General features: G+C 73.9%; 49 protein-coding genes and 1 pseudogene (1 of these 50 running past the window's edge). 21 read left to right on the top strand and 29 right to left on the bottom strand.

All coding sequences use genetic code 11. The annotated features are described in order from the left end of the window. A protein-coding gene (locus tag OHL10_RS00250; RefSeq protein WP_265520147.1) for a TetR/AcrR family transcriptional regulator crosses the window boundary here: on the top strand, nt 1–116 show its 3' portion. Its footprint begins 769 nt before the window's first position; only the last 116 of its 885 coding nucleotides appear in the window; the start codon falls outside the window, past its left edge; it ends in the stop codon at nt 114–116. Between the two features lie 31 nt (nt 117–147). On the opposite strand, the gene OHL10_RS00245 is transcribed toward OHL10_RS00250, so the two are convergent. Both OHL10_RS00245 and OHL10_RS00240 read right to left on the bottom strand, forming a co-directional pair. Beyond that, nucleotides 148–1,035: a sugar phosphate isomerase/epimerase family protein gene (locus tag OHL10_RS00245; RefSeq protein ID WP_265520146.1), complete on the bottom strand. Its 888-nt coding sequence runs from the start codon at nt 1,033–1,035 to the stop codon at nt 148–150. A 73-nt stretch (nt 1,036–1,108) separates the two neighbouring features. Beyond that, nucleotides 1,109–3,055: an NHL domain-containing thioredoxin family protein gene (locus OHL10_RS00240; protein WP_265520145.1), complete on the bottom strand. Its 1,947-nt coding sequence runs from the start codon at nt 3,053–3,055 to the stop codon at nt 1,109–1,111. 61 nt (nt 3,056–3,116) lie between these two features. On the opposite strand from OHL10_RS00240, the gene OHL10_RS00235 reads away from it, so the two are divergent. Beyond that, on the top strand, nt 3,117–3,470 hold the full coding sequence (locus tag OHL10_RS00235) for a hypothetical protein (RefSeq protein WP_265520144.1): 354 nt from the start codon (nt 3,117–3,119) through the stop codon (nt 3,468–3,470). A gap of 13 nt (nt 3,471–3,483) precedes the next feature. Here OHL10_RS00235 and OHL10_RS00230 read toward each other — a convergent pair whose 3' ends face one another. The 5 genes from OHL10_RS00230 to OHL10_RS00210 all read right to left on the bottom strand — a co-directional run bounded on the left by OHL10_RS00230 (nt 3,484) and on the right by OHL10_RS00210 (nt 10,189). Then, on the bottom strand, nt 3,484–3,699 hold the full coding sequence (locus OHL10_RS00230) for a hypothetical protein (protein WP_265520143.1): 216 nt from the start codon (nt 3,697–3,699) through the stop codon (nt 3,484–3,486). A gap of 124 nt (nt 3,700–3,823) precedes the next feature. Further along, nucleotides 3,824–4,057 carry a hypothetical protein gene (locus tag OHL10_RS00225; RefSeq protein ID WP_265520142.1) on the bottom strand — a complete coding sequence of 78 codons (234 nt, stop codon included), beginning with the start codon at nt 4,055–4,057 and terminating at the stop codon, nt 3,824–3,826. Nucleotides 4,058–4,104: 47 nt separating this feature from the next. Further along, nucleotides 4,105–5,115, bottom strand: coding sequence for a chymotrypsin family serine protease (locus tag OHL10_RS00220; protein WP_265520141.1), 1,011 nt, complete (start codon nt 5,113–5,115; stop codon nt 4,105–4,107). Nucleotides 5,116–5,165: 50 nt separating this feature from the next. After that, nucleotides 5,166–7,436 carry a YhgE/Pip domain-containing protein gene (locus OHL10_RS00215; protein WP_265520140.1) on the bottom strand — a complete coding sequence of 757 codons (2,271 nt, stop codon included), beginning with the start codon at nt 7,434–7,436 and terminating at the stop codon, nt 5,166–5,168. Further along, a complete protein-coding gene (locus tag OHL10_RS00210) occupies nt 7,433–10,189 on the bottom strand; it encodes an MMPL family transporter (RefSeq protein WP_265520139.1) in 2,757 nt (918 codons plus the stop codon). Before OHL10_RS00210 ends, OHL10_RS00215 begins: the two co-directional genes overlap by 4 nt. 131 nt (nt 10,190–10,320) lie before the next feature. On the opposite strand from OHL10_RS00210, the gene OHL10_RS00205 reads away from it, so the two are divergent. Continuing rightward, nucleotides 10,321–11,004, top strand: coding sequence for a TetR/AcrR family transcriptional regulator (locus tag OHL10_RS00205; protein ID WP_265520138.1), 684 nt, complete (start codon nt 10,321–10,323; stop codon nt 11,002–11,004). Nucleotides 11,005–11,020: 16 nt separating this feature from the next. On the opposite strand, the gene OHL10_RS00200 is transcribed toward OHL10_RS00205, so the two are convergent. Further along, nucleotides 11,021–11,785 carry a helix-turn-helix transcriptional regulator gene (locus tag OHL10_RS00200; RefSeq protein WP_265520137.1) on the bottom strand — a complete coding sequence of 255 codons (765 nt, stop codon included), beginning with the start codon at nt 11,783–11,785 and terminating at the stop codon, nt 11,021–11,023. Nucleotides 11,786–11,878: 93 nt separating this feature from the next. On the opposite strand from OHL10_RS00200, the gene OHL10_RS00195 reads away from it, so the two are divergent. After that, complete coding sequence (locus OHL10_RS00195) at nt 11,879–12,628, top strand: alpha/beta fold hydrolase (RefSeq protein ID WP_265520136.1); 750 nt, start codon at nt 11,879–11,881, stop codon at nt 12,626–12,628. On the opposite strand, the gene OHL10_RS00190 is transcribed toward OHL10_RS00195, so the two are convergent. After that, nucleotides 12,562–14,073 (bottom strand): heparan-alpha-glucosaminide N-acetyltransferase domain-containing protein, encoded by a 1,512-nt coding sequence (locus OHL10_RS00190; RefSeq protein WP_265520135.1) that lies wholly within the window; start codon nt 14,071–14,073, stop codon nt 12,562–12,564. The genes OHL10_RS00195 and OHL10_RS00190 overlap by 67 nt on opposite strands. A 221-nt stretch (nt 14,074–14,294) precedes the next feature. On the opposite strand from OHL10_RS00190, the gene OHL10_RS00185 reads away from it, so the two are divergent. From OHL10_RS00185 to OHL10_RS00170, 4 genes are all read left to right on the top strand, one after another. Beyond that, nucleotides 14,295–15,155, top strand: a complete 861-nt coding sequence (locus OHL10_RS00185; RefSeq protein ID WP_265520134.1) for a DUF4397 domain-containing protein — start codon at nt 14,295–14,297, stop codon at nt 15,153–15,155. A 17-nt stretch (nt 15,156–15,172) separates the two neighbouring features. After that, nucleotides 15,173–15,910 carry a class F sortase gene (locus OHL10_RS00180; RefSeq protein ID WP_265520133.1) on the top strand — a complete coding sequence of 246 codons (738 nt, stop codon included), beginning with the start codon at nt 15,173–15,175 and terminating at the stop codon, nt 15,908–15,910. Between the two features lie 64 nt (nt 15,911–15,974). Then, the gene (locus OHL10_RS00175) at nt 15,975–16,550 is read left to right on the top strand and encodes an RNA polymerase sigma factor (RefSeq protein ID WP_265520132.1); all 576 of its coding nucleotides are present in this window, start codon (nt 15,975–15,977) and stop codon (nt 16,548–16,550) included. Then, entirely contained in the window at nt 16,537–17,343 is an 807-nt protein-coding gene (locus tag OHL10_RS00170) for an anti-sigma factor (protein ID WP_265520131.1), read from the top strand. The genes OHL10_RS00175 and OHL10_RS00170 overlap by 14 nt, the downstream gene beginning before the upstream one ends. Before the next feature lie 42 nt (nt 17,344–17,385). Here the strand turns inward: OHL10_RS00170 and OHL10_RS00165 are convergent, their stop codons facing one another. After that, entirely contained in the window at nt 17,386–19,659 is a 2,274-nt protein-coding gene (locus tag OHL10_RS00165) for a S9 family peptidase (RefSeq protein WP_265520130.1), read from the bottom strand. Between the two features lie 241 nt (nt 19,660–19,900). Between OHL10_RS00165 and OHL10_RS00160 the strand changes: the two genes are divergently transcribed. Further along, nucleotides 19,901–20,956: a hypothetical protein gene (locus OHL10_RS00160; protein ID WP_265520129.1), complete on the top strand. Its 1,056-nt coding sequence runs from the start codon at nt 19,901–19,903 to the stop codon at nt 20,954–20,956. A 56-nt stretch (nt 20,957–21,012) separates the two neighbouring features. Here OHL10_RS00160 and OHL10_RS00155 read toward each other — a convergent pair whose 3' ends face one another. After that, nucleotides 21,013–23,091, bottom strand: a complete 2,079-nt coding sequence (locus tag OHL10_RS00155) for a bifunctional copper resistance protein CopD/cytochrome c oxidase assembly protein (protein ID WP_265520128.1) — start codon at nt 23,089–23,091, stop codon at nt 21,013–21,015. A gap of 157 nt (nt 23,092–23,248) precedes the next feature. Between OHL10_RS00155 and OHL10_RS00150 the strand changes: the two genes are divergently transcribed. The 6 genes from OHL10_RS00150 to OHL10_RS00125 are packed head-to-tail and all read left to right on the top strand — an operon-like array spanning nt 23,249 to nt 28,784. After that, complete coding sequence (locus OHL10_RS00150) at nt 23,249–24,247, top strand: AAA family ATPase (RefSeq protein WP_265520127.1); 999 nt, start codon at nt 23,249–23,251, stop codon at nt 24,245–24,247. A gap of 34 nt (nt 24,248–24,281) precedes the next feature. Then, a complete protein-coding gene (locus OHL10_RS00145) occupies nt 24,282–25,214 on the top strand; it encodes a DUF58 domain-containing protein (protein ID WP_265520126.1) in 933 nt (310 codons plus the stop codon). Continuing rightward, a complete protein-coding gene (locus OHL10_RS00140; protein WP_265520125.1) occupies nt 25,201–25,704 on the top strand; it encodes a hypothetical protein in 504 nt (167 codons plus the stop codon). Before OHL10_RS00145 ends, OHL10_RS00140 begins: the two co-directional genes overlap by 14 nt. Further along, nucleotides 25,698–26,774, top strand: coding sequence for a vWA domain-containing protein (locus OHL10_RS00135; RefSeq protein WP_265520124.1), 1,077 nt, complete (start codon nt 25,698–25,700; stop codon nt 26,772–26,774). The genes OHL10_RS00140 and OHL10_RS00135 overlap by 7 nt, the downstream gene beginning before the upstream one ends. 7 nt (nt 26,775–26,781) lie before the next feature. Continuing rightward, entirely contained in the window at nt 26,782–27,804 is a 1,023-nt protein-coding gene (locus tag OHL10_RS00130; RefSeq protein ID WP_265520123.1) for a vWA domain-containing protein, read from the top strand. Next, nucleotides 27,801–28,784, top strand: coding sequence for a hypothetical protein (locus OHL10_RS00125; RefSeq protein ID WP_265520122.1), 984 nt, complete (start codon nt 27,801–27,803; stop codon nt 28,782–28,784). The genes OHL10_RS00130 and OHL10_RS00125 overlap by 4 nt, the downstream gene beginning before the upstream one ends. Nucleotides 28,785–28,824: 40 nt before the next feature. On the opposite strand, the gene soxR is transcribed toward OHL10_RS00125, so the two are convergent. Continuing rightward, nucleotides 28,825–29,295, bottom strand: a complete 471-nt coding sequence (soxR, locus tag OHL10_RS00120) for a redox-sensitive transcriptional activator SoxR (protein ID WP_265520121.1) — start codon at nt 29,293–29,295, stop codon at nt 28,825–28,827. Between the two features lie 111 nt (nt 29,296–29,406). Here soxR and OHL10_RS00115 point away from each other — a divergent pair, with 111 nt between their 5' ends. The 3 genes from OHL10_RS00115 to OHL10_RS00105 all read left to right on the top strand — a co-directional run bounded on the left by OHL10_RS00115 (nt 29,407) and on the right by OHL10_RS00105 (nt 32,387). Next, on the top strand, nt 29,407–30,402 hold the full coding sequence (locus OHL10_RS00115; RefSeq protein WP_265520120.1) for a zinc-binding dehydrogenase: 996 nt from the start codon (nt 29,407–29,409) through the stop codon (nt 30,400–30,402). Further along, on the top strand, nt 30,399–31,817 hold the full coding sequence (locus tag OHL10_RS00110; protein ID WP_265520119.1) for an MFS transporter: 1,419 nt from the start codon (nt 30,399–30,401) through the stop codon (nt 31,815–31,817). The genes OHL10_RS00115 and OHL10_RS00110 overlap by 4 nt, the downstream gene beginning before the upstream one ends. A 135-nt stretch (nt 31,818–31,952) precedes the next feature. Beyond that, nucleotides 31,953–32,387, top strand: coding sequence for a DUF6653 family protein (locus tag OHL10_RS00105; RefSeq protein WP_265520118.1), 435 nt, complete (start codon nt 31,953–31,955; stop codon nt 32,385–32,387). A 44-nt stretch (nt 32,388–32,431) separates the two neighbouring features. Here OHL10_RS00105 and OHL10_RS00100 read toward each other — a convergent pair whose 3' ends face one another. The 8 genes from OHL10_RS00100 to OHL10_RS00065 form a co-directional block, all read right to left on the bottom strand. Beyond that, complete coding sequence (locus OHL10_RS00100) at nt 32,432–33,208, bottom strand: sirohydrochlorin chelatase (RefSeq protein WP_265520117.1); 777 nt, start codon at nt 33,206–33,208, stop codon at nt 32,432–32,434. Beyond that, nucleotides 33,205–34,293 (bottom strand): uroporphyrinogen-III synthase, encoded by a 1,089-nt coding sequence (locus OHL10_RS00095; RefSeq protein WP_265520971.1) that lies wholly within the window; start codon nt 34,291–34,293, stop codon nt 33,205–33,207. Before OHL10_RS00095 ends, OHL10_RS00100 begins: the two co-directional genes overlap by 4 nt. A gap of 47 nt (nt 34,294–34,340) precedes the next feature. Further along, nucleotides 34,341–35,588 (bottom strand): uroporphyrinogen-III C-methyltransferase, encoded by a 1,248-nt coding sequence (cobA, locus tag OHL10_RS00090; protein WP_265520116.1) that lies wholly within the window; start codon nt 35,586–35,588, stop codon nt 34,341–34,343. Next, nucleotides 35,585–35,986 carry a nitrite reductase small subunit NirD gene (gene nirD, locus OHL10_RS00085; RefSeq protein WP_265520115.1) on the bottom strand — a complete coding sequence of 134 codons (402 nt, stop codon included), beginning with the start codon at nt 35,984–35,986 and terminating at the stop codon, nt 35,585–35,587. The genes cobA and nirD overlap by 4 nt, the downstream gene beginning before the upstream one ends. Then, complete coding sequence (gene nirB, locus OHL10_RS00080) at nt 35,983–38,631, bottom strand: nitrite reductase large subunit NirB (RefSeq protein ID WP_425498943.1); 2,649 nt, start codon at nt 38,629–38,631, stop codon at nt 35,983–35,985. Before nirB ends, nirD begins: the two co-directional genes overlap by 4 nt. A 182-nt stretch (nt 38,632–38,813) precedes the next feature. Continuing rightward, the gene (locus OHL10_RS00075; protein WP_265520114.1) at nt 38,814–40,541 is read right to left on the bottom strand and encodes an FAD-dependent oxidoreductase; all 1,728 of its coding nucleotides are present in this window, start codon (nt 40,539–40,541) and stop codon (nt 38,814–38,816) included. Next, nucleotides 40,541–42,880: a molybdopterin oxidoreductase family protein gene (locus tag OHL10_RS00070; RefSeq protein WP_265520113.1), complete on the bottom strand. Its 2,340-nt coding sequence runs from the start codon at nt 42,878–42,880 to the stop codon at nt 40,541–40,543. The genes OHL10_RS00075 and OHL10_RS00070 overlap by 1 nt, the downstream gene beginning before the upstream one ends. A gap of 9 nt (nt 42,881–42,889) precedes the next feature. Further along, a complete protein-coding gene (locus OHL10_RS00065; protein ID WP_265520112.1) occupies nt 42,890–44,332 on the bottom strand; it encodes an MFS transporter in 1,443 nt (480 codons plus the stop codon). 250 nt (nt 44,333–44,582) lie between these two features. On the opposite strand from OHL10_RS00065, the gene OHL10_RS00060 reads away from it, so the two are divergent. Beyond that, nucleotides 44,583–44,930: a hypothetical protein gene (locus tag OHL10_RS00060; RefSeq protein ID WP_265520111.1), complete on the top strand. Its 348-nt coding sequence runs from the start codon at nt 44,583–44,585 to the stop codon at nt 44,928–44,930. 234 nt (nt 44,931–45,164) lie between these two features. Here OHL10_RS00060 and OHL10_RS00055 read toward each other — a convergent pair whose 3' ends face one another. The 7 genes from OHL10_RS00055 to hisC all read right to left on the bottom strand — a co-directional run bounded on the left by OHL10_RS00055 (nt 45,165) and on the right by hisC (nt 53,422). Further along, nucleotides 45,165–46,580: a dihydrolipoamide acetyltransferase family protein gene (locus OHL10_RS00055; RefSeq protein ID WP_265520110.1), complete on the bottom strand. Its 1,416-nt coding sequence runs from the start codon at nt 46,578–46,580 to the stop codon at nt 45,165–45,167. 48 nt (nt 46,581–46,628) lie between these two features. Next, on the bottom strand, nt 46,629–47,639 hold the full coding sequence (locus OHL10_RS00050) for an alpha-ketoacid dehydrogenase subunit beta (RefSeq protein ID WP_265520109.1): 1,011 nt from the start codon (nt 47,637–47,639) through the stop codon (nt 46,629–46,631). Continuing rightward, nucleotides 47,636–48,787 carry a pyruvate dehydrogenase (acetyl-transferring) E1 component subunit alpha gene (gene pdhA, locus OHL10_RS00045; protein WP_265520108.1) on the bottom strand — a complete coding sequence of 384 codons (1,152 nt, stop codon included), beginning with the start codon at nt 48,785–48,787 and terminating at the stop codon, nt 47,636–47,638. Before pdhA ends, OHL10_RS00050 begins: the two co-directional genes overlap by 4 nt. A gap of 182 nt (nt 48,788–48,969) precedes the next feature. After that, nucleotides 48,970–49,260 (bottom strand): DUF805 domain-containing protein, encoded by a 291-nt coding sequence (locus OHL10_RS00040; protein ID WP_265520107.1) that lies wholly within the window; start codon nt 49,258–49,260, stop codon nt 48,970–48,972. A gap of 273 nt (nt 49,261–49,533) precedes the next feature. Then, complete coding sequence (locus tag OHL10_RS00035) at nt 49,534–50,943, bottom strand: DNA polymerase IV (RefSeq protein WP_265520106.1); 1,410 nt, start codon at nt 50,941–50,943, stop codon at nt 49,534–49,536. A gap of 420 nt (nt 50,944–51,363) precedes the next feature. Continuing rightward, a complete protein-coding gene (locus OHL10_RS00030; protein ID WP_265520105.1) occupies nt 51,364–52,068 on the bottom strand; it encodes a hypothetical protein in 705 nt (234 codons plus the stop codon). Nucleotides 52,069–52,327: 259 nt separating this feature from the next. Next, nucleotides 52,328–53,422: a histidinol-phosphate transaminase gene (gene hisC / locus OHL10_RS00025; protein ID WP_425498897.1), complete on the bottom strand. Its 1,095-nt coding sequence runs from the start codon at nt 53,420–53,422 to the stop codon at nt 52,328–52,330. A gap of 72 nt (nt 53,423–53,494) precedes the next feature. Between hisC and OHL10_RS00020 the strand changes: the two genes are divergently transcribed. After that, nucleotides 53,495–53,884 (top strand): phage holin family protein, encoded by a 390-nt coding sequence (locus tag OHL10_RS00020; protein WP_265520103.1) that lies wholly within the window; start codon nt 53,495–53,497, stop codon nt 53,882–53,884. Nucleotides 53,885–53,906: 22 nt separating this feature from the next. On the opposite strand, the gene OHL10_RS00015 is transcribed toward OHL10_RS00020, so the two are convergent. After that, on the bottom strand, nt 53,907–55,469 hold the full coding sequence (locus OHL10_RS00015; RefSeq protein ID WP_265520102.1) for a hypothetical protein: 1,563 nt from the start codon (nt 55,467–55,469) through the stop codon (nt 53,907–53,909). Further along, the gene (locus OHL10_RS00010; protein ID WP_265520101.1) at nt 55,466–55,813 is read right to left on the bottom strand and encodes a hypothetical protein; all 348 of its coding nucleotides are present in this window, start codon (nt 55,811–55,813) and stop codon (nt 55,466–55,468) included. Before OHL10_RS00010 ends, OHL10_RS00015 begins: the two co-directional genes overlap by 4 nt. 125 nt (nt 55,814–55,938) lie before the next feature. Here OHL10_RS00010 and purB point away from each other — a divergent pair. Beyond that, nucleotides 55,939–57,420, top strand: a pseudogene (gene purB, locus OHL10_RS00005) (adenylosuccinate lyase); the annotation flags it as partial. Nucleotides 57,421–57,671: the final 251 nt, after the last annotated feature.

Genomic DNA, 57,671 nt, shown 5'->3' with positions numbered 1-57,671 from the left:
TGACGCGGATCTACGTCGGCGGCGGGTTCGACAGCACGTTGGCACCGTTCGAGGCGAGCCTCGGGCGTGTGCTCGACGCGGTCGAGATGCTCGTCGACCGCGCGGCGGCAGGCTGAGCCCCACCGCACGGGTGCCCCACCAGCTGGCTCACCACGCGTCGAGGCTGCGGTGCCGGTGGCCCGGCGGCGGGACGTAGTCCGGGTGGTCACCGGGGGTCAGGTAGGTCCGGGCGAAGGCGAGCGACGCCGCGAGGTCCTCGCGCCGCTCGGCCGCGTCGGTCGCGCGCCGGGTCGCGATCTCGACGACCACGTCCCCCGACCACCCCCGCCGCACGAGCTCGGCCAGGACGTCGGCGCACGGCTGGTCGCCGCGCCCGGGCACCAGGTGCTCGTCCTTCGCCGACGCAGACCCGTCCGCGAGGTGCACGTGCGCGAGCCGTCCGTCGAACACGTCGAGCAGCGCGAGGCTGTCCTGCTGCGCGACCGCGGCGTGCGACAGGTCGAGCGTGACGTGGTCGTAGTCGTGGTCGGTGGGGTCCCAGCCGGGCAGGTAGGCCTGCATCTCGCGCTTGCCACCGCGCCACGGGTACATGTTCTCGACCGCGATGGTCACGTCGCCGCCGTCGTCCAGCTCACGCACGAGGTCCGCGAACTCCCGCGCGTACTTGTACTGCCACCGGAACGGCGGGTGCACGACGACGGTCCGCGCCCCGACCTCCATCGCCAGGTCCACCGTCTTGCGCAGCTTGGGGCCGGGCGCCCTGCCCCACACCCGCTGGCTCACCAGCAGCGTCGGGGCGTGGATGCTCCGGATGGGCATGCCATGGTCCGCGGAGAGCTTCGCGAGGGCGCGCGCGTCCTGCGTGGTCTCGTCCGACCAGACCATGACCTCCATGCCGTCGTACCCGAGCTCGGCGGCGATCTCGAAGGCGAACGGCGCCTTGCGCGGGTAGACGCTCGCGCTGGAGAGGGTCACCTGGATGCGGTCGGCAGTCCCGGTCTCCACCGTCGGGTCCGGCGTCGTCGCGTCTGACATGCCGGACACGATAGACCCGTCACCTGAGGCTGGCACACAGTTCGTGCGACGGGCTGTGGACGAGGCGCGAGGATCAGCCGCGGAGCCGCAGGACGAGGGTCCGTCCGTCGTCCCCGGTGTCGCCGACGACCCGCACGGGCACTCCCCAGTCCTGCTGGGCGAGATGGCAGGCGGGGAACACGTCCGGATCGGGCTCACCATCCGGACCGCGCGGGACGACGTCGCACGACGCCGCCCGGGCGGTCACGTGCAGCACCCCCTCGGCGACCGCGGGGTCGATCACCAGGTCGCGGGACAGCTCGGTGCCCGTCCCGGCCCCCGACCGTAGGAGCTCCGGCGGCGTCGCGCTGACCTGCAGCTCCGTCGACGGCCCGAACCGGTCGTCGAGCTTCTGCCCCGGCGCGGGCACGAACGGCACGTCCAGCCGCAGCGCGCCGGCCACGACCTCGGTGACGGGTCGCTGCGTGCGGTGCGCGCCGCCGTCGAGCACCTCGCCGGCGAGCGTGGCGGGCAGGGCGACGCGGGTGATGCGGTGCGCCGCGGACTCCACGACGAGCAGGTGCACGGCCTGGTCGTCGCCGTCGCCGGAGACCTGCACGACGACGTCGCTGGGCTCCGCGAGACCGGTCGCCAGGGTCGTCACCTCGCCGGGCTGCGACGGCCCGGCCGCGGCGTAGCGGCGCAGGGCGCCGTTGTAGGTGTCGGCGACGACGACGCTGCCGTCGGGCAGCGCCGCGACCCCGAGCGGGTGCTGCAGCAGCGCCTGGTCGGCCGGCCCGTCGCGGTGACCGAAGTCGAACAGCCCTTGCCCGACGGCGGTCCGCACCACGACGCCCGCGCCCTCCACGGTCTCGACGCGGCGCAGCGCGGACGTCTCGGCGTCGGCGACCCAGAGCGCGCCGTCACCGGCGACGGACAGCCCCGACGGCTGCGCGAACCAGGCCCTCTTGCCGGGCCCGTCCTCGAGCCCTTCGTTCATCGTCCCGGCGAGCAGGAGGATGCCGCTCTCCTTGTCGGCGCCTTCCGGCACGAACACCCACAGGGCGTGGTGGCCCGCCATCGCCACGACGAACGCGGCGAGCTCCTGCGACCACACCACGTCCCACGGCGACGACAGCTTCTGCCGCAGGGGCCCGTGGCCTCCTCCTTGGAGCACGTTGTCGGCCGCGCCCACCATGTACTGCTGCCCGTTCCCGGCCACGGTGGTCACGACACCGTCGGCGAGCCGCACGCCACGCAGCGCGTGGTTCACCGTGTCGGCGACAAGCACGTCGTACCCGAGGGAGGCGCGCAGCTCGACGGGGACGAGGCACAGGCCGTCGGGCTCGCTGAACCGTGCGGTGTCGGGCGCGCCGTCGACGAGCCCCCGCTCACCGGAGCCGATGCGCCGGACGAGCGTCTCGCCGTCGGGCGCGAGCTCGGCGAGCGAGTGGTGCCCCGCGTCGGCGACGAGGAGGTTGCCCCCGGGCAGCTCGATCGCCGCGGCAGGGAAGCGCAGGGTGCCCGACGTCGGTGCGGGCGGCACGTAGGGGCCGCTGCCACGGTGCAGCGTCCCCGTGGCGTCGTGCTCGGCGACGAGCTCGTCGACCAGCGCAGCGAGCGTCGAGGCGTGCCCCTCCCCCGCCATCTGCGCGACGACGTACCCCTCGGGGTCGATGACGACGAGCGTCGGCCAGGCCCGGGCCGTGTACGCGGACCAGGTCACGAGGTCCGGGTCGTCGAGCACGGGGTGGTGGACCTCGTACCGCTCGACGGCCGCGGCGAGCGCGGCGGCGTCCGCCTCGTGCTCGAACTTCGGCGAGTGCACCCCCACGATGACCAGCTCGTCACGTCGAGCCTCCTCCAGCTCGCGCAGCTCGTCGAGGACGTGCAGGCAGTTGACGCAGCAGAACGTCCAAAAATCCAGCACGACGACCTTCCCGCGCAGGTCAGCGAGGGTGACGTCCTTCCCGCCGGTGTTGAGCCAGCCGCGCCCGACGAGCTCGGACGCACGGACACGGGGAAGTCGTGAGGTAGCCACCCCGATATTCTGCGGCACCGCGCCGCAGCGCAGCAGCGACGACCAAGGGCACGGTGGCAGGATGAGCACCATGCGTCTGCTGCACCTCGCGTCGAATCGGATCGATGTCGACTGGGAGCCGGGCGACGAGTTCCTCTACCCGTACGAGGTGATGGTGGTGCTCGACGCCCCGGCGCCGCACGTCTGGGTCGCGGAGGGCGTCACGCACGGCGCTGCGGCCGCGCGACTCACCCCGCACGAGGCCCTGGCGCCGCGCTGGCACGACCACGTCGTCAAGGCCGGCGGGTTGTGGCTCGGGCCCTACCTGCGGCGCCTCACCGACGGTGAGGCCGTCAGCGAGGCGGAGCTCGTCGACGCGTTCACCGCGATCCACGGACGGGCTCCCCGGATCCAGGTCGTGCCCGACCGCACGTGACAGCGGGTCTCGCTCAGACGACCATCAGGGATCCGCGGGCGACGCTGCGCGGTACGCCGTGGGCGGCGGCCCACCGCTCGACGAGCCGGCGGTCGGCGCGGACGCGCAGGACGCCGCGGGGTGTGGACCAGGCGGTCTCGCGGTGCTCGGCCAGTGCCTCCCGGTCGTGCTCGAGCGCCCAGAGCAGGGCCGTGCGCACGACGTCGGGTGCCGGAGTGTCGTCGTCCATCGAACCGTGCCTCTCCTCGCCACGGCGGTCGGTGACCGCCCTTGTGGAAGGAGACGTCCGAGCGGACGGATCATGACGCGGTTCCCGGAAGCGACTTTTCCGGACATTCCAGCGGTGAGCCGGATCAGCCGGCCCGGATCACGCCCACGACGCGGATGCGCACGCCCACGCCGTCGATCTCGTCGGGGAGGTCGTCGCACGCGGCGGACGACGCGACGTTGACCTGGACCACCCAGTCGTCGACCGGGTCCGGCTCGTGCGGGACGCGCGCCACGCCCACCCCGGAGACGCCGTCGCGTCCGCCGAGCATGTCCACCAGCTCGCGCTTCGCGGCCCGGGCCTGCTCGAGGCTCGCCATGGCCGATCACCTCCTCGGCACCATTGTCCGCCTGCCGGTCGCCCGCGTCACCCGGCGAGGGTGACCCCGAGCGCACCGAGCACGGTGTCGATGGGGTTGACGTAGGTCAGGCCGGTCCCGTTGGCGCCACCCGTCTCGGATCCCGCGAACAGCAGGCCGAGCGCGAGGCCGCCCTCGGTGTACACGAGCGACCCGGAGTCCCCGCCGAGCGAGAACGGGCCGTCCCCGGTGGACTCCACCTCGATCTGGCCGTCGAAGCGCAGCGCACCGAGCTCGTCGCCGAAGCCGACGACGACGTCGTCGAGCTCGATGGCGGTCACCACACCTGCCGTCTCGGCGGTCGTGCGCCCGATCTTGCCGACACGCTCCCCGCCCAGCGCCGTCACCGTCCGGGTGATCCGGCCGACCGGGTGGTCGAGATCGACGTCCGCGTCGTCCAGCAGGGCGATCGCCGCGTCGACCGTGGCGGTCTGCCCCGGCACCAGCGGGACGGCCCGCGCCAGGACACCCACCCGGTCGCCCGGGGCGCGCCCACCGTCCGCCGGGCCCGGCTGGACGACGACGTCCCCCGCCCGGGCAGCGGGCGACCCGGCGAGCACGTGGTAGTTCGAGAGGGCGCAGAGCGCGCCGTCGTCCCGCACGAACGCCCCGAGCGTCCCGGCGCTCACGTCGACGTGCGCGATCGACACCCCGGGGCGCAGCGGGCGCTCCCTGCCCGTCTCGCCCGCTGCGCGGGCGGTCGCGACCGGAGGGCGCGGCGTCTCGCCGGGCGACGCCGCGACCCGCCCGGTCCGGCGCACGTCCACGGTTCCCCCGGCCTCGGCCGCGACCTTGCGCGCGATGCTGCGCGCGGCGGGCAGGCCCAGGCGGTAACGGACCGCGATCGCGTAGCCGCCCTCGCCGCGGGGCGCCAGCCCGAGCGCGAGGGTGGGCGACCGCACGAGGCTCGACGCGTCGGGCGCGGCGTTGGCCTCGATCTCCGCCCCGCCGCGCTCCGCCAGCTCACGGGCGTACCCGACCAGCTGCGACTTGACCGCCCGTGCCTCATCCCTGTCCATGGCTGGAGTCTGGGGCAGGCCACCGACACCCGCCCGCAGACCCGCCGGGGTCAGGCCCGCAGGAGCGCGCCGACGCGCACGGTGCGGCGTCGCGCGACCACCAGGATCGTGACGACGACGGACACCGCGCTCCACACGACCAGCGCCGCGATGTCGCCACCTGCCCCGCCGGCGCCCGGCTCGGCGACCGCGACGAGCGCGTCCGTCGCCGGGCCCACGGGCAGCAGGTCCCGCACGGCGACCAGGGCGTCGGGCACGGTCGCGACCACACCGGTCGCGAGCGCGAGGACCGCGATCAGCAGGCTGATGCCCCGCCCGACGTTCCCCAGGGCCGCCGCGAGCGCCTGGTTGAGCGCGACGAACGTGACGGACACGAGCACCCCGAGGCCCATGAGGCCGAGCCATCCGCCGGCGCTCGCACCCTCGACGGCGGCGAGCACCGCCCCGGTGACGAGGCCGGTGACGGCACCGAGCCCTGCGGGCACGGCGAGCGTCGACAGGGCAAGCCGCACGGTCGAGCGTGTCGAGCCGAGCGCCCGCAGCGGCACGGCCGGGAAGGCCACGAAGAGCGCGAGCGCTCCGAGCCACAGGGCGACGACCGCGAAGAGCGGGCCGGTGGACCCGGTGCCGAGTCCGTCGACACCGGGTGCCGTGACCGGGTTCGCGACGACGCCTGCGAGGTTCTCCCGCTCGGCGTCGCCGTAGGTGGGGATCTCCTCGGTGGCCTGGCCGAGGCCGTCGGCGAGCTCGGCGCTGCCGTCGGCCAGCTGCCCGACGCCGCCCGCGAGCTCGCCCACGCCGCTCGCGACTCCCTCGGTCCCGGTCGCCAGCTGGGTCGCGCCGTCGCCGAGCGCGGTGACACCGCCCGAGAGTCCTGACGTGCCGCGGGCCAGCTCCTCGGCGCCGGTCGCCAGCGTGCCGGCTCCGCCGCTGAGGGTGCCGAGGCCGTCGGCGAGCCCGCGCGCGCCGGTCGCGAGGTCGCCCGCACCGACGGCGGTCTGCTCGGTGCCGTCCGCGAGCGCCTCGGCCCCGGTCCGGAGCTCGCCGGTCCCGGCGGAGAGTGCGCCGAGGCCTGCGGCGAGCGCGGCGTTGCCGTCGGCGACCTCCTGCGCCCCGGCCCGCAGCTCACCGAGCTGCCCGCCGCCCTCGCCGAGGCCTGCCCCGGCCTCGGCGATCGTCCGGCAGATCTCTTCCAGCTCGGGCGACGCGGGTGCGGCGCAGCCGAGCTCGGCGGCGAGGCCGCCGAGGAGCTCGGTCACGCCCTCCCCTGCTGCCTCGAGCTCTCCCACGAGCACGTCCACGCCGTCCGCGACCTGCTGCGACCCGTCGGCGAGCCGCTGCGCCTGGTCCGGCAACGCGCCGACCTGCTCGTCCAGCTCGGTGACGCCGTCGGCGAGGCTCCGCGCACCACCGGCGAGGCCGTCGACGCCGTCGGCCAGCTCGGCGGCTCCGCCCGCCAGCCCGGCTGCGCCGGCCGCGCTCTGGGCCGCGCCACCCGCGAGGCTCCGCGCCCCGGTCGCCAGGTCACCCGCACCACCGGCGAGCCGGCGGGCGCCGCTGTCGAGCTCGCCGACCCCCGTGGCCAGGTCACCCGCACCGCCGGCGACCTGGTCGGCGCCGTCGGCGAGCTCCTGCGCACCCGAACCGGCCTCGGCCGTGCCGTCCGCGAGCTCCTGCGCGCCGTCGGCCGCCTCGCCGAGCTGTTCGCCCAGCGTGGTGAACCCGGTGAGCACGCCGTCGACGTAGTTCTCCGTGAGGGTCGTGCCCATGAGCGTCGCCGCGGCCGTGGTGACGATGCGGGCGAGCGCCTCGTCGATCACGCGGCCACCGGGGGCGGTGTCGACGTCGATCGTCGCCTGCTGCGCGTCGGCGGCGGCGCCGCTGAACGACGTGGCCGCGGCGGAGAAGTCCTCGGGGATGGTCACGACGGCGGCGTAGGTGCCGTCGGCGAGGCCGGCGGCCGCACCCTCGGCGTCGGTGATCTCCCAGTCGTAGTTGGTCGTCGAGGTCGAGGTCAGGTCGCCGTCGTCGGACGCGCCGGCCGACGTGTCGTCGAGCGCGACGTCGCCACCGCTGACCAGCCCCGCCGCGAGCTGACGGCCGAGCGGCACGGTCTGCCCGTCCAGCTCGACGGGCTCGTCGTTGTTGACGATGGCGGCCTTGACGGTGTCGAGGCGGTCCTGCGGGGACCACAGCGCCCACAGGAGCAGGCCGAGGACGAGCACCGGCATCAGCACCGCGGCGACGACCGTCCAGGGTGTCCACGAACGGTTCGTGGCCCCCGCGCGGGGAGCCTGTGCGGCCTGACGTCCCGCGCTCATGCGTGCACCTCCTGTGCGATCTGCTGTCCGTCGGCCGTGTCCGTGCGTCCCGCCCGCTCGGCGGCGGCGAGGTCCAGCACCTGCGCGCCCGGTGGCGCGAGGTCGAAGGGCACGGCACCCACCGCCCCGAGCACGACCGTCACCCCTGCCGCCCGGGCGCGGTCGACCGCGGACGCGAGGTCACGTCGGTCGACCTGACCGACGACGGCGTCCGTGCGGTCAAGGACGAGGACGCGCGGACCCTCCGCGAGCGCGTGGTCCACGGCCCCCGGCAGTCCGTCGGCGAGGTCGACCACGGCCACCCGGCGGCGCACCGCGCCCGCCCGCTCGGGCAGGACCAGCCCGGTCACCTTGACCGCGCCGGCCGCCGGCCGCAGGCGACCGGCCAGCGCGAGCAGCAGACCCGACACCGCGGCGGGTGCCGGCCCGTGCACGAGGAGGACACCGCCGTCGGGCACCCGGACCGTGACCGGGCCCGCGATCGGGCCGCGCGGCCCGGCAACGACCAGGTCGTGGGCGACGACGGCGTCCGTCGCCCCCTTCTCCGGCCAGTCGGCGAGCGCGAGCTCCTTCGCCAGGCCCTCGCCCTCGACGTCGAACGACGGCAGCGCGCGGTCGAGCCAGCGCGGCATCCACCACGCCTTGTCCCCGAGCAGCGCAAGGACGGCGGGCACGAACACCATGCGGACCACGAACGCGTCGACCGCGACACCAACCGCCAGCCCGAGGGCGATGGGTTTGAGGTTCATGTCCCCCTCGGGGACGAACGCCACGAACACCGCGAACATGATGACGGCGGCCGCGGTGACGACCTTCGCGGAGCCCTGGAACCCGGTGCTGATCGACGTCAGCGCATCCCCCGAGTGCACGTAGTCCTCCCGGATGCGCGCGACGAGGAACACCTCGTAGTCCATCGCGAGCCCGAAGAGCACGCCCATGAGCACGATCGGCATGAAGCTGATCACCGGCCCGAGCCGCGTGACGTGCAGCGCGTCGGCGAGGACCCCTGCGTCGAACACCAACGACACCACGCCGAACGCCGCACCGACCGACAGCAGGTACCCGATCGTGGCCTTCACCGGCACCCAGACCGACCGGAACACCATCGTGAGGAGCACCAGCGACAGCCCCACCACGACCAGTGCGAACGGCAGCAACGCCGCGCCCAGCTTCTCGGAGACGTCGATGCCGACCGCGGTGAACCCGGTCACCGAGAGGTCCACGCCGTGCTCGTCGAGGAAGCGGTCGTGCAGGGACCGGATCTCGTGGACGAGGTCCTCCGTCTCCTCCGAGTCCGGCGCGCCCTCCGGGACCACCTGGATGATGCCCGTGTCCGCGCTCTGGTTCGGCGTCGCGAGCGGCACGTCGGCGACGCCCGGCAGCTGGCGGATCTCGTCCGCGAGGTCCTCCATCAGGCCGACCGGGTCGGTGCTCGTGACGATGCTGCCCGTGACGATGAGCGGGCCGTTGTAGCCCTCGCCGAAGTTCTCGGAGACGAGGTCGTACGTGACGCGCGCCGAGCTGCTCTCGGGCAGCGACCCGGCGTCGGGCAGCGCGAGACGCAGGTTGAGCGCCGGGACCGACAGCAGCCCGATGGCGACCACGACGATCGCGATCGTCACCGCCGGCATCCGGGTGACGGTGCGGACCCAGCCGGCGAAGAAGCGGTTGTGGTGCTCCCCGGAGGCGACGGGTGCCGCCTTCGAGCGGCGGGTCCTCGACCGGCCGGGCCGGGGGCGCAGGCGCTCGCCGGCGGCACCGAGCATCGCGGGCACGAGCGTGATGGACACGAGCACGGCCACCCCGACGGCGACGGCGGCGGCGACACCCATGGTGGTGAGGAACGGGATGCCCGCGACGCCGAGGCCGACGAGCGCGATCATCACCGTGAGGCCCGCGAAGATGACGGCCGACCCGGCCGTCGCGACCGAGCGCGCGATCGACTCCTCGACGGCGAGACCGTCGCGGAGCTGGTCGCGGTGGCGCGAGACGATGAACAGGGCGTAGTCGATGCCGACGGCGAGGCCCAGCATCACGGCCAGCATGGGGGTGGTCGAGTTGATCGGCGCGAGCGCCGTGGCCGCGAAGAGCAGGCCCATGGAGATGCCGACCCCGGCGAGCGCGTTGAGCAGCGGCAGACCGGCCGCGACGAACGACCCCAGCGTGAGCACGAGCACGACGAGCGCGACGACCAGGCCGAGGCCCTCGGTGAGGGTCATCTCCGGGAACTCGTTGCTGTAGAGCTGCCCGCCGAGCGATGCCTGCGACCCGGCCGGGAGGGCGGTGGCCAGGTCGTCCACGGCCGTCTCGAGCGCGGCCCTGGTCTCGTCGGTGATGGTCTCCTGCTCGCCGTCGAGCTGGACCGTCAGGAGCACCGCCGACTCGTCGTCGCTCACCGACGCCGGCATGAGGTCGTCGTACGGCGACGTGACCCCGGCGACCTGCTCGATCGCGGTGAGCGCGTCGACCCCGTCCTCGACGGGGCCGCGCACGCTGTCGTCGTCGATCCGCACGCCGTCGGGCGCGACGACCACGACCTGCGCGCTGGCGCCGCTGACCTGCGGGAACGTCGAGGCAAGACGGTCGAGCGCTGCCTGCGACTCGGTCCCGGGGATCGAGACCTCGTTGTCGAGGCCCTGGTTGAAGAGGGCGGCCATCCCGCCGACCAGCACGAGGACGGCGATCCAGCCCACGACGACCAGTCGCCGCGCCTGCACGGCCCAGCGCCCGAGGGAGTAGAGGACAGAGGACACGCGGCCTCCAGGTGAGATGACGGTCTGATAGATACGCCGCTGTATCCGATACGCGAACGTATCCGATACGCTGGTGCATCGCAAGCCTCGACATCGCTCGAGCCTCGACCACCAGTGGGAGCATGTCTGCCGTGACCACCGACCTCGACAACCCAGCCGTCTCACCCCGACGCGAGCGCACCCGCGAGCGCCTGCTCGACGCCGCGTACGACGAGTTCGCCGCGCAAGGGATCCACGCGGCGTCGATCGAGGCCGTCTGCGAGGCCGCCGGATTCACCCGCGGGGCGTTCTACTCGAACTTCGCGAGCAAGGAAGAGCTCTTCCTCGCCCTGGCCGACCGGGAGACCCGCAAGCGGATCGCGAACCTGGAGGGCGCCGTCGAGCACCTGCCGCGCCGGCCCGCGCGAGACGGCGCCGTCGAGCCCGCGATGGTCGCGGAGGTCATCACGGCCGTGATGGCGGACCCCAGCGACGAGCGCCGCTGGCACCTCATGAGCGCAGAGTTCGAGCTGCTCGCACTGCGCGACCCGCAGGTGGCTGCCCGCTTCGTGGCCCAGGAGCACCGGTTCCTCGTCGACGTGTCCGGGATCCTCGAACGCACCCTCGAGAGCATCGGCCTGCGCTTCGCCGTCGACCGCGACGACGCGACGCGGCTGCTCGTCAGCGCGTACACCGCGGCGGCGCACGAGTCCTTCCTCGTGGCCGACGGCGACGCTGCGGCTCGTCGCACCCGGGAGAGCACGTGGCTCCCGACCCTGGTGAGCCGACTCGTCGAGCCACTCGAGCCGCCGGACCGCGACGGCCGGACCGGCTGAACCGCCCCGAGCGCCGTCAGCGCACGGACGCCGCGCCGGCGGGCGGCTCCCCGACCTCCTCGACCGGGCGCGGCGCGTAGGTCTCCCCCGTGACGTCGGCGCGCACCACGCGGGAGAGGCGGAACCACCGCATCCCCTCGCGCAGCCGGCACCACCCCACGAGGTACCAGGCGCCGTCGGTGTGCGCGAGGATCACTGGCTCGACCCGGCGCGACGTCTCCTCGCCGCGGCTGTCGCGGTACCGGACGGCGAGCACGCGCGAGCCGGCGAGCGACTGCTCGACAGCACGCAGCACGCGCAGCCGCACCCGTGCGCGCCCGACGACGTCGCCCACCTCCGGAACCGCGTCGGCGTCCGCCGAGGGTTCGGCGTCCGCGGCGGCGTCGGACGACCGACGGACCCACACGCGCGCCGCCAGCGCCGTGGCGCGCTCGCGGTCGCCCGCGGCGAGCGCGTCCCAGACCTTGCCCCGCGCGGCGTGCGCGTCGACGGCGAACGGGCTGCCTGGCGGCAGCGTCGCGAGCGCGACGGCCACCGCGACGGCCTGACCTGGCGTGAAGTTCACGGGCGGGAGCGTCGCGCTCGGGTCGAGCACGTAACCGCCGCCCGGACCCGCCTGCGCCCAGATGGTCAGGCCGGCCTGCTGCAGGGCCGCGACGTCACGCTTGATGGTCCGCTCGCTCACCTCGAGGGCCGCTGCGAGACGCGGGCCGGTGGTGCCCGTGCGCCCTGATCTGCGCAGCTCCTCCGCGATCGCGTAGAGACGTTCTGTCTTGTTCACACCCTCCCCCTCCCGGCGGTCCAGCAGGTGCGGCACCCGTCGTCGAACAATGGTGACAGACAGGTGTCACCAGGGCGGTGCGAGAGTCGAGACATGACCAGTCAGCAGAGCACCTCCTCGCACCCCGCACCCGTCCACGTCGTCCTCGTCCCCGGCTTCTGGCTCGGGGCCTGGGCGTGGGACGACGTCGTCCCGCACCTGCGGGCAGCCGGCCTCGTCCCGCACGCCGTCACCCTTCCCGGCCTCGACCCGGCCGCCTCGGCGCACGACCGCGCAGGCGTCACCCGCGACGACCACGTCGACGCCGTGGCCGACCTCGTCGCCGGGCTCGACGGCGACGTCGTGCTCGTCGGGCACAGCGGCGGCGGGCCGGTCGTCCAGCAGGTCGTCGACCGCGACCCCACCCGCGTGCGACGCCTCGTCTACGTGGACACGGGCCCGCTCGTCGACGGCGCTGCGCTGCGCCCCGCGCTGCCCGCGGACGCGGACGAGCTCCCGCTACCGTCCTGGGGCGAGCTCGCCGACGAGGGGTCGAGCACCGACGGGCTCGACGACGCGCAGCTCGCCCGCTTCCGGGAGCGCGCGGTGCCGACACCGGGCCCCGTGGCCCGCGGGCCGGTCCGTGTGTCCGACCCTGCGCGGCTCGCCGTCCCCACCACGGCGATCTGCACGTCGCTGCCATCCGCGGTCCTCGCCGAGCTCGCGAACCCCGGCCCGCCCCTGCACACCGAGATCGGCGAGCTGACCGACCTCACGTACGTCGACCTGCCGACCGGTCACTGGCCGATGTTCTCCCGGCCGGCCGAGCTCGCCGGCGTGATCGCGGACGCCGCGCTGTCCTGAGGCTCGCCCGCACCCTCGTCTGCACCGGCGCCCGCGGCGGACTCCGCAGCCTCGGCCCCACGACGGGCCGGCGGCCGGGGCGCGGACACCGTCGCGGCGCGGCGGGACACGGTCGACACGACCCGCTCCAGCGGCCCTTGGCCGAGCAGTCGCCGCCAGACGACCGCGAAGACCAGCGCCCCGGCGACCAGCGTCGCGAAGAAGAGGGTAGGCCTGTCGGCGAACCACGAGCCCCCGAACGCCAGGGCGACGACGTGCAGCGAGTACAGGGTCAGGGCCATCGTGCCCGCGGCGGCCACCGGGTACAGCACACGGCGCACCGGGCGGGGGGCGAGCAGGCACAGGCCGATGACGAGGAGTGCGATCCCCGAGGACCCGACGACCTCGAACGGCGTCCCGGTGTGCGGCTCGGCACCGACCAGCCCCGTGAGGTCCGTGGTGAACGCCGTCCCTTCGTCGTACCACTCGTCGTCGGAGAGGTCCCCGGTGGAGTCCGCCCACCCGGACGGCTCGCAGTAGACGAACCCGTCGCCGTCGGGATAGCAGGTGCTGCCGGACAGGTCGATCGTGTCACCCGGCACACCCTCGTCCAGGACGTCCGAGCCCGAGCCGGAGAGGTCGCTCTCGAAGGAGCTCGACGACGAGTACCCGTACCCCGCCGACTCGAGCCCGGCCGCTCGCGTCGAGGCCCAGCCCCCGGCGTAGCCCGCCACCGCGAGCAGCAGTCCGACCACGACGAGCCGTGTGCGCACGACCCTGCTCGTCAGGTCGAGTCGCCCCACCCCGAGACCGAGCAGCACGAACGCGATCCACACGAGGCCGGGGTACGTGCTCGTGAGGGCGAGGTCGAGGAAGCCGCTCGGGTACGCGCCCCACCACAGGAGCGCGTCGCTGACGAGCAGCCGTGCGACCGGCCCGACGACCGCGAGGATCCCCGCGAGCACGAACAGCCGGCGCGGGGACCAGCGCAGGAACGGCAGCGCGACCACCAGCAGGACGGCGTACACCTCGAGGATGACGGCGACCGAGCCGAACAGGGCGAGGACGGAACCGAGCGCGAAGATCAGGGCCGCCCGCACGAGCACGCGCGTGCGAGCGTCCCGCATCTCCGCACCGCCGAGCGGCCGGCGACCGCCGGACATCAGGGCCAACGAGATGCCCGCGAGCGTCGCGAAGAGGATGGACGACCGCCCGTGCACCACGCCCGCCCACGTGGTCGGGTCCCAGCCGAGCTCCGCGGTGGAGAGCGTGTGCGCCCCGAACATGCCGATGATCGCGAGCCCGCGCGCCAGGTCGATGCCCACCAGCCGCGGCCGACGGCCCCCGGGCGCCGGGATGGCCGGTGCGGTCGGCGCGACGGTCGGCTCCACGGTCGGTGCCGGCGGTGCGGGTGGCGCGTTGACCTGCGGTGTCGGGTCCACCGGAGGCTCTGCGGTCGTCGTCATGCGCTGAAGGTAGCGCCCGCCCCCGACCGTGTGCATCAGTCCCTGGGTGGATGCCGACCACCCCGGGCCGCCCCCCCCCCCCCCCCCGACGACGGTCCGTCGAAAAAAGTCTCGGACCGGTGCATCCGGATCGCGTCCCGCGGGAGAAGTAGTGGATGTCAGCAGCTCCACACGTAGTTCTCGTTCGATCACGGACGACCGACAGACTCCTGGAGACACTCATGGTCACGCGACACCGCACGGCCGGCGCCATCGCCGGCACGGCCGCACTCACCCTGGCCGCGCTCGGCGGCCTCGCCGGCACGGCTGCCGCCGACACGGAGGACGGCGCGCAGCTGTCCGTCCTGCACGGCGTCCCCGACCTGACCGTCGACGTCTACGTCGACGGCGAGCTCACGCTGGACGACTTCGAGCCCGGTGACCTCGCCGGCCCGCTCGACCTGCCCGCCGGGACGTACTCCGTGGCGATCACCGCCGCGGACGCCGAGGACGACAGCGAGCCGGCGATCGGCCCCGTCGACCTCCCGCTGGACGCGGGCGGCAACTACACCGCCGTCGCGCACCTCAACGCCGACGGCGAGCCGACGGCGACCCTCTTCACGAACGACACCTCGCAGACCGCCGCGGGAGAGGGCAGGCTCACGGTGCGCCACGTCGCAGCCGCGCCCGCCGTCGACGTGCTCGCCGGTGACTCCCCCGTCATCGAGGGCCTCGAGAACCCTGACGAGGAGGTCCTCGACCTGCCCGCCGGGACCGTGTCCGCCGCGGTCGCCGCAGCCGGGACCACCGACCCCGTCATCGGCCCGGCCGACGTGAACGTGGCCGAGGGTGTCAACACCATCGCGTACGCGTGGGGCAGCCTCGAGGACGACAACCTGGCGCTCGCCACGCAGACCATCGACGGTCTGCACTCGTCCCCGTCCGGCGTCCCCGCCGGTGAGGTCGGCCTCGCGGCGACCAGCTCCTCGCAGGCCCCGTGGATGCTCGCCTTCGGTGGCGGCCTCGTGGCGCTGTTCATCGGTACGGCCGGCGTGATGCTCGCCCGCGCCGCCCGTGAGCGGTCGGCCCAGCAGGTCCGCTGAGGAGTCGACCGACCCGCATGAGGAGAACTCCCCTGGACGCAGCGAGTCCGGCGCACCGGTCCCCCGTCATGGCCACCCGCGCCGGGCTCGCTGCCCTCGTCTCGCTGGTCCTGCTCGCCGCCGCGTGCGCAGGACCGACCGACGTGCCCGACGGCGCCCCGCCCGTGGCCTCCGCACCCGCCACGGGCGAGGCGCAGGAACCGGCCGACGACGGTGCACCGGACCCCGACGCCGGACCCGCCGACGCGGCAGCCGACCTGCCCGACGTGCCGGTCCGGCCCGCGACCGACCAGGCGCCGGCGGCACCGCCGGCCCCCGAACGGCTCGTCATCAGCGCACTCGACATCGACATGACCGTCGACCGCGTGGGGATCGAGGACGACGGGACCATGGAGCTACCGCCGACCGGTGAGCGCGCCGGCTGGTACGAGTTCGGACCAGCACCCGCCAGCCCGGCGGGTACGACCGTCGTCGCCGCGCACGTCGACACCCGCAGCGGAGGGCTCGGGCCGTTCGCGGCCCTCCTGGAGGTCGAGACCGGCACCGAGGTGACGGTGACCGACGCGGACGGCACGACCCACAACTACACAGTGGACGGTGTGGAACGCATCCCCAAGGACGAGGTCCAGCTCGACGCGGTGTTCGACCGCGCCGGCGACCCCCGGCTCGTCCTGGTGACCTGCGGTGGCACCTTCGACCAGCGAGCCGGACACTATGCGGACAACGTCGTGGTCACGGCGGTACCCGCGCAGTGATTCGGGCGCTACCCTCGACTGGACGATCTGACCAGCAGCACGCAGGACACGCGAAGGAGCGCACGTGACCGGTCCCGACGGGGCGGACCGCGACGTCGGCGAGCTCGGCGCCGCCTTCGCGGCGGGCGACGAGACCGCGCTCGCGACCGCCTACCGGCGGTGGTCGGCGCTCGTGCACACGGTCGCGATGCGCTCCCTCGGCTCCCGCTCCGACGCCGAGGACGTCACCCAGCAGGTGTTCGTCGCCGCCTGGCGCGGCCGGGAACGCTTCGACCCCGACCGCGCGAAGCTGCCCACCTGGATCATGGGCATCGCCCGCAACACCATCGCGGACGCCCACGAGGCCCGCACACGTGCTCGGCGGTCGGAGCAAGCCGCGACGCTCGTCGCGACGAACCCTCACCAGGAGACGACGGACACGGTGGCCGGGAACATCACCGACCGTGTCCTCATCGCGGACGAGCTGGGCCGCCTCGGGGACCCGGGGAGGACGATCCTGGAGCTGGCGTTCTACCGCGACCTGACGCACGTGCAGATCGCGGAGGAGCTCTCGCTCCCGCTCGGGACGGTCAAGAGTCACGTCCGGCGAAGTCTCAGCCGGCTGCGCACACGATTGGAGGTGGACGGTGCAGCACGTTGATCCAGAGATCCTCGCGCTCCTCGCTCTCGGCGAGGAACCCGCCGAGGTCGCGAGCGACGCCGAGCTCGCCCACGCCTCCACCTGCCCGCAGTGCGCCGGTGAGGTCGCCGAGCTCGGCCACGTCGCGCGGACCGGCCGCGAGAGCGGCCACGCCGAGCCGCTCGTCGCGCCCGTACCCGCCGTCTGGGAGCGGGTGCACGCCGAGCTCGGTCTGAGCGACGCGGTCGCCCGGCTCGACGAGGTCGAGCCCACCGCACCCCTGCCCGCTGGACCGGCTGAGCCCGCTGAGCCCGAGGTGCAGGGTGGGACGGTGCACTCGCTGGCCGACCGCCGTCGGGCACGCGCGGTGCCCGTGGCCTGGACGGCTGCCGCCGCGAGCGCGGCGCTCGTCGTCGGCGTCACCGGCGGGGTCCTGTGGGAGTCTCGCGAGACCGCACCCTCCGTGACGACCCTCGCCACGGCCGCGCTCGACGCGCTGCCCGACTGGCCCGATGCGGCCGGCGACGCCCGGGTCGAGGAGACCGCCGACGGCACACGCCAGGTCGTGGTCAGCGTCGACGCCCCCACCGCGCCGGACGGGGCCGTCGACGGGTACCGCGAGGTGTGGCTCATCGCGGACGACCTCAGCGGGCTCGTCAGCCTCGGCGTGCTCGAGGGCACCGAGGGCCGGTTCGACGTCCCGACCGGGCTCGACCTCGACCGCTACTCGCTCGTCGACGTCTCGCACGAGCACTTCGACGGCGACCCGACGCACTCGGGCGACTCGATCGTGCGCGGCGGCCTGCAGACCTGACCCGCCCCCCACCGGGGACGCGGGCCAGGTCGGCGAGCGCGCTCAGCCGAGGGTCGACGGCAGCGCCGCGTCCCCCTCGCCCGGCTCCTGGCCGAGCACGTGCTCCGCCAGGAACGCGAGCACCACCTGGTACCAGACCTTCGCGTTCTGCGGGCTCAACACCCAGTGGTTCTCGTCCGGGTAGTACAGGAAGCGGTGCGCGGTCTGGCCGTCGGGTCCTGCGGGCAGCCCTGAGGCGGACAACAGCTCGTACCAGAGGCGCAGACCCTCCCCGATCGGCACGCGGTAGTCCTTGTCGCCGTGGACCACGAGCATCGGCGTGACGATGTTCCGCACGAACCGGTGCGGCGAGTTCGCGAGCGCCATCTCAGGCGTCATCTCGCGCTGCCAGTAGTAGGAGTGGTCCGTCGTCGGGCCGAACTGGTCCAGCGCCCACAGGCTCGCGTGCGTGACGATCGCGGAGAAGCGATCCGTGTGGCCCGCGACCCAGTTCGCCATGTACCCGCCGAAGGACCCGCCCATGGCAGCCGTCCGGGTCTCGTCGACCTCCGGGAGCGCCTCGACGTGGTCGGTGATCGCCATGAGGTCCGTGTACGGGGCACCGCCCCACGCACCCCACCCGCGCTGCACGAAGTCCTGGCCGTACCCGGTCGACAGCGCCGGGTCCGGCAGCAGCACCGCGTACCCGCGCGCCACCATCAACCACGGGTTCCAACGCCAGCTCCACGCGTTCCACGAGTTGAGCGGCCCGCCGTGGATCCACAGCAGCAGCGGCGCCGGGTCCTCGGCGCTCGCGCCGTGCGGCAGCGCGAGCCACCCGCGCACGCGCACGTCGCCGCTCGCGGCCGTCGCCACCTCGACGAGGGTCCCCGGCAGGTCCGGGGTCGCGACCGGGCCGCGCAGCGCGGTCGCCGCCACCGGCGTGCGCGCACCCGGCTCGCCGCTCGCGAGGAACTGCGCGACGTCGATCCGCACCGGGTTGGACGGCTCCAGGTAGCTCACCCGCAGCGCGTACGCCGCCGAGCCGTCCGGCGCGACCCGCACGTCCGTGAAGACCGCGGCGTCCGACGTGACCTTCTCGACCGTCCCGTGCGGGCCCGACCCGTCCGGCGAGAACGCGACGTGGAAGACCGGCCCGCGGCCGTCGTCGTCCGCCGTGACGAGCAGGCCCGAGCCGTCCGGGAGCCAGCGGGCCGACGTCGGCCACCGGTCCCAGCGGGACGTGAGCGTCCGCGGCAGCAGGTGGTGCGTGGCGTCGCCGTCCTCGGGGTCCGCGGCGTCGGCGGGGGTGGGCACGGACGACGCGGGGAACAGGGGTACGAACGCGAGGCACTCCTTCGGCGCCTGCTGCGGCGTCGTCAGGGTCTCGCGGAGGAACACGACCCACTGCCCGTCGGGCGAGATCACCGGGGTGTGCACCTGGGCGCCGTGCTCGTCCACGAGCGTGCGCCGCTCGCCCGTCGCCGTGTCGATCGCGACGAGGACGGTGCGCATCGTCGCGCCGGGGCCGGCGACCTGCCAGGTCGTGACGAGGGTCGTGCCGTCGGGCGACAGGTCGGCCGCGTGCTCACGCAGCGCGGCGCCGGGTGTGGTCGCGGCGTCGGGGCCGACGGACACGTCGCGCAGGTCGAGGAGCCGCGTGGGGTCCGTGGGCTCGGCAGAGGTGGGCTCGGCCGGGGTGTCGACGAGCGTGGTCAGGTCGGCGACGAACCGGTGCGGCTCCGTCGGGCCGAGGTCGTGGTCCCAGTGCCGCACGGGGTACCCCGTGTGCAGGATCGCCGACACCTTGCCGTCCCGGCGCGCGGCGCGCAGCTCGGCGTCGTGCTCGAGGTCGCGGGCGCTCGGCAGCACGTCGGCCGCGACCGAGACGACCGGGGCCGCCGCAGCCGCGAGCGGCGCGCCCACCCCGCCCGGGGCCGTCGCCACGACACGGGCCTCGCCGCCCTCCGCCGGCAGGAGCCACAGCGCCGGCTTGCGGTCGTCGCCGTCCTTGCCCTCACCGTCGGGGTCGGGCCGCGCGGAGGTGAACAGCAGGTCGCCCTCCGCCGTGAAGACCGCGCTCGACTCCCCCGCCGCACTGCGCGTCAGGCGGCGCGCCGGCCGCTCACCGGCCGGGTCCACCTCCCACAGCGCCGTGACGTACGCCGTGCGCTTCGCGTCGAGCGTCGCGACCGACGTGACGAGCCGCCGACCGTCGCGCGACAGGACCAGGCCCGCCGCGCGCGGGATGGCGACGTACTCGTCGAGGTCACCGAACGCTGTGGCGGCCGGTGGGGACACAGGTGTGGGCGCCGGAGCCGACGCATCAGAAGTCACCGAACCGTCATACCACGCCCAGCCCCCACCCCCCTCCCGCCGAACACGAGGTTGCTGTCGTTCTCGGCGCGAGAACGGCAGCAACGTCGTGGTCGACGGCGTGTAGGTGCGTGTTCGGTGGCGGGCGGGGACCGGCGGCGGCATCGGCGCGAGTTGTGCACAGGGCCGCGCGGCGGCGGTGCGTCCACAGACGGGCGTCGTTGACCGACGGCGGTGGTGGAGAACCTGCTCGACTCGCCTCATGCGCACCCTCACCGCTGTGCCCGCCGAGCTGCTCGACGTCGCGTCCCGGCAGGCCGGGCTGGTCGACGCCGCACAGTGCGACGCCCACGGCGTCACCGCTCACCGGCGGGGCCGACTCGTGGCGCAGCGCCGCTGGTCGAGACCCACGCGCGGCGTCTTCGACACGACCCCACCTGTCGGCGCCACCCCACCCGGCCGCGACCTGACCACCGCGCACGACCACCGGCGGACCCGCGCCGCCTGGTTGGCTCTCCTCGCCTACGGTCCGGACGCGATCGCCGTCGGGCCGTGCGCCCTGGTGCTGCTGGGGATCCAAGGCGTGGGAGCCGACGTCGTCCCACAGGTCGCGCTGCCCGGTGCCCGCGCGTCCGTGTCGCGCGACGGCATCGCGCTGCGGCAGTTCGACGACGGGATGACGGTCACCCGCGTCGGCGGGCGGTTGGTCGCGACCCCCTGCTGGGCCCTCGCGCAGGCGGTCCCGGAGATGAGACGGCGGCGAGCCGTCGCGGTGATGGACAGCGCGCAGCACCTCGGCCTGCTCGACGCCGACGGGCTCGCCCGCGCGCACGACCTCGCCCGCGGCCGCCGTGGGGTCGCCCGCACGCACTCGTGGTGGGCGCTCTCCGACGGCCGCGCCGAGTCCCCGCTCGAGACGTTCGGACGGCTGGAGTGCGCGGACGCCGGGATCCCGCCCGACGCCCTGCAGGTCCAGGTGCACGACGACGGGCGGTTCCTCGGGCGCGGCGACATCGGTTGGCGTCTGCCCGGCGACCGCTGGCTCATCGCCGAGATGGACGGTGTGGACGTGCACAGCGAGCCCGGGGCGCTGCTGCGGGACCGCGAACGGCAGAACGACCTCGTCGGCTGCGGCGCCGTCGACCTCCTCCGCTTCACCGGCCGCGACCTCGCAGCCGGGCCAGGTCTGGGTCCGGGTCTGGGCACGTCACGCCGGGCCGGGCCGGCGACGAGGGGCCGCATGACGACGGTCGTCCGCCGCCACCTGCTCCGAACAGGCGCCTACTCGCCGTCGAGCACGACCCTGATGTCGCGATGACGCTCAAGACAGCAGCAAGGTCGTGTTCGGCGGAAGGAGTTGCAGCGGCGGGGGCGTCAGCGGCGGCGGGAGCGGGGGGCGGGGGGCTGGGTGTCGTTCGCCGCCATCTTGGCGAGCATGGCGTTGTACTCGCCGAGCTCGGCGTCGCCGTCACGGTCCGCCTGGCGGTCGCGGCGGCGGGCGTCCCGTTCGTCGGACCGGGTCCAGCTGATCGCGACGACGATCGCGAGGACGAGCGTGGGCAGCTCGCCGACGCCCCAGGCCACGGCTCCGCCGCGCTGCTGGTCCTCGATGGCGGTCGGGCCCCACTCACGGCCGAGGAGCCCGAACCACTCGGGGACGAGCAACGCCTCGCCGGAGACCAGCGCGACGCCGAAGAACGCGTGGAACGCCATCGTCGCGAAGAGCAGGAGCAGGCGTTGCGGGTAGCCGGGGCGGTGCGGTCCGGGGTCGATGCCCACGAGCGCGTTCGCGAACAGGTACCCCGCCAGCGTGAAGTGCAGGATCATCGCGAGGTGCCCGACGTACGTCGTGAGCGACAGCTCGAACGCGGGCGTGTAGTAGAAGACGATCATCGAGCCGGCGAAGTTCATCGCGGCGACGAGCGGGTTGGCGAAGAACTGCCCGACCTTCGACGTGACGACGGCGAGCACCCACTCGCGCGGCCCGCGCGAGCCGTCGCGACGACCGGGCACCGCGCGCACGAGCAGCGTGACGGGCGCGGCGAGCACGAGGAACACCGGCACCACCATCGCGAGGATCATGTGCTGGACCATGTGGGCGCTGAACAGCACGTGCCCGTACATCGCGGGCCCGCCGGACGTCACCCAGAACATGATGGCGATGCCCGTGCACCAGGAGACGGTGCGCAGCACGGGCCACGCGTCGCCGCGCTGGGCGAGGCGCCTCGCCCAGCGCAGGTAGACCACGAGCGCCGCGACGCACGCGAACGCGGGCAGCAGGTCCCAGCGCCACTGCGTGAACCACTCGGCCGCCGTCAGCTCGACCGGGAGCGGGTGGCCCGTGACGATCTCGGCGGGCGTCGCGTCGGTGATCGGCGCGTCCGGGATCGGGGGCGCCGTCGAGCCGAGCGCGACCGCCACGCCGGACACGGCGCCCATGACGGAGAGCTCGACCGCGACGAGACGCCAGAAGAGCCAGCCGGTCCGGTCCTTCGCCTCCGCCCCGGCCGCAGCGGCGCCGGTGAGGAGCCGCCGCACGACCAGCTCGCGGTGGGCGAAGCCGATGACCCCGAGGACGGTGATGAGCGCGATCTTGGTGAGGATGAGGATGCCGTAGTCGGTCCCGAGCCCGTCGAGGCCGCCGACGCGGATCCACGCGTTGACGACGCCGGACACCCCGACGGCGACGAAGCTCCAGCCTGCGATGGGCGAGTACCGCGCGACGGAGTCCGCGAAGGCCTGCCGGTCGAGCCCGCCCCGCACCCGGACGACCGCGAGCACCGCGAGCCCCCCGATCCACAAGGCCGCGCCGCCGAGGTGGAGGAACATCGAGGAGATCGCGAGCTCGTGGCTGGCGGACCCCGCGGCGTGCCCGGTGTTCGACTGCAGCGCGATGGCGACGAGCGCGAGCCCGGCCGTCCACAGCGCTCCGGTGGCGCTGCGCACCGCGAGGGCGATCGCGGAGGTCGACGCCGCGACGATCGTGATCGCGAGGAGGGTGCGCCCGAGCGGGACCTCCGAGACGAACTGGCCGAGCTGCGCGCCGAAACCCGGTGCCGTGACGGGTGTCGTGGAGATGCTGGAGTACCGCAGCACGAGCTGGACCACGGTGAGGACGGCCCACGCCCCGGCGGCGACCCCGGCGACACCCAGCGAACGCTGCAAGGGTCGACCGGCCGGGAAGACGCACGCGGCCAGCACGAGCGCGCCGAGGGTCACCGCGACAGCGAGCTCGGTGAGGACCGTCGACACGGGCAGGCCCCAGCGCACCGCCACCCCGGGGTCCGGGAACCCGGTCAGCGGCGCGAACGCGCCGGAGAAGCTCCCCGCGGCGAGCACGGCGAGGACCGCGACGACGACGGCGACCGGGCCCGCGAGGATCAGCCACCACGGGTTGCGGGTCGTGTCCGCCGCGCTCGTCGGGATCTTGCTCGTCCGGGCCGTGGGGGTCACCCGTCCAGGGTAGGGCTCGTGCGGGGCGCGGCCTATCCGGGAAAGCCACATGCGCCCGTCCGGCCCTGCGCGGCGGCCGCTGGCATACTGGGCCGGGTTCGCCGGGGGCTCCCTCGTGCGCGACCTCCACCGGTACGACCTCCAGAAGGACGACTCAATGGCCGCAGGGCACGGCAGGATCAGCACGTCGGACCTCGACCGCGCGGGGCATCTGCTCAAGCGGGTCGGTCAGGTGTTCGACCAGCGCCTCGTGGGCCAGGAGGCGCTGCGCACGGCGCTCGTGAGCTCGCTGCTGGCGGGCGGCCACATCCTGCTCGAGTCGGTCCCGGGCCTGGCGAAGACGACCGCGGCACAGACGCTCGCGGACGCGGTGAACGGCTCGTTCCACCGCATCCAGTGCACGCCGGACCTCATGCCGAACGACATCGTCGGCACGCAGATCTTCAACTACGCGAGCGGCGAGTTCACGACGCAGCTCGGCCCGGTGCACGCGAACCTCGTGCTCCTCGACGAGATCAACCGGTCGTCCGCGAAGACGCAGTCCGCGATGCTCGAGGCGATGCAGGAGAAGCAGACGTCGATCGGTGGCGAGGAGTACAAGCTGCCCGACCCCTTTATGGTCCTCGCGACGCAGAACCCCATCGAGGAGGAGGGCACGTACGTCCTGCCCGAGGCGCAGATGGACCGCTTCCTCATGAAGGAGGTGCTGACCTACCCGCAGCCGCAGGAAGAGCTGGAGATCCTGCAGCGCATCGCGACGGGGCAGATGACGGACCCGATCACCGCGCAGCCCATCACGCTCGACGACGTGCGGTTCCTGCGCGGCCTGGTCGACGACGTGTACGTCGACGACTCGATCAAGCGATACATCGTCGACCTCATCAACACGACCCGGTTCTCGGGTCCGCGCCCCGTGGCCGGGCTCGACCAGCAGGTGCGGGTCGGCGCGAGCCCGCGTGGTGGCATCGCCCTCATGCGCGTGGCGCAGGCGCTGGCGGTCCAGGCCGGGCGCGGGTTCGTCGTCCCGGACGACGTCAAGGCAGTGCGGTACTCGGTGCTGCGCCACCGCCTGGTGCGCACGTTCGACGCGCTGGCGAACAACGTCGCGCCCGAGCAGCTGGTCGACGCCGTGTTCGACGCCGTCCCCACGCCGTAGCCCACCCGCACCTCCCGAACAGGATCAGATCCCCATGGCAGACGTGTCGCGCCTGGCCCAGGTCAGGGCCCGCCTCGACCTGCCGGTCGCGCGCCGCGCTGCCGGGCTGCTCGAGGGACGCCACCGGTCGATCTTCAAGGGTCACGGTCAGGACTTCGACGACCTGCACCTGTACGCCCCGGGCGAGGACGTGGGCGACATCGACTGGAAGTCGAGCGCCCGCGCGGGCATCCCGATCGTGCGCCGATTCATCCGGGAGTCCAACCTCAACCTCGTCCTCGTGGTCGACACGGGCCGCAACATGGGCGCGACGGCACCCAGCGGCGAGCCGAAGCGGGACGTCGCGAACTTCTGCTGCGCTCTCGTGGCGTACATCGCGCGGGACCGCGGCGACCGGGTCGCGCTCGTCGCGGGCGACGCCGAGCGGCTCGTGCAGCTGCCGCCGCGCGCCAGCACGCAGGACCTCGAGGTCCTGCTGCGCACGGTGGAGAACCAGCTGCGGGCCGACGCCCCGCCGAGCGACCTCAACCGTGTCCTCGACCGGGCCATGGGCGCCTTCCAGCGCCGGTCCCTCATGGTGATCGTCACGGACGAGGCGAGGCCCGGCCCGGAGCACGAGCAGCTCCTGCGGCGCATGCGGGTGCGTCACGAGGTGATGGTCGTCGCGGTCGCGGACCTCTCCCCGGTCGAGGTCCTGCCCGGCTCCCCCTCCGCGGCGCAGCCAGGCGGCGCCCGGGCACGCCGACGCCGGGTCGCCGACGTGGACGGCACGCTCACGCTGCCGCCGTTCCTGCGCGGCCGGGCCGAGCTGGCGACGCAGGCCGCGCAGGTGGCCGCCGCCCGCCGCGCGCAGGTGGCGGAGACGCTGCGCCGCCACCAGGTCGAGGGCATGGTCGCGGCCGGGACCGAGGACGTCGTGCAACGCTTCGTCGAGCTGTTGGGGAGGCAGAAGCGTGCCCGTCGATGAGATCTACCCGCCGGTCGACTACCCGTGGTGGTGGGCGGCGATCGGCGTCGCGCTGATCCTGCTCGTGGTGGTCTGGGTCGTCATCGTGCTGCGCCGCACCCGGGCGAGCGCGGAGGAGAAGTCCGCCGCGCCGCCGTCGGCCCCGTTCCAGTCGCACCGCATCGACTCCTACGCCGCGCTGCGGGCGACGTACGACAAGCGGCTCGACGAGGTGGAGCGACGGTTCCGTGCCGGGGAGCTCGACGAGCGCGCACTGCACCTGACGCTCTCGACGGAGGTCCGCGGCTTCGCGTCGCAGCGGCTCGGCATCGACGCGTCGATCCTCACGCTGTCGGAGATCGAGCGGCTCAACGGTGCGGGACGCCTCACGCAGCTCATCTCCCGCTACTACCGGCCGGCGTTCGCGGAGTACGACGTCGACCCGGTGGACGCCGCGGGGACCAGCGCCCAGTCGATCAGCCGCGCCCGGGAGGTGGTGCGCTCGTGGTGACCTCCCTGGTCCCCGGACCGCAGGGCGCATCGATCCTGTGGCCCGTCGTATGGGTGCTCGTGCTCGTGGCCCTCGTCGTGACCGGTGCGACGGCCTGGTGGCTGGCGCGCCGCCGTCGGGCAGGGCGGGGTGACGGGGCCGACGTGGTGTGGGTCGCGAACTCCGCCTACCTCGCGAAGGTCCCGGCCTTCGCGGCCTGGCTGCGCCGCTACCGGTGGTGGCAGGGCGCGACGGTGGCGACGCTGCTCCTCGCCGCGGTCGGCGCGGGCGCGGTCGCGGCCCGGCCGGTCGAGACCGACGTCGTGGTGGACCGGCTCGGGACGCGCGACATCGTGCTCTGCCTCGACGTGTCCGGGTCGATGATCCCCTACGACGGCGCCGTGATGGAGGTCTTCCTCGAGCTCGTCGAGAACTTCGAGGGCGAGCGCATCGCGCTGTCGATCTTCAACTCGTCGTCGCGCACGGTCTTCCCCCTGACGGACGACTACGCCCTCGTGCGCGACGAGCTGCGGGCGGGCATCAGCGCGACCGACAAGGACCCGAGCACCTTCGACTACACGGGCGGCAGCGACGACGCGTCGATCCTCGAGTTCGAGACGTTCGTGGCGGGCACGCTCGCCAACCGGTCCGGCGCGAGCCTCATCGGCGACGGTCTCGCGAACTGCGCGCTGCAGTTCGACGCGGAGGACACCGAGCGCTCCCGCTCGATCATCCTCGCGACCGACAACTTCGTCTCCGGCACTCCCATCTACACGCTCCCGCAGGCGGGCGAGCTCGTGCGGTCGCGCGACATCACGCTGCACGGGCTGTTCGGGTCGCCGCCGCAGTACCAGGGCACACCGGAGGAGATCGAGTACCGGGAGGTCGTGGAGAGCGGGGGCGGGCTGTACTACCTCGCGGACGACCCCGCCGCGGTCGAGGGCATGGTGGACGACGTCGTCGCGCAGCAGGTCGTCGAGCTCGACGCGAGCCCCGAGCTCCTCGTCACCGACCGGCCCGTCGGGTGGTTCGTCGTCACCGTCGCCGGTGTCGGGCTGCTGCTCGTGGCCCTGTGGAGGGTGAAGGAGTGAGCGCCCGATGAGTCTGCAACCCCTGCTGCCCCTGTGGGCGTGGGCCCTGGTGTTCGTGCCGCTGGCCGCCCTGACGACCTGGCAGGCGGTGCGCGCGGCGCGGCCCGACGTCGCGTCGGCGCCGCGCATCGCGTGGGTGCGCCGGACCGGCGCCGTCCTCCTGCTGGCTGTGATCGGGCTCGGCCCGAGCGTCCCGCAGACGTCCCGCGACCAGACGGTCGCCGCGCTCGACGTCTTCTTCGTCGTCGACCGCACGGGGTCGATGGCCGCCGAGGACTACGACGGCGAGCGCCAGCGCCTCGACGGCGTCCGGCACGACATCACCGGCCTCGTGGGCGACCTGCCGGGCGCACGGTACTCCGTCATCTCGTTCGACTCGCAGGCCAGCCGACAGCTGCCGCTGACCACGGACGCCCGCGCGATCCGCTCCTGGGCCGAGACGTTCCGCCAGGAGATCACGCTCTACTCCCAGGGCTCGCTCACGGACCGGCCGCTCGACGAGCTGCGCTCGGCGCTCGAGGGGGCGGCGGCGGACCGCCCGGCCAACATGCGGCTCGTGTTCTTCCTGTCGGACGGCGAGCAGACCGCCGAGGGCGAGCCTCGTTCCTTCGCGGAGCTCGCACCCCTGGTCGACGGCGGCGCGGTCCTGGGCTACGGCACCGCCGAGGGCGGGCGCATGAAGGAGTACGGCCCCGACATCGACCCGGAGACGGCGGACTACCTCATCGACCCGACCCGCGCCGTCGTCGGCGAACCGGACCCCGACGCCCTGTCGATCATCGACGAGGAGACGCTGCGCGCGACCGCCGACCAGCTCGGCGTCGCCTACGTCCACCGCACGGCACCGACCCCGACAGCGGAGCTCGTCGCCGGGGTGGACCCGGAGCAGGTCGCCGGCGACGGGCGACGGGAGATCACGGCCTTCCGGCCCGTGCTGTGGCCGTTCGCCCTCGCGCTCGTCGTCCTCCTCGGCTTCGAGGCGTGGTTCCGCGGCACGTCGATCGGCCGGCCGCTGGGGGTGCGCGCATGAGCGCACCACGACCTCCGGGCGGGCCCGCGTGGGGCACGCCGCCCACGACGACGCCGGGCGCGCGGCTGCGCACGGCCCGGCTCCGTCGTCGGCGCCTGCTCCTCGGTGTGACCGCGCCGCTGATGCTCGTCGCGCTGGTCCTCGGGTTCAAGCTCGCGTTCCTGCCCGTCATGGCATCGTTCGCGCTGAGCTCCTACGAGGAGGGCGACTTCCGGCGCGCCGCGTCGGTCTACGGCTCGCAGCGGACGCTGAACATCGTCGAGCCGTGGAAGGCGCACTTCAACACCGGCACGGCGAACCTGCAGGACGGCGCGTACTACGACGCGATCACCTCGCTGCGGGTGGCCTACGACCACGCGGTCGACGCCGAGCCGATGGTGCGCTGCACCATCCAGACCAACATGTCGCTCGCCTACGAGGACATGGGTGACTCCGACATGGAGTACGCCGAGCAGGTCAGTGCCGAGCTCGAGGCCGTCGAGACCGCGCTCGATGCCCGCGAGGCGGGGCTGCCGTACGACGAGCGGGTGCTCGACCCCTACGGCGACGGCACCGAGCCCGATCCCGACGAGCTGCGCGACCGGACGCAGGACTGGTTCGAGTACGCCGAGCAGGCGTACGCGTCGGCCGAGCAGATCCGTGGTTGGCCGGACTGCGAGGACCAGTCCGAGGAGGAGCAGGAGCAGAACGAGTCCGCGCTCGACCGCCTGGAGGACAAGTCGCAGGAGGCACGCGACTCCCAGCCGGAGAACGACGAGCAGGAGGAGCAGGACGAGGAGCAGAAGCAGGACGAGCAGCCCGACGGCGGGCAGTCCGAGGAGGAGCGCGCCGAGGCCGAGCGTCAGGAACAGCTCGAGCAGCAGAACTCCGAGGCGCGCGACGAGGAGGACCAGCTCCAGCAGATGCTCGAGGAGCTCTACGGCGGCGGCGAGGGCGACGAGCCCGGCGGCGGAGGCGGGGACTGGACCCCGAGCTGGTAGCAGGCCGGTGAGCGGCCAGCAGCGGGCTGGTGACCCGAGGTCAGTCCTCGAGTCCGTCGACGAGCAGCGCCCGCGGGCCGGGGCCCTCGGCGGCGAGCTCGTCGTGCGGGTTGGCGAGGACGCACTTGCGCAGCGAGAGGCACCCGCAGCCGATGCAGTCCGTGAGGTGGTCGCGCAGGCGGGAGAGCTGCTCGATGCGGGCGTCGAGGTCGGCGTGCCACGCCGTCGACAGCCGACGCCAGTCCTTCGCCGTGGGGGTGCGGTCGTCGGGCAGGGTCGCGAGCGCCTGACCGACCGCCGCGAGCGGGATCCCGACCCGCTGGGACACGCGGATGAACGACACCCGGCGCAGGGCCTCCCGGGCGTACCGGCGCTGGTTGCCGCTCGTGCGCCGGGAGTGCAGCAGCCCCTGGCGCTCGTAGAAGTGCAGGGCCGAGACGCTGACCCCGCTGCGGGCGGCGAGCTGGCCGACGGTGAGCTCGTCGTCCGGCGAGGGGGTGTCGTGGATCACATGTCCTCCGTCAGGCGGTGGGTTGAACTCAACCATAGTTGAGGTTTCAGACTGGTCGTGGCGCGTCACCGACGCCCGTCCGACCCATCTGGAACCAGGAGCAACACCACCATGGACGCGATCCGTCTGCACGAGTTCGGCCCACCGGAGAACCTCGTCCTCGAGGAGGTGCCCGACCCCGTCGCCGGACCGGGGCAGGTCCGGGTACGCGTCCGCGCGCACGGTGTGCACCTCCTCGACACGTCCTTGCGCCGGGGCGAGACCGGCGGACCGCTCGCCCTCCCCTCGCTCCCGACCGTCCCCGGACGCGAGGTCGCCGGCGCGGTCGACGCCGTGGGCCCCGGGGTCGACGCCGCGTGGCTGGGGCGTCGGGTCGCGGCCCACCTCGGCGCGGTGGCGTCCGGGGGCGGGTACGCCCGCTGCGCGGTCGTACCCGTGGAGTCGCTGCACCGCATCCCCGACCACGTACGCGCCCCGGAGGCGATCGCGATGATCGGCACCGGCCGCACGGCGCTCGGGGTGCTCGGTCTCGCGGCCATCGGACCCGAGGACGTCGTCGTCGTGCTGGCTGCGGCCGGAGGGCTCGGGTCACTGTTCGTGCAGAGCGCGGTCGCCGCGGGGGCGCAGGTCCTCGCGCTGGCGGGGGGCCCGGAGAAGGTGGCGCTCGTGCGCTCGCTGATCCCGGGTGCAGGTTCTCCCGACGACCTGCTCACGGTGGTGGACTACCGGGCGCCGGGCTGGGTCACCCGGGCACGGGCGGTCGCCGGGCGGGCGACCGTCGTCCTCGACGGTGTGGGCGGCGAGCTGGGTGCGCACGCCGCCGACCTGCTGCGCCCGGGCGGACGGCTCGTCGTGCACGGGTGGGCGTCCGGTGAGGCCAACCCCCGGGCGAGCGAGGAGGCGGAGGTGCCCTACGACGTCGTGCACGCCGTGGGCCCGGCCGCGCCCCCGTGGGGCGACCTCTATGCGCTCCAGGAGCGCGCGCTGGCACTGGTGGCCGACGGCGCGTGGCGCGTCCTGGTGCACCTCGTCCCCTTCGCGGAGGCGGCCCGGGCGCACCGGGAGCTCGAGGAACGCGCGACGACCGGCAAGGTCGTGCTCGTATGACGGCCGAGCTGCGGACGGAACACGGGTACCTGGACGCGAGCGTCGCCCTCCCGCCGCGCGTCCGGCGCACCGTCCTGGTCGGTATGGTCGCGTTCATCTTCCTCGGCGCGTTCGAGGCGCTCGCCGTGGCGACCGCCATGCCGACGGTCGCCGTCGCGCTCGACGGGCTCACCCTGTACACGCTCGCGTTCGCGGGCTCGATCGCCGCGAGCATCGTCGGCATGGTCGCGTCGGGCCGCTGGAGCGACCGCGCCGGCCCGACGGCGCCCCTGTGGACGGGCATCGGCCTCTTCCTCGCCGGGCTGCTCGTGGCCGGGGTCGCGCAGGACATGCTGGTGCTCGTCGCGGGTCGGGTCATGCAGGGCGTCGGCACCGGCCTGTACATCGTGGCGCTGTACGTGCTGGTGGCGCGCGTCTTCCCCGTCGAGGGACGGCCGAAGGTGTTCGCCGCGTTCGCCGCGGCGTGGGTGATCCCCTCGATCGTGGGCCCGGCGATCGCGGGGCTCGTCGTCGAGCACGTCGGCTGGCGCTGGGTGTTCCTCGCGGTCCCCGTCCTCGCGGTCCCCGCGCTCGTCCTCCTGCTGCCGGGGATGCGCGCCGCGCGCGGCACGCCCCCCGAGGCTGAGGAGCCCGACGCCGCTCCCGCCGACGGTCGCCCCGCACGTCGTGCGTCGGTCGCCTGGGCCGTGGTCGCCGCGGTCGGCATCGGTGCGCTCAACTACGCGGGACAGCTGCGGGGAACGACGCTCGTCCTGCTGCTCGGGGTCGCACTCGCCGCGATCGTCGTCGCCGTCCCGCGGCTCCTGCCGCGGGGCACGGTGCGGGCGGCGCGCGGGCTGCCGAGCGTCATCGCGATCCGCGGGCTCGTCGCGGCCGCCTTCATGGGGGCCGAGGTGCTGCTGCCGCTCCTGCTGCAGCACGAGCGCGGTCTGTCACCGTCGCTCGCGGGCGCCGTCCTGACGTTCGGCGCCCTCGGTTGGTCGACAGGGTCCTGGTTGCGCGGCCGGGCCACGTGGGGCCTGACGCACGCGGGCTACGTCCGGCTCGGCGGGACGCTCCTCGCCCTGGGCATCGGCGGCGCGGCGCTGCTCGCCTGGACGGCGGTCCCGCCCGTCGTCGGGATGCTCGCGTGGACGCTGTCGGGCCTCGGCATGGGGATGACGCACCCGACCCTGTCGGTGCTCACCCTCGACCTCTCCCCCGTCGCCGAGCAGGGCGCCAACAGCTCCGCGCTCCAGGTGTCCGACGCCGTCGCATCAGCCACCGCCCTGGCCGTCACCGGCTCCCTGCTGTGGGCGCTGCACACCACCCTCGGTCTCGGCGCGTACGTCGTGTGCCTGGGCGTGACCGCCGCACTCGCCGCGCTCGTCGCGCTGCTCGCGCCCCGCACGACCCCACGTCGCCTCACGAGGTAGAGCCCCCGTTCGCCGTCCCTGTTGGCGACATGGTCCTGCGGTCGTACGTTGGGATCATGGTCCGCACCGGAGCGATCGTGCTGCACGTGCCTGACGCCGTCTGCCGTGACGAGCGCCGGACGGAAGGGTCTTGACATGTCCCGTGGTTCCGCCGAGTTCACGCACATGGTCTTCGCGCGCCACTCCAACCCGTGGAGCGCGTGGACCCGCTGGCTGAGCGTTCCGCTGGTACTGGTTCCGCTGTGGACCCGGCGGTGGAGTCACGTTGCGATCGTCGGTGCCTGGATGGCCGCCAACCCCGTGATCTTCCCGAGGCCGGCGGACGACCACGCCTTGTCCACGCGGGCGGTGCTCGGCGAGGAGCTGTGGATCGCCGAGCGGCCCCGCGACGCCGCGCTGGCGGTCGACGCGGCGGCATCGCTGGCCGGCATCGTCGCGATGGTCGCCGCCCACCGGCACCGCGCCGCACCGGCGGCCGGTGCCACCGCCGTCGTGATGGCGCTGCTGATGGTCTACTGGCGGCTGATGGCCCGCTACTACGAACAGCACAAGCGCGCCGGCACCGGCTGATCGCCGTCGCCGAGTCGGACCGCCATCGTCGACAGCGCGCCGACCTACCGCCCGAGAACGGCCGCGGCGTCGGCGTAGCGGTCGAGCACGATCGCCGTGAGACGGGCGTCCGGCGCCAGCGGTGCGGAGACGAGGTCTGCGCCCGCTTCCAGCACGCGGTCGTAGAAGAACCCCGGTGCGAGGAGGTACGCGGCGACGACGACGCGGCGACCGTCCGCGCGGGCGGCGGTGATGGCGTCGGGGACGCTGGGCTTGGCCATGGCGCCGTACCCGACCGTCACGGGGCCGGTGTGCCGCTCGCGCAGCCCGGCCGCGACCTGCTCGACGTCGCGCGCGGCTCCCGCGCGGCTCGACCCGGCGGCGGCGATCACGACCGCGTCATCGGGCCGCAGGCCGGCCTCGGCGAGCCGCTCGGCCAGCAGGTCGACGAGCCGGTCGTCGGGTCCGAGCGGACGTGCGGCGCTCGCCCGCCCGTGCCCCGGCCCGCTCTCCTCACCGCGGCCGGCGACGGACTCCGTGATGTCGACGTCCACGTGGAACCCGCCCGAGAGCAGCAGCGGCACCACCACGGCGTCCTGCATCGTGCCCGTGACGACCTCGGTGACGACGTCGCCCACCTCGGGCTGCTGGACGTCGACGAACGCCTCGTGGACCGTCAGGTCGGGCCGGGCGGCCCGGACGTCGTCGAGCAGGGCACGGATCGCGGCACGACCCGACTCGTCGCTGGTCCCGTGGGAACAGCCGACGAGCACCGGTGCACCGGCCGACGGTTCGTCGCTCGGGCTCCCGCTCGACGGGAAGGCCAGGATCTCAGTGGTCATGCCAGCTCCAGACGATATCCACGCTTGACGACGGTCTTGACGAGCTCACGGCCGGCCGCCTCGCGCAGGCGGGCGATCGCGACCTCGGCGGCGTGCGGGTCGCGGGACTCGCCGGGCAGCACGTCGAGGACCCGGTCACGAGGCACGACGTCGCCGCCCGCGGACGCGAGCAGACGCAGCACCTCGAGCCCGCTCGGCGACAACGGCAGCACCTGACCGTCGAGGACGGCCACCCGCGACCGGATCTGCAATGTTCCCACGACGGTCGTGATCGCGAGGGTCTCGGCGTGCTCGTAGTACCCGACGAGCTCACGGACGAGGGCGCCGAGGCGCCCGCGCTCGGGCTGCAGGGGCACCACACCGCGGTGCTCGAGAGGCTTGGCCGTCACGGGGCCTACGGCCGCCGCGACCATGGCGCCCGCGACGAACCGGCCGACGACCTCGTCGCCGACGCCCTCGGCCTCCGCCGCCGCCAACCAGGCCTCGGCACCGGGCGCGGACGTGAAGACCACCGCGTCGATCTCGCCGGTCGCGGCCGCGTGCACGGAGTCGCGCAGCGCGTCCGGGTCGGGCGGCGGGCCCCAGCGGTAGACGATGAGGCTCACGACCTCGGCCCCGGCCTCGGCGAACACGACGTCCAGGCCGTCCGCGCCCGCACCGTGGTGCTGGACCGCGACCCGCAGGCCGTCGACGCCCTCACCGAGCAGCACGTCCGCGATCTCGCCGGACGTCTCGGACTCCGCGACCCAGTCGGCCTGCAGCCCGGCGGCCTGGATCGCGCCGCGCGCCTTGGGGCCGCGGGCGACGAGCCGCGCGTCGCCGAGGATCCGCAGCAGCGGGTCGGCGATCCCGTGCGCGTCGGCCGCCTCGATCCAGCCGCGGAAGCCGATGCCGGTCGTCACCACGACGACGTCGGGCGGGTCGGCGATCAGCGCCCGGGTGCCCTCCACGAGGTGCTCGTCGTCGACGTGCGGGACCATGCTCAGCGCCGGGGCGTGCCGGATCTCCGCGCCGCGGCGCGAGAGCGCGGCGGCGAGCTCGGACGACCGGCGGTCCGCGGTGATGAGGACGGTGCAGCCGGCCATGACCTGCCCGAGAGCAGGTCGCGCCGCAGGGGCGTCACCCGTGACGCTCACGCGGCCGGCTCCGGCGTGAGCTGTCCTTCGGCAGCCACGTCCCCGATCACGATGACGGCCGGTGCCCGGACACCGGCCTCCTGCGCACGCACCGCCACGTCGCCGAGCCGGGCGCGCGTGACGCGCTGGCTCGGGGTCGAGCCGCGCTCGACGATCGCGACGGGCAGGTCGGCGTCGGCCCCGGCGGCGAGCGCCTGGTCCGCGATGTGGCCCAGCATCGTGACTCCCATGAGGATCACCAGCGTAGCCGCGCGGTCGCGGACGGACACCAGCGCGGCCTCGTCGAGGCCCGCGTGCCCGGAGATGACGTGGAACGCGGCAACCGTGCCGCGGTGCGTGAGGGGGATGCCGGCGAGCGCCGGGACGGACAGCGCGCTGCTGATGCCGGGCACCACCTCGACCGGCACACCGGCCTCCCGGCAGGCGAGCACCTCCTCGCCGCCGCGGCCGTACACGAACGGGTCCCCGCCCTTGAGGCGCACGACGTGCCGCCCCCGCTGCGCCTGCTCGACGAGGATCGCGTTGATCTCGTGCTGCGGGACGGGGTGGTGGCCGGGGGTCTTGCCGACGTCGATCACCTCGACGCCGGGGGCGAGCTCCTCGAGGACGTCGACGGGTCCGAGCCGGTCGGTGACGACGACGTCCGCCTCGGCGAGCGCGCGGCGTCCGCGGACGGTGAGCAGGTCGACCGCTCCCGGGCCACCACCCACGAGGACGACGTGACCCGGTGCGCCCGGCACGGTGCGCCGACGGCGCTGGTCCGCGCCGCCCGAGCGCAGGTGCTCGGCGAGCGCGTCCCGCACGGCGCGCACCCGCCGCGGGTCCGCGCCCTGGGGACGGGTCGTGGCGACGTCGCTGACGACGCCGACGAGCACGTCGCCGCTGCGCGTCGTGGCAGGTGTGCGGGCGCTGCCCTCGTGCGCGGCGCCGGCGTTGACGCACCACAGGCGGCGCGCGTCGGCCCAGCCGGCGAGGCGGGCGTTGGCGGCACGGTCGTCGGTCGCCGCGAGCACGAGCCACACGTCGTCGAGGTCGTGCTCGGCGACCTCGCGCGGGTCCCAGCGCACGGTGCCGGGCACGGCGGCCGCGGCCAGGTCTGCCAGGTCCTCGCAGACCTGGGGGGCCACGACGCGCAGGAGCGCGCCGTCGTCGTGCAGGGCGCGTGCCCGCCGGGCGGCGACCGGGCCGCCGCCCGCGACCAGGACCGTGCGACCGGCCAGGTCCAGCCCCAGCAGGCTCGTCACGGCAGGTCCGACCGGGTCGCGACGTGCACGACGCCGTCCCGCACCTCGACGGCCCGGCTCGCCAGGTCCGGGCTGCTCCCCCCGACGGGGTCAAAGCCCACGGGGTCGAGGCAGCGCCCGGTGCGCAGGTCGAAGACCTGCTTGTACATGGGGCCGGCGACGGTCGGCACGCCGCCGCGGCTGCCGACGATGCCGCGGGACATGACGTTCGCCCCGGAGAAGGGGTCGCGCTGCTGGACGGCGCACACCGTGCCGTCGGTCAGCCGGAACAGGGCCACCTGCTCGCCCTCGACGAGCGCGGCGACCCCGCGCTCGACCTCGAGGTCGCGCAGGAGGCACACCTGCACCCAGCTCGTCCCGGCCTGCACGTCGGGTCCTGCGTGCGTCTCGGCGCTCATCGCCGCACCTCCAGCGTCGTCCCGGCGATCACGACGGGTCCCGCCGGGGGCTCGATGCCCTCGGCCTCGGCGAGGACGGCAGCACGCTCGTCCGCGGTCGCGGGGCGCACCTGGCCCCGCTCGGTCATGTACACGAGGTCCGGGTCGGGCGTCGCGGGGGCATTGACGAACGAGCCGAACCGCCGCAGCTTCTCCGGGTCCTCGAGGGCCGCGCGCCACTCGTCCTCGTACTGGTCGACGTGCTGGGCCATCGCGGCGTCGAGGTCGGCGCAGATGCCGAGGCTGTCCTCCATGATGACGGCGCGGACCCCGTCGAGGCCGCCCTCGACGTCCTCGATCCACGGCGCGGTGCGCTGCAGGCGGTCCGCGGTGCGGATGTAGTACATGAGGAAGCGGTCGATCGTGCGCAGCAGCGCGGCGTCGTCCAGGTCCTCCGCGAGGAGCTGCGCGTGCCGCGGGGTGAAGCCGCCGTTGCCGCCGACGTAGACGTTCCAGCCGTTGTCGGTCGCGATGACGCCGACGTCCTTGCCGCGCGCCTCGGCGCACTCGCGGGCGCAGCCCGAGACGCCGAGCTTGATCTTGTGCGGCGAGCGCAGCCCGCGGTACCGCAGCTCGAGGTCGACCGCCATGCCCACCGAGTCCTGGACGCCGAACCGGCACCACGTGGACCCGACGCACGACTTCACGGTGCGCAGCGACTTGCCGTACGCGTGGCCCGACTCGAAGCCGTGCTCGACGAGCCGGCGCCAGATGTGCGGCAGCTGCTCGATGCGCGCCCCGAACATGTCGATGCGCTGACCGCCCGTGATCTTCGTGTAGAGCCCGAAGTCCTTGGCGACCTGCCCGATGACGAGCAGCCCGTCCGGGGTGATCTCACCGCCCGGGATGCGCGGGACGACGGAGTACGTACCGTCCTTCTGCATGTTCGCCATGACGTGGTCGTTGGTGTCCTGCAGCGTCGCCTGCTCGCCGTCGAGGATGTGCCCGTTGCCGAGCGAGGCGAGCACCGAGGCGACGACGGGCTTGCAGATGTCGCAGCCGCGCCCGGCGTCGCGGACCAGGACGGCACCGTCGGTGCTCACCACGGGCTCCGGGACGCGGCCGAACCGCGCGATGATCTCGCTGAACGTGTGCAGGTCCGCGACCCGCACCGCGTCGAAGAGCTGCGCCCGCGAGAGCTCGAAGTGCTCGCACAGCGCGTTGGAGACCTCGACGCCGGCCCGCTCGAGCTCGGTCGTCGTGATCTTCTTGACGAGCGGCAGGCACGACCCGCAGCTCGTCCCCGCCTTGGTGCAGGCCTTGACGCCGGCGAGGTCGGTGCAGCCGTGCTCGGTGACGGCGCCCCGGATGGTCCCGGCGGTGACGTTGTTGCACGAGCAGACCGCGGCGCCGTCGGGCAGCTCGAGCGCCGCGGCCCCGCCGCCGGAGGAGCCCTCCGGGAGGAGGAACGCGCCCGGGTCGCCCGGCAGCTCGCTGCCGACCATGGGCCGCAGGGACGCGAACGGCGTGGCGTCGCCGACGAACACCCCACCGAGCAGGGTGCGCGCGTCGTCGGACAGCACGAGCTTCTTGTAGACGCCCGCGACCGGGTCGGCGTAGACCAGCTCCATCGCACCCTCGGTGCGGGCGAACGCGTCGCCGAAGCTCGCGACGTCGACGCCCTGGAGCTTGAGCTTCGTCGCCGTGTCGGCGCCGGGGAACGTCGCCGACCCGCCGAGGAGGCGGTCCGCGACGACCTCCGCCATCGCGTAGCCCGGGGCCACGAGCCCGAGGCAGCGGCCCTCGATGCAGGCGACCTCGCCCACGGCCCACACGTGCTCGTCCTGCGTGCGGCACGCGAGGTCCACGACCGCGCCGCCCCGCTCCCCGACCTCGAGCCCGGCCTCGCGGGCGAGCTGGTCGCGCGGCCGCACACCGGTCGCGACGACCACGACGTCCACGTCGAGCCGGCCGCCGTCCACGAAGTCGAGACGCCCCACGTGCCCGGTCCGCCGCGAGACCTTCATCTCCTTCGTCGCGGTGTCGCAGCGCACCGCGATCCCCATCTCGTTGATGAGCCGCTTGAGCGCCTGACCGCCACCCAGGTCGATCTGGGCGTCCATCATGTGCGTGCCGAACTGGATGACCGTCGCCTGGGCACCGAGCGCCTTGAGCGCGCCCGCGGCCTCCAGGCCCAGCAGGCCACCACCGATCACGGCGCCGCGGACCGGACGCTCGAACCCGCCGTCGGTCTCCATCGCGCGGCGCTTGTCCTCGACCCACCCGCGCAGGGCCGCGACGTCGTCGATCGTGCGGTAGACGAAGACACCCGGCAGGTCGTTGCCCGGGATGGGCGGCATCGCGGCGCTCGACCCGGTGGCCAGCACGAGCTCGTCGTAGGCGTGCACCCGGCCCAGGCGGTCGGTGACGGTGCGGGCCTCGCGGTCGATCTCGGTGACCGCGCAGTCGCGGTGCAGCGTGACGAGCGGGTCGTCCCACAGCGCCGGGTCGCCGAGCGTCAGCTCCTCGGGGTCGCGGGCCGAGAAGTAGCTCGTCAGCGCGACGCGGTCGTACGGCTTGCGCGGCTCCTCCGCGAACACCGACACCCGCCACGTCCCGGCGCCGTCGCGCGCACGCAGCGCCTCGACGAGCCGCTGGGCGACCATCCCGCCGCCGACGACGACGACGTGCCGGGGGCCCGGGGTGGGGTCGGCGGACGCGGCAGCGTCCACGCTGGGGTCGGGACTGGCCTGAGGTCCGGTCACGTCTGCTCCTGGGGGGTGGGTGGGCCGCGGTCACCGACGAGGATGCGCGGCCCGGGTGGAGAACGGGCTGGTGCTCGACGACGCTAGTGAGGCGCGATTTCCGCCCGGTGCCTCTCCGGTTGCCCGGTCGTAACGTTGTTCTCACGCGCCCCGCCGCCCGGCTGAGAGGACTGGTCCGGGTCGGCCGAGGCGAGCCAGTCGACCAGGCCGCACACGACGTCCTTGCAACCGCCGCACCCCGTGGTCGCCCGGGTCGCGGACGCGACGTCGGCGACCGTGCGGGCGCCCTCGCGCCAGCTCCCGACGATGTCGCCCTTCGTCACGCCGTTGCACGTGCACACGGTCGTGCGGTCCGGCATGTGCGTCGGCGTCGCCGCCGGCGCGGGCGCCTGGGCCACCGGCCGCAGCAGCAGGTGCGCCGGGTCCGCGGGGACGGGCGTCCGGCGCGAGTACGTCGCCGTGAGGTCCGCGCCGACGTCCGGCGCGCCCACGCACGTCGCGCCGACGAGGTAGCCGCCAGCGACCACGACCTCGACGTACCGGCCCGACGCCGGGTCGTTCAGCGCGAGGGTCCGGTGCGCCGGGTCGTGGTCCCGCCGCGCGCCGCACACGCCCATCGTCACGACCTCGAGGCCCACCGCCTTGAGGCGCACGACGTCCGTCCCGGGAGCGGGCGCCGGTGGGGCGGGCCGAGCCGGCGGGACGTCCGCCAGGGGCGCCGAGGGCGCGGGGTGCGGGCCGGCGGCGGGCCGGGTCACGACCCGGATCCCCAGCCGCAGCGCCATGCTCGGGCGGTCGGGGTCACCGAGCCGGACGTGCGGCACGGACCCGCGGCGCGCGCTCCGCGCCGGGACGCCCGTCGCGGTCGGGGCGGGCGCCGTCAGCCGGTCGGCGAGCCGGCGCGACTGGTCCCAGCCCTGGGCGATGAGCCCGGTGCCGCCCTCGGGCGGCTGCGCGCAGTCGCCGATCGCGACGACGCGCGGGTCGTCGGGGCTCGTCAGGTCGTGCCCGACGACGACGCCGCGCTCGACCGTCAGGCCGGCGGCCCGGGCGAGCCCCACCTCGGGGTCGGTGCCGCAGGCGAGCACGAGCAGGTCGGCCGCGAGCGTCGTCCCGGAGTCGAGCTCGACGCCCGTGACCCGGCCGTCGTCGACCACGACGCGGCGGGTGCGTGCCTGCGTCCACGACCGGACACCGAGGTCGGCGAGGGTGCCCTCGACCACACGCCCGGCCGCGACGTCGAGCTGGCGGTCCATGAGGCTCGCGCCACCGTGCACGACGTCGACCGCGATGCCTCGCCGCGCCAGCCCGCAGGCCACCTCGAGCCCGAGGACGCCGGCACCGATGACGACCGCCCGGCGCGCGTTGGCGCAGGCGGCGACGATCTCGCGGGCGTCGTCGAGGGTGCGCAGGGCGTGGGCGCCGGCGGGCAGGTGCTCGCCGGTCAGTCCGTCGAGCTCCGGGACGCGCGCCGTCGAGCCGGTCGCGAGCACGAGCGTGTCGTAGGGGTGCACGCCGTGGGCCGTGAGGACCGTGCGACGGTCCCGGTCGAGACCGATCGCCGGGGCGCCGCGGTGCACCGCGACCCGGTCGGCGCCGCTGCCCGCTCCGGGGAGCGTGAGGGCCGCGAGCTCGGCCTTGCCCGCGACGACCTCGCTGAGCAGGACGCGGTTGTAGGGCTCGTACTCCTCGGCCCCGAGGACGGTGATCGCCAGGGCTCCGTCGCGGTCGCGCGCGAGCAGGTCGTCGACGACGCGGGAGCCGACCATGCCGTTGCCGACCACGACGACCCGGTGCTGTGGGGGTGTCATCAGCGGTTCCTTCCTGCTCCGGCCGCGGCGGGCACGGCGCCCACCCTGCTCACGGTGCTCACGTCCAGCGCGCGGTCCCCGACCGCGCGCACGTCGACCGCGCACACCTTGAACTCGGGCATCCCCGAGATCGGGTCGGTCGCGTCGGTGGTGAGGCGGTTGACGCTGCCCACCCCGCTCCAGTGGAAGGCCATGAAGACGGTGTCCGGGCGGATCTTGTCGGTCCAGCGCGCGGGCGCCTCGACGGCGCCGCGGGCGGACGTGAGGCGCACGACGTCACCGTCCTGCAGCCCGAGCCGGAACCCGAGGATGGGGTGCATCTCGACGAACGCCTCGGGGACCGCCGTGTCGAGCTCCGTGACGCGGCGGGTCTGCGCGCCGGACTGGTAGTGCTGGAGCACCCGGCCCGTGACGAGGTAGACGGGGGCGTCCGGGCGCACGTCGTCGCTCGGGCCCACGTGGTCGACGGGGATCATGCGGGCCCGGCCGTCCGGCGTCGGGAAGCCGTCGAGGAAGAGCCGCGGGGTCCCGGGGTGCTCCGCGGGCGCACCGGTTGCGGACGGCTCGGCCTCGGCCGTCCCGGCCGCGGGGACAGGCCAGAAGAGGCCCGGTCCGCCCGCGGCCTCGTCGGCGTCGAGCCGCGCGTGGCTCAGGCCCGAGTAGTCCGCGACCCCGCCCGCCGACGCGCGCGCCATCTCGTCGAAGACCACCGCCGGGTCGGTCGGGAAGTCGACGGCCGACCCGAGCCGGCGGGCGAGCTCGGCGAGGATCCACAGCTCCGAGCGCGCCTCGCCGGGCGCCGGCACGGCCTGCCGACGGCGGATCACCCGCCCCTCGAGCGACGTCATGGTGCCCTCCTCCTCCGCCCACTGCGTCACCGGCAGCACGACGTCGGCGAGCAGCGCCGTCTCCGACGGGACGAAGTCGCACACCACGAGCAGGTCGAGGGACTTCAGCCGGTCCGCGACCCGGTCCGCGTTCGGTGCGCTGACGAGCACGTTCGAACCGTGCACGAGAAGCGCGCGCGGGCCGCCGGGCGTCGTCGCGGTCGCGGGCCGGGCCAGCGACTGCAGGAGCTGGACGGCGGGCTTGCCCGGGCCGGGGAGCGACGCCGGGTCGACACCCCACACGGCCGCGACGTGCGCCCGGGCCGCCGGGTCGTCGATCTTGCGGTAGCCCGGGAGCTGGTCGGACTTCTGGCCGTGCTCGCGCCCGCCCTGCCCGTTGCCCTGCCCGGTGATCGCGCCGTACCCGCTCCCGACGCGCCCGGGCAGACCCAGGGCGAGCGCGAGGTTGATCGTGGCGGTGACGGTCGCGGTGCCCTGGGTGGACTGCTCGACGCCGCGTCCCGTGAGCAGGTACGCGCCCGCTCCCCCGCCCGCCGGCGACGCCGCCGCGAGCAGCCGCGCCACCCGGCGCAGGTCCTCGGCGGGGACCCCGCACACACCCTCGGCCCGCTCGGGCCACCAGGCCGCGACCGACCGGCGCACGTCCTCGAACCCGGTCGTACGGGCCGCGAGGTACTCGTCGTCGGCGAGGCCCTCGGTGAGGACGACGTGCAGCAGGGCGAGCAGGACCACGAGGTCCGTCCCGGGGACGGGAGCCAGGTGCACCCCCTGCACGCCCCTGGCTCCTGGCCCCGTGACGTCGCCCGTGAGCGCGGCCGTGGCGCTGCGGCGCGGATCGACCACGACGAGCCCGCCCCGGTCCCGCACCCCCGCGAGGTGCTGCACCGACGGCGGCATCGTCTCCGCGAGGTTCGACCCGAGGAGCACGACGGCGTCCGCACCGCCCAGGTCCGCCAGCGGGAACGGCAGCCCGCGGTCGACCCCGAGCGCCCGGTTCGCGCCGGCCGCGGCGCTCGCCATGCAGAAGCGCCCGTTGTAGTCGATGTTCGCCGTCCGCAGCGCGGTCCGGGCGAACTTCCCGAGCGTGTACGCCTTCTCGTTCGTCAGACCCCCGCCGCCGAAGATCGCGACCGCGTCGCGCCCGTGCTCCGCCTGGATCGCCGCCAGCCGCGTCGCCACGAGGCCGAGCGCCTCGTCCCACGACGCCGGGTGGAGCTCGCCGTCCTCTCCCCGCAGCAGCGGGGTCGTGATCCGGTCACCGGCGCGCAGCACGCTCGCGCTCGTCCAGCCCTTCTGGCACAGCCCGCCCTTGTTGGTCGGGAACTGTCGGGGGGACACGACGACGGAGCCGGGCTCCGCCGTCGTGCCCTCCCCCGCGCACGACGGGGTGACGGCGAGGTCCATCGCGCACTGCAGGGCGCAGTACGGGCAGTGGGTCTGCGCGGTCGATGACGGCGGGACGTCGGGCGCGACGGGAGCGGCGGGGGTCATGGCACCGGCCTAGATCGTCGCCGCGGCCATCGCGGAACCGCGGCGCTGGTAGACGGCCCAGGTGACGAGGGCCATGACGGCGTAGACCCCGATGAAGACCCACAGGGCGGGGACGAGCGACCCGGCGAGGTCGTTCGAGACCGCGAACCCGCGGGGGATGAGGAACCCGCCGAACGCCCCGACCGCTCCCGCGATGCCGATGCAGCCGGCGGCCGCCTTGCGGGCGCGGGCCCGGGCCTGGTCCACCGCGGCGGGGTCGGACGCGAGGTCCCCGTCGAGGGCGGAGGCCGCCGCGCTGTGCACGAACACCGCGGGGATCATCCGGTAGGTGGCGCCGTTGCCGACGCCGGTCGCGACGAACAGCAGCAGGAAGGAGGCGAAGAAGAGGCCGAAGCTCCCGGTGCCGAGGGCCTGGATCGCGCCGAAGGCACCGACGGCCATCACCGCGAAGGAGGCGATCGTCACCCGCGCCCCGCCCACCTTGTCCGCGACGATCCCGCCGAGCGGGCGGGAGACCGAGCCGACCAGCGCACCGAGGAACGCGATGGACAGCGTCATCTCCGGGAACTGGTTCTTCAGCAGCGTCGGGAACGCGCCCGAGTAGCCGATGAACGACCCGAACGTCCCGATGTACAGGAACGAGATGATCCAGGTGTGCTTGTTGCGGGTCGCAGCGGCGAAGGAGCGCAGGTCCGCCTTGGCCGACGTGAGGTTGTCCATGTACCGCCAGGCGAGGAACGCGGCGAGGATGATGAAGGGGATCATCATGAGGCCGGCCCGCTCGAGGGCGATCCCGGCACCGACGACGATCACCAGCGGCACCGCGAGCTGGACCGCCGCGGTCCCGAGGTTCCCGCCCGCGGCGTTGAGGCCGAGCGCCTTGCCCTTCTCCTTCTCCGGGTAGAAGAAGGAGATGTTCGCCATCGAGGAGGCGAAGTTGCCGCCGCCGACACCCGCGAGGGCCGCCACGAGCAGCAGCACGCCGAACGACGTGTCGGGGTTCTGCACGACGATCGCGAGCGTGACCGTCGGCAGCAGCAGGAGCAGCGCGGACACGATCGTCCAGTTGCGCCCGCCGAACAGCGGCACCGCCAGGGTGTAGGGGATGCGCAGCGTCGCACCCACGAGGCTCGGGACGGCGATGAGCCAGAACTGCTGGTCCACCGTCAGCACGAACCCGGCCGCGCCGAGCTGCGGGACGACGATCGACCACAGCGCCCAGACCGCGAAGCCGAGGAACTCGGCGAAGATCGAGATCCACAGGTTCCGGTTCGCGACCTTGCGGCCACCGTCACGCCAGAACGTCGGGTCCTCGGGGTCCCAGTGGTCGATCCACCGGCCGCTGCGGTGCACCGGGCGGGCGACGGCGGCCGTCTGCCCGGTGTCCGGGCTCGCGGTGGTCGTCGTCGGAGGCTGCGTACCGTCGTCGGTCGTCGTGGGCGTCACAGGCATGGCGGCTCCTCGGTGGGTCCGGACGGCGAGGTCCGGACGGGGTCCCGTTCAGTACCCCAGACGCTAGGAAGCGCGTGTTTCACCGGTGCACGCGGGCCGTAAACCTCGTGTGAGGAAGTTCGCACACCCCGCCCCGGGCGACTGTGAGAGGAACGGGACCACGCAGGCGAGAACTCGAGCAGGAACCGTCGCCACACGCCCGTCATCCGACAGGCTTCTCTCGACGTTCCTGACGCGGCAGGATGTGCCCGTGGAGCACCTCGTTGACCTGGATGTCCTCGCGGATCGAATGCGATCGGGCATCGAGGAGTGGAACTACGTTGCCTCGGTGGGACCGCTGACCTGGCGGGACGAAGCGGCTGCGTGGCCCCACCCGATTACACCTGACCGCTCGAGCGTGCAGGTTCCGGAGTCGTTGGGGTTCACGCTGCGCAAGCACGCACTCGACGACGAGTTCGAGATGGTGGTCTGGACGGGCGGCTGGGCCGATGTCGACTACCTGCTCGACGACGAGGTCTACACCTTCTGCCCCGAGTTCCGGGACGTTGACGGCGCGTACAGGGCCGTGGTCAAGCAGGTCACGGGCTTTCTCGCCTAGGACGCGCGCAGCCAGGTGCTCGCCGCGGCGTACTCGTTCGCCGACGTCGAGGGCACTCCTCCAACCGGACTCGCATGTTCCGCGGGCTGCGACCGGTACAACCTGCGGCCTAGATCCGGCACGATCTGCGGTTTGGGATCGGGCCACCGCGCGGCTGCTCGCCGGGCGATGTCGACGATTGCCAGGTCGGAGAGCCCGGCTCGCTCCAGGCCCGATGCGCCGACTCGGGTGTTGTCAGCCCCAGACCAGGCCCTGTGCGGGATCCTCCAGCACGCGCGCGACGTCGGCCAGGAAGCGTGACCCCAGGGCGCCGTCCACCAGCCGGTGGTCGAAGCTCAGTGCGAGCTGCGTGACCCAGCGCTTGCGGATCTTGCCCTTGTGCACCCACGGCTGCTGCCGGATCGCGCCGAACGCCAGGATCGCGGCCTCTCCGGGGTTGAGGATCGGCGTGCCGGTGTCGATGCCGAAGACACCGACGTTCGTGATGGTGATCGTGCCGTCGCTCATGTCCCGCGGCGACGTCCGGCCGGCCCGCGCGGTCGCGGTGAGGTCGGCGATACCGCGGGCCAGGCCGAGCAGGTCGAGCCGGTGGGCGTCCTTGATGTTCGGCACGACGAGACCGCGCGGTGTCGCGGCGGCGATGCCGAGGTTCACGTAGTGCTTGTAGACGATCTCCCGCGCCTCGTCGTCCCAGCTCGCGTTGATCTCCGGGTGGCGGTTCACCGCGAGGAGCATGGCCTTCGCCGTGACGAGCAGGGGGGTGACACGCACGTCGGCGAACTCGCGGTCCTCGCGCAGCTTCCCGACGAGCTTCATGGTGCGCGTGACGTCGACCGTCTGGAAGACCGTGACGTGCGGGGCGGTGAACGCGCTCGCCACCATCGCCTCGGCCGTGCGCTTGCGCACCGACTTCACCGGGACGCGGGTCTGGCGGCCGTCGGGCGTCACGCCGCCGGACTGCAGCCACGGCTCGTCGCCCTCGTACGTCGCGAGCGAGCGCGCCTCGCCCAGCTCGTGGTGCGCCACGACGTCCTCGCGGGTCACGATCCCGCCCGGCCCGGTGGCGTGGACGCCCGCGAGGTCGACGCCGAGGTCCTTGGCCAGCTTGCGCACGGGAGGCTTGGCGAGCACGACGACGGCCCGCGCGTCGGGCAGGACGGTGGGCGCGGCGGCAGGCAGAGCAGCAGGCGCGGCGGCAGGCCGCTCCGTGGGTGCCGAGGCGGGGGCGGGCTGCGCCTCCGGGGTGCGCCGCCGACGTCGGGCCGTGCCCTGCTCGACCGTGCCGTACCCGACGAGGACGGACCCGCTCGACGCGGCGGCCGACCCGTCGGCCGGCTTCTCGGCGGGGACCGCGGCAGGCTCCGCGGCGGGGGCCGCGACCGGCGCCGCGGGCGCGGCACCTCCGGGGTCGGTGTCGACGACGATGATGGGGACGCCGACGTCGACGGTCGTGCCCTCAGCGACGAGCAGCTCGCTGACGACGCCTGTGAACGGCGAGGGCAGCTCGACGAGGGACTTCGCCGTCTCGATCTCGACGATCGTCTGGTTGACGGTCACCTCGTCGCCGACCGCGACGTGCCAGTGCACGATCTCGGCCTCGGTGAGCCCTTCGCCGGCGTCAGGGAGCTTGAACTGCTCGAAGGTGGGCACTGCTGCTCCTCGGGGTGGGGGACGATCGGGTGGCGCCGCGCGCCGGGGTCAGAAGCCGAACGCGCGGTCCACGGCGTCGAGCACACGGTCGAGGCTCGGCAGGTAGTCGTGCTCGATCTTCGCGACCGGGTAGGGCGTGTGGAAGCCGCCGACCCGCAGCACGGGCGACTCGAGCGAGTAGAAGCACTCCTCGGTCACGCGCGCGGCGACCTCGGCCCCGCTGCCCAGGAACGTCGGTGCCTCGTGCACGACGACGCAGCGTCCGGTCCGGCGCACCGAGCGCACCACGGTCTCGGTGTCGAGCGGGGAGATGCTCCGCAGGTCGACGACCTCGATGCTGCGGCCTTCGGTCGCCGCGGCGGCGGCGACCTTCAGGGCGGTCGAGACCGTCGGTCCGTAGGCGACGAGCGTGAGGTCGGTGCCCTCTCGCACGACGCGCGCCCGGTCGAGGGTCTCGTCGCCCGACGAGCGGGTGAGGTCGACCTCGCCCTTGTCCCAGTAGCGGCCCTTCGGCTCGAAGAACAGCACCGGGTCGGGCGAGGCGATGGCCTCCTGGATCATCGTGAACGCGTCCTGCGGGGTGGACGGCGACACCACCCGCAGGCCGGCCGTGTGCGCGAACAGCGCCTCAGGGCTCTCGCTGTGGTGCTCGACCGCGCCGATGCCGCCGCCGTAGGGCACACGCACGACGACGGGCAGCATGAGCCGGCCGCGCGAGCGGTAGTGCATCTTGGCGAGCTGCGTCGTGATCTGGTCGTAGGCCGGGAAGATGAAGCCGTCGAACTGGATCTCGCACACCGGCCGGTACCCGCGCAGCGCGAGGCCGATCGCGGTGCCGAGGATGCCCGACTCCGCGAGCGGGGTGTCGACCACCCGGTCCTCGCCGAAGTCCTTCTGCAGCCCGTCGGTCACGCGGAAGACCCCGCCGAGGGCGCCGATGTCCTCCCCCATGAGCAGGACCTTGGGGTCGGTCTCCAGGGACCGGCGCAGGCCCTCGTTGATCGCCTTGGCGATCGTCAGCGTCGAGCTCGCCGGAGCCCCGGACGTCGTGTCGCTCACCGAGCGCCTCCCTGTGCCGCGCCGCCCGCGTCCGCGAACGACGTCTCGTACTCCGCGAACCACGCCTGCTCCGCCGCGACCGTTGCGTGCTCGCTGGCGTAGACGTGGTCGAACATCGACGACGACGGCGGCGCCGTGAACCCGCGCACCGTCTCGCGCAGGCGCTCGCCGAGCGCGTCCGACTCGGCCTGCAGGTCCGCGGCCCAGCTCTCGTCCCACGCGTCCTCGGAACGCAGCAGCACCGCGAGCCGGTCGATCGGGTCGCGCTGGCGCCAGTAGTCCTCCTGGGCGGCGGAGCGGTAGCGCGACGGGTCGTCCGACGTCGTGTGCGCACCCATGCGGTAGGTGTAGGCCTCGACGAAGGTCGGCCCGCCGCCCGAGCGGGCGCGCTCGAGCGCCTCGGCGGTCACGGCGTAGCAGGCGAGGACGTCGTTGCCGTCGACCCGCACGCTCGGCACGCCGAACCCGTCACCGCGGCGCACGAGCGGCACCCGCGTCTGCTTCGAGGTCGGCTCGGAGATGGCCCACTGGTTGTTCTGGCAGAACAGCACCACGGGCGCGTTGTTCACGGCCGCGAAGACGAGGGCCTCGCTGACGTCGCCCTGGGACGTGGCGCCGTCGCCGAAGTACGTGACCACCGCGGTGTCCCGCTCGGGGTCGCCGGTGCCGACGAGTCCGTCGCGCTGGACGCCCATCGCGTAGCCGGTCGCGTGCAGCGTGTGGGAGCCGATGACGAGCGTGTACAGGTGGAAGTTGTGCGCGGTCGGGTCCCAGCCACCGTGGTCGACGCCCCGGAAGAGCCGCAGCACGTCCGCCAGGTCGACCCCGCGCGTGTGCGCGACGCCGTGCTCGCGGTAGGACGGGAACGCGTAGTCCTGCGGGGCCATCGCTCGGCCGGAGCCGATCTGCGCGGCCTCCTGCCCGAGCGACTGGGCGAAGAGCCCGAGCTCGCCCTGGCGCTGCAGGGACGTCGCCTCGGTGTCGAAGCGGCGCACGAGCACCATGTCGCGGTAGAGGTCGCGCAGCGCGGCGGCGTCGAGGTGCGCGACCCGCTCGCGGTACGCCGCGTTCTCGTCGGTGGTGACCCGAACCCCCTCGGGGGTGACGAGCTGGACGAGCGGGGCGCCCTCGTCGGGGTGCTGGTTCACGCGATCTCCTTCGCTGCGACCCGGGGATGCGCTCCCGGCCCGCTCGGGGGCAGTCCACGATCGTGTCGATCGAACCTACGTCTCCGTAGCCTACGCAAGCGTAGGCTACGCGGCCGTAGGTTGGGGAGTCACGGCTCGTCCCAAGGTCTGCCCGACGTCGTTGGAGGAATCCTCCAAGCGGCTCACCCCGCCGGGGGCTGCTGCCCCGGACGTGGCGCGTGCGCCCAGGTGCGGAAGTTCTCGACCTCGCGCACGACCGGCCACTTCGAGAACGCGAAGACCAGGAACATCACGACGTTGAGGATCGGCACGAGCGCGACGAGGATCCACCAGCCCGAGTACCCGGCCTTCTGGATGATCCGGATGTACGCGATGACGACGACGAGCCAGACCACGATCCACACGACGATCGCCGCCGGCCCCACGAGCCACCCGTAGTCGTCGACGAGCTGGTCGTACGGAGGAATGTCCATGGGCGCGAGTCTTCTCCGAAGCCGCGGCGAGGGCAACAGGTGGCGACGGCCGCCTCGGTCGGGCGCCGCGACGCACGACGACACCTCGTCCGCCATCGGGACGCAGAGAGGTTGGCACGGGCCAGGACCGGGAGAACGATCATGACGACCAACGTGCTGCCAGTGCGATCCAGGACAGTACGTGCGCGGAGACCGCACCGCGCACTTCTTCTCAGAGGAGATCTCGTCGATCCTCGAGGCCTGACGGGGCGAGACGATCTGTCTGGCGGCAGGCTACGTGCCGTCGTTCGGGGCCAGGTCCCGTACCGGCTCGCCGTCGGGGCCGAGCGGGCCCACCAGGGTGAGGCTCTCGACGTCGGGGTCGACCCAGCGCTGGTAGCCCGGTCCGGTCCGTGCGGTCTCGAAGCGTGTCGCGATGCGCCTGTCGAGGCCCACGCGCACGACCCATCCGCGCCCGTCGGCCTCGGTCTCCACGTCCAGCCCTGGTGCCACGTTCGCCGCCGTCGCCCGCACGGGACCCTGTACGGTCGGCACAGCCGCCTCCTCATCGCGGGCCGGCCGCTCCGCAGGCACCGGGTCGCCGTCTTCGTCGAGCTGGAGCATCATCTGCGCGTGCTCGGACAGGGCATGGAACGAGACCCCGAGCAGCCGCACCGGCTCGGCGACGTCAGCGAGCCCGAGCGCTCGGTGCGCGGCGGCCCGCAGCGCCCCCTCGTCCGACGTCGGGCGCGGCAGGGTCACCGACCTGGTCACCGTCGTGAACGCAGCCGTGCGGACCTTGACCACCACGGTGCGCGCCGCGACCGCATGCCGATCCAGGCGGGCGAGCGCGGAGTCGACGACCCGGTCGAGCGCCCCGGAGATGGCCCTGCGCCCGTGCAGGTCGGTGTCGAACGTGTGCTCGGCGCCCGCGGACTTGCGCTCGCTCACCGTCGTCACAGGGCGGTCGTCCCAGCCGCGCGCGATCCGGTAGAGGTTCGTCCCGCCGGCCTCGCCAGCGACCATGAGCAGCGTGTCGAGCGGCTGGCGGCGCAGGTCGGCCACGGTCCGCACCCCGAGCTCGTCGAGACGAGCGGCGGACACCGGGCCCACGCCCCACAGCGCACGCACCGGCAGCGCCAGCAGGAACCCGTCCTCATCGGCGGGATCCACGACCCGCACCCCCGCAGGCTTGGCGGCCTCTGAGGCGAGCTTCGCGACGAGCTTGGACCGGCCCAGCCCGATCGAGACCGACAGGCCGCTCAGTTCGCGTGCCCGCTCCCGGATCCGCAGCGCGACGTCCGTCAGGTCGGCACCCGCTGCGACAGCGGTGTCGAGATCGGCGAACGCCTCGTCGATGCTGACCGGTTCGACCAGGTCGGTGACCTCGCGCAGCGCACGCATGATCTGCGCGGAGTAGGCGGCGTACGCCTCGAAGCGCGGTACGACGACCACGGTCGACGGCGGACACAGCCGGCGGGCCTGCTCCATCGGCATCGCCGACCGCGCGCCGTACTGCCGGGCCTCGTATGACGCGGTCGCGACGACGCTGCGCGGCCCGACCCCACCGACGAGCACCGGACGCCCCCGCAGGGACGGACGCTGGTGCTGCTCGACGCTCGCGAAGAACGCGTCAGCGTCCAGGTGCACGACGGTCGCGCGACCACGCATCACCGGGGCGCGCGGCACACGCTCAAGGTTCACCCCACCACTGTGCCCCCACACCCCGACACACGCGCGCAGCGATCTCGTCCAGGTGCACCGGGCGCCGCCACACGTCCCAGCCGACATGCACCTGGTGGCCATGGACGCGTTCCGAAGTGCGCCCCGGCGACCTTCTCAACGAGCAATGAGGCAGCACCGCACCTCGCTGTACGCGTGTCGAAGGACACCAGAGTCGCGATGATCCAAGATCTCGTCGATGCTGCCGTCTACTGACGACGCGCTCTCGCTCATGGTTGCGGCGGTCGACGACCGCGACGTCAGTAGCCTCACGATCCGAGCCGACCCGCTGGCCCGCGCGACTGGCGATCGCGACACGCTTCGCGCACGGATTCGCACGGAGGACGATGCCGACGAGTCCGTGGTCGAGCGACGATGGTCAGAGACCGTCCACGAGAACTGTCACCGGTCGGCGCGTTTAGTCTCCCAGTAGTCGAGCGTGACCACCCATGGCAGCGGCAGCGCCGCCCGCAGGTCGGCGAGCAAGCGGTCTGCTTCGGCACGGTGCTCGGCGGCGAGATCGTGGTCGTCCCAGCCGTCGCTGTGGTCGTAGTGGGCGTTGAAGACCTGTGCCCACCGGCGAAGTCGTGTCGCGAGGTGGTCGTCGAGCAGCTCGTTGAGCTCGTCGGCCACTTCGGAGGATGCCGGCCACAGTGGCCAGTCCGCTGTGTAGTCGTTCATCAGCCGCACTGCGTACGGGTAGGTGTGCGACTCGCCGCGCGGCGACGTCGCGGTACCCAGGGTGAAGACCGTGCCCGACCGCGGCGCCACGGCGAACCAGCGCGCGTCAGGCGGCACCGTGCTCAAGAGCTCGCCCGGGGCCTCTTCTTGCCTCGACTGGTCGGCGCCGGAGTCGCGCTCGGACACGCCGGCGCGCAGTGGTTCCAGCGCGGCTTCCAGGGCGTCGATCCTGGCACGAAGTGCGTCCCGTTCTTGGGGCGCGAGGCGTCTGAACTGCAGGTTGAGGACCGCCGTCTCCTCGTCGGGCGTCACGCCTTCCAACGGCAACGGGTCGCCCGCGGCGATCGCCGCGGCGACCTCACGCCATCGAGACTGTGCCAGAGCGATCGCGCGCAGGATCCGCAGTTGCGCCTCGAGCAGCTCCACGTCCGATTGCGTCCTCCGGTGATCCCCCATGGGGTCACAGTAGTTCCGGCGCGACGCACCGACAGCGGTTCGATCTCGTGCTCTTGCCCGGCTCAGCGTGGTGGACGTTTTTGGAGCGTGAGCGGGGATGGGTTGTTCAGCGGCCCGTAGGCGATGTTGCCGCTGTCGATCCCCTGAGGGACCGGTCTCCTGACCGGGGTCCGAGGGGACGATCGTCACGATCTACACGTTGGTCGACCACACCAGGTCGAGCCGCCGATCAGCGCCAGGTCGCCGCGACCTGCAGGAACAGGTCGTTCGCCTCCCGCTCGCCGACGGTGACGCGCAGCCCTTCGCCGGCGAACGGGCGTACGAGCACACCGGCGGCGGCCGCCTCGGCCGCACGTGCCGCCGTCCGCTCCCCGAGGTCGAACCACACGAAGTTCGCCTCCGTCCGCGGCAGGTCCCAGCCCTGCTGGGCGAGGCCGTCCACCAGACGCGTGCGCTCGGCGACGAGGTGCTCGACCCGCTGGGCCAGCTCCTCGTGCGCCCCGAGGGACGCGATCGCGGCCCGCTGCGCGATGTGCGAGACACCGAACGGCGTCGACACGGCCCGGATGCCGGCCGCCAGGCGAGGGCGCGCCACCGCGTAGCCGACCCGCAGGCCCGCGAGGCCGAACGCCTTGGAGAACGTACGCAGCAGCACGACGTTGGGGTGCGCGGCGAGCACGTCGAGACCGTCCGGGACGTCCGGGTCGCGGACGAACTCCAGGTACGCCTCGTCGAGGACGACGAGCACGTCCGAGGGCACCTGCGCGAGGAACGCGTCGAGCTCGTCGCGGTGCACGACCGCCCCCGTCGGGTTGTTCGGCGTGCAGACGAGCACGACGCGCGTGCGGTCGGTGATCGCGGCGGCCATCGCCGGGAGGTCGAGGCGGCCGTGGTCCGCACCGGTGAGCAGCGGGACCCGCACCGCGGTCCCGCCGGCGACCGCGACGGCGATCGGGTACGCCTCGAACGACCGCCAGGGAAAGACGACCTCGTCGCCGGGCTCGACCACCGCGGCGAGGACGTGCGCGAGCGCCGCCACGGAGCCGTTGCCGACCACGACCTGGTCCGCACCGACGCTCATGCCCTCGCGGCTCAGCGAGGTCGCGATCGACTCGGTCAGCTCGGTGGCGTACATGTCGGGGTAACGGTTGACGTCGGCCGCCGCGTCCGTGATGGCCACGAGCACCGACGGCAGCGGCGGGTACGGGTTCTCGTTCGAGGACAGCTTGAACGCGGCGGCGCCGGGCCGCGAACGGGCGCCGGGCACATAGGCCGGGAGCGCGGCGACGACGGGGCGGAGGGGGACGCGGGGTTCGTGGGCCACGGCCCACAGCATGCCACCGCTGCCGTCCGCCCGGCGACGCGAGCCGTGCACCCGGATGGCAGGATGTCCGCCATGAGCTTCGTCATCCGCGTCCTTGTCACCGCGCTCGCGATCTGGCTCACGAGCCTGTTCATCAGCGACCACTTCTCGATCGTCGGCTCCGACACCCCGGGCGGTACCGCCGTCGTGGTGATCGCCGTCGCCCTCATCTACTCGTTGGTCAACGCGATCGTCAAGCCGATCGTGCAGCTGTTGTCCCTGCCGCTCTACATCCTCACGCTGGGGCTGTTCACCCTCGTGGTCAACGCCCTCATGCTCATGCTCACCGCCTGGATCACGGAGCAGACCGACTGGGGCATCCGCATCGAGGGCGGGTTCTGGTGGGCGCTGCTCGCCGCGCTGATCATCTCCCTGATCAACTTCCTCGTCACGACCGTCGTCCCGGCGGGCCGCAAGGACTGACCTCGCCGTCGCGCCACGCTGCTCATCGGGGAACGGTGAGCAGCGTGGTCGGGAGCGTGGAGCGCGTGACGAGGCGGCCGGCGTCGCTCAGTGCGGCGGTCGGGTCGGGCACGAGCGTCCCGCGGTAGTAGCGGGTCGCGACCCGCTCCCCCGCGACGCTGCGCTCCACGGCCGCCAGGTTCTCCGCGAGCCCGGCGTGCCCGATCCCGCGGGCGTCGGTGAGGGTCTGCACGTGGTGCGGGACGCCGTGCGGCACGGCCGGTGGCACGACCTCGCCGCGTGCGAGCGCCCGGGTGGCGTCCGCGTGCACGGTCACCTGGTCGGGTGTGGCGACGTTGGGCCGTCCGTCGAGGTTCGACACGCCCTCCTGCCGGTTCTCCACATGGGTGCCGCGCACGCCGTCGGGCAGCCGCACGCCCCCGATCGGCGCACCGGCCGTGACGACGTGGGACACCGCGTACCGCGGCCGGTCCCGCGCCGGGCCGGACACCGCGGCGGCCACCGCCGCCGCGACCATCCCGCCCTGGCTGTGCCCCACGAGCACGACCTCGTCGTCCTCGTCGATCCCCGCGTGCGCCATCGCCCCGAGCACGAGCTGCGCGCTGTCGGACAGCTCACCGCTCACCAGGTCGTAGTTGGACGTCATGCCGAACGGGGTCCCGGTCCGGCCGAGCTGCGTGCCGGGGATCGTCACCACCCAGGCGCGGGTGCCGTCGTCGTGCGCGATCTCCTCGACCGCGACGACCGAGTGCGGCAACGAGTTGTCCTTGCCGTACACGGTGTCGATCCGGCGCAGCAGGTCCTCGGCGGTGCGCGGCGCGGGCAGGTCGACGTCGTCCGGCAGGTGCTCGCCGACCAGCGGGGTCACGAGGACGTCGTCGCGGTAGAGGCCCCGGTGCGGCTGGCTGAGCAGGCGCAGGACCGCGGCACCGTTCGCGACGCCCGGGGCCGCGAGCAGGTCCCGGTCCGGGTCGGCGAGCCCGAGAGCCGCGCTCGTGCTGCGCATCGCCGCCTCCTGGACGTCGCCCGTCGCCGTCACGTACAACCCGGGCTGCAGGCCCTCCCCCCGCAGCAGGCCGCCGGCGACCTCCCAGCTCCCCTTCCAGAACAGCGCGTGCAGCCCCATGCCCGGCCACGACGCGACCGTCGCGAAGAACGCGTCCATCCCGCTCGTGCGCGCGGCGTGCTCCGCCGCCGTCTCGCTCAGCCCGTACAGCCCGACGGCCTTGAGCATCCGGTCCGCGACGTCGACCAGCACTGCGGACAGCTCGTGCAGGTGCCCGACGGCGGTACGCACCGCGTCCTGCGCGGCCGAGCGGGCGGCGGCGAGCGCGGGCGACCACGGTTCCGGGCCGAGGTAGCCGCTGTCCGGCCAGGATCGGAGCGCGCTCCCGCCGAACCCACCCCCGAGCAGGTGCAGGGCGGCGTTCGCCCGGGCGACGGCGTCGTCCACCTGCCCGGCCGCGTCCCGCAGCACCCGGGCCTGTGCCAGCACCCGGTCGGTGTCGACCGAGGTGCGCCCGCCGCTGATGGTGATCACCGCCGTCGGGTCCACCGGGGCGCCACCCCACGCCGCGCGCGTCACCGACCGGCCCCTCCGGCCAGTACCGCGGCCTGGCGCTCGGCGGCCAGCACCTCGAGGTAGCGGCCCGACACGAGGGCTGCCTCCTCGACGGCGTACCCCGCCGTGCGGGCGCGCCGCACGATCTCGGCGAGCTCACGGCGGTAGCCCTCGGCGGCCTGCCCCGCCCAGTCGACGTCGCCCGCAGCGGCGGTCCGGGCGGACGCGCCGTCCACGAGCGCGGCGGCGTGGCGCAGGTCGGGCCGGGGGTCCTCGCTCGCTCCGTACCCGACGGGTGTGCACCGCCCTGGGCCGGTCCCGTCACTGGTCAGGTGGCCCGTCACGTGGTGGGTCGTGGTGCTCGTCATGCGCCGACCGTAGGAACCCGGGCACCGCCGCTGCGTCCGCACACGGGTGGACTGTGGACGTGGGTCGTGGCCGCCGGGCTGTGCACGACGAGACGTCCCGCCCCGGGCGGGACGCGCGTGGGAGAATGACGCACGTGTCCGCCACGAACGACGCCCCCGCCCCTGCCCGCACCCGGCTCGCCGACGCGACCCCGCCGATCGCGCTCGGCCCGCTCGACGGCCGCTACCGCGGCGCGGTCGCACCGCTCGTCGACCACCTGAGCGAGGCCGCCCTCAACCGCGAGCGCCTCCACGTCGAGGTCGAGTGGCTCATCACGCTGTGCACCGGTGTCCCGGGGGTCACGGACGGCCCGGTCGTGCCGGGTGCGCCGGCGCTCTCGGACGCCGAGCAGGCGTACCTGCGGGCGATCGTCACCGACTTCGACGCCGACGCGGTCGCCGAGCTCGGCGCGATCGAGCGCGAGACGGTGCACGACGTCAAGGCCGTCGAGTACTTCATCAAGCGTCGCCTCGTCGCGGCGCCCGAGGCGCTCGGTCCGGACACGGTGCTGCCGTCCGTCGGGGAGCTCGTGCACTTCGCGTGCACGAGCGAGGACGTCAACAACCTGTCGTACGCGCTCATGGTGCGCGGCGCCGTCGTCGACGTCTGGCTGCCCGCCGCGACCGCGCTGGCCGACCAGCTCGCGGACATGGCGCGCGAGCTCGCCGAGGTCCCGCTGCTGAGCCGCACGCACGGCCAGCCGGCGACGCCGACGACACTCGGCAAGGAGGTCGCGGTCCTCACCCACCGGCTGCGCCGTCAGCTTCGCCGGATCGACAGTGCCGAGTACCTGGGCAAGCTCAACGGTGCGACGGGCACGTACGGGGCGCACGTCGTCGCCGTCCCCGGGGTGGACTGGCCGGCGGTCTCGCGGCACTTCGTCGAGGGCTTGGGCCTGACCTGGAACCCGCTGACCACGCAGATCGAGTCGCACGACTGGCAGGCCGAGCTCTACGCCGACGTCGCGCGCTTCAACCGCGTCCTGCACAACCTCAGCACCGACGTGTGGACGTACATCTCGCTCGGGTTCTTCACGCAGATCCCGGTGCCGGGCGCGACAGGCTCGTCGACCATGCCGCACAAGGTGAACCCGATCCGCTTCGAGAACGCCGAGGCGAACCTCGAGATCTCGTGCTCGCTGCTCGACACGCTCGGTGCGACGCTCGTGACGTCCCGCCTGCAGCGCGACCTCACGGACTCCACGACGCAGCGCAACATCGGCCCCGCGTTCGGCCACTCGCTCCTCGCGATCGACAACGTGCGCCGCGGCCTGAAGGCCCTGGCTGCGAACGCCGACCTCATGGCCGAGGACCTCGACGCCAACTGGGAGGTGCTCGGCGAGCCGATCCAGTCGGCGATGCGCGCGGCGTCCGTCGCGGGCGTGCCCGGCATGGAGAACCCGTACGAGCGGCTCAAGGAGCTCACGCGCGGGCACCGTCTGACGGGCGACGAGATGCGCTCGTTCGTCAAGAGCCTCGGCCTCCCCGACGACGTCACCGCCCGCCTCACCGCCCTCACCCCGGCCACCTACACGGGCCTGGCCGCAGCTCTGGTCACAACCCACCTAGCCTGGACTGGGGGGGGGGGGGGGGGGGGGCGGGGGGGGGGGGGGGGGGGGGGGGGGGGGGGGGGCGGGGGGGGGGGGGGGGGGGGGGGGGGGGGGGGGGGGGGGGGGGGGCGGGGGGGGGGGGGGGCGGGGGGTCGTTCGCCGCCATCTTGGCGAGCATGGCGTTGTACTCGCCGAGCTCGGCGTCGCCGTCACGGTCCGCCTGGCGGTCGCGGCGGCGGGCGTCCCGTTCGTCGGACCGGGTCCAGCTG

The sequence above is a fragment of the Oerskovia flava genome, assembly GCF_026163685.1.
GTDB classification, from domain to species: domain Bacteria; phylum Actinomycetota; class Actinomycetes; order Actinomycetales; family Cellulomonadaceae; genus Oerskovia_A; species Oerskovia_A flava.
Note: the sequence above shows the minus strand (reverse complement) of the source record. Positions and strands in the feature narration are given on the sequence as shown.

Excerpts from the sequence above, each read along its gene's own strand:
- OHL10_RS00245 (WP_265520146.1), bottom strand. The coding sequence starts at position 1,035 with ATGTCAGACGCGACGACGCCGGACCCGACGGTGGAGACCGGGACTGCC.
- OHL10_RS00235 (WP_265520144.1), top strand. The coding sequence starts at position 3,117 with ATGAGCACCATGCGTCTGCTGCACCTCGCGTCGAATCGGATCGATGTC.
- OHL10_RS00230 (WP_265520143.1), bottom strand. The coding sequence starts at position 3,699 with ATGGACGACGACACTCCGGCACCCGACGTCGTGCGCACGGCCCTGCTC.
- OHL10_RS00225 (WP_265520142.1), bottom strand. The coding sequence starts at position 4,057 with ATGGCGAGCCTCGAGCAGGCCCGGGCCGCGAAGCGCGAGCTGGTGGAC.
- OHL10_RS00220 (WP_265520141.1), bottom strand. The coding sequence starts at position 5,115 with ATGGACAGGGATGAGGCACGGGCGGTCAAGTCGCAGCTGGTCGGGTAC.
- OHL10_RS00215 (WP_265520140.1), bottom strand. The coding sequence starts at position 7,436 with ATGAGCGCGGGACGTCAGGCCGCACAGGCTCCCCGCGCGGGGGCCACG.
- OHL10_RS00195 (WP_265520136.1), top strand. The coding sequence starts at position 11,879 with ATGACCAGTCAGCAGAGCACCTCCTCGCACCCCGCACCCGTCCACGTC.
- OHL10_RS00190 (WP_265520135.1), bottom strand. The coding sequence starts at position 14,073 with ATGACGACGACCGCAGAGCCTCCGGTGGACCCGACACCGCAGGTCAAC.
- OHL10_RS00185 (WP_265520134.1), top strand. The coding sequence starts at position 14,295 with ATGGTCACGCGACACCGCACGGCCGGCGCCATCGCCGGCACGGCCGCA.
- OHL10_RS00180 (WP_265520133.1), top strand. The coding sequence starts at position 15,173 with ATGAGGAGAACTCCCCTGGACGCAGCGAGTCCGGCGCACCGGTCCCCC.
- OHL10_RS00160 (WP_265520129.1), top strand. The coding sequence starts at position 19,901 with ATGCGCACCCTCACCGCTGTGCCCGCCGAGCTGCTCGACGTCGCGTCC.
- OHL10_RS00150 (WP_265520127.1), top strand. The coding sequence starts at position 23,249 with ATGGCCGCAGGGCACGGCAGGATCAGCACGTCGGACCTCGACCGCGCG.
- OHL10_RS00145 (WP_265520126.1), top strand. The coding sequence starts at position 24,282 with ATGGCAGACGTGTCGCGCCTGGCCCAGGTCAGGGCCCGCCTCGACCTG.
- OHL10_RS00130 (WP_265520123.1), top strand. The coding sequence starts at position 26,782 with ATGAGTCTGCAACCCCTGCTGCCCCTGTGGGCGTGGGCCCTGGTGTTC.
- OHL10_RS00125 (WP_265520122.1), top strand. The coding sequence starts at position 27,801 with ATGAGCGCACCACGACCTCCGGGCGGGCCCGCGTGGGGCACGCCGCCC.
- OHL10_RS00115 (WP_265520120.1), top strand. The coding sequence starts at position 29,407 with ATGGACGCGATCCGTCTGCACGAGTTCGGCCCACCGGAGAACCTCGTC.
- OHL10_RS00110 (WP_265520119.1), top strand. The coding sequence starts at position 30,399 with ATGACGGCCGAGCTGCGGACGGAACACGGGTACCTGGACGCGAGCGTC.
- OHL10_RS00105 (WP_265520118.1), top strand. The coding sequence starts at position 31,953 with ATGTCCCGTGGTTCCGCCGAGTTCACGCACATGGTCTTCGCGCGCCAC.
- OHL10_RS00100 (WP_265520117.1), bottom strand. The coding sequence starts at position 33,208 with ATGACCACTGAGATCCTGGCCTTCCCGTCGAGCGGGAGCCCGAGCGAC.
- OHL10_RS00095 (WP_265520971.1), bottom strand. The coding sequence starts at position 34,293 with ATGGCCGGCTGCACCGTCCTCATCACCGCGGACCGCCGGTCGTCCGAG.
- nirD (WP_265520115.1), bottom strand. The coding sequence starts at position 35,986 with ATGAGCGCCGAGACGCACGCAGGACCCGACGTGCAGGCCGGGACGAGC.
- nirB (WP_425498943.1), bottom strand. The coding sequence starts at position 38,631 with ATGGTCGCCCAGCGGCTCGTCGAGGCGCTGCGTGCGCGCGACGGCGCC.
- OHL10_RS00075 (WP_265520114.1), bottom strand. The coding sequence starts at position 40,541 with ATGACACCCCCACAGCACCGGGTCGTCGTGGTCGGCAACGGCATGGTC.
- OHL10_RS00070 (WP_265520113.1), bottom strand. The coding sequence starts at position 42,880 with ATGACCCCCGCCGCTCCCGTCGCGCCCGACGTCCCGCCGTCATCGACC.
- OHL10_RS00065 (WP_265520112.1), bottom strand. The coding sequence starts at position 44,332 with ATGCCTGTGACGCCCACGACGACCGACGACGGTACGCAGCCTCCGACG.
- OHL10_RS00040 (WP_265520107.1), bottom strand. The coding sequence starts at position 49,260 with ATGGACATTCCTCCGTACGACCAGCTCGTCGACGACTACGGGTGGCTC.
- OHL10_RS00020 (WP_265520103.1), top strand. The coding sequence starts at position 53,495 with ATGAGCTTCGTCATCCGCGTCCTTGTCACCGCGCTCGCGATCTGGCTC.
- OHL10_RS00010 (WP_265520101.1), bottom strand. The coding sequence starts at position 55,813 with ATGACGAGCACCACGACCCACCACGTGACGGGCCACCTGACCAGTGAC.